The organism is Helicobacter didelphidarum, from assembly GCF_003364195.1.
GTDB lineage: Bacteria > Campylobacterota > Campylobacteria > Campylobacterales > Helicobacteraceae > Helicobacter_A > Helicobacter_A didelphidarum.
The window spans coordinates 230,685-288,355 of sequence record NZ_NXLQ01000001.1; the positions used below are offsets into that span (position 1 = coordinate 230,685).

Below are 57,671 nucleotides of genomic sequence, written 5' to 3' on the forward strand. Positions count from 1 at the left end.
GAGAAATCATATAAAATATTGAGTAAATATTCATGATTCTTGATAGAATATAGTTAATTTTGTTTCAAAAATAAACATAGAATTTTAAAAAAGAATATTTTTGTGTCCAAATATATTGACTTACAAAAAAAAAAAAAAGATACCATACGCTTATGCAACAATAAATATATTGTTGTTTTTAGTTTTGTTTTGGAGATTATCTATGAAAAATTTTTTAGTTAGTTTAGCATTGGTTAGTGCATTATCTGGTAGCATGTATGCTAAAGAGCAAAGCGGTGTTGTGCTTGGTGTTAGTGTGGGTGGTGGAGGTGCTATCAATGTAACAGGTGGTTCTAATGCTACTGGGAGTTCAGTGTATTTCTTGGGTGCAAAGGTAGGCTATCAAGCTTTCATTACCGATAATAGCGGTGTTAGATTCTATCTTTCAGGGTTAGTGGGGCATGGTTTCTATCCTTCCGCCACTACTCCTACCAGCAATTCATTTATTGGGCATGATTTATATACTTTAATAGATATAGATGCGGATTATCTTTATAATTGGACAGATGAGCAAAGTTATAGTGCTGGATTGTTTCTAGGATTTTTTGCAGGTGCATTAATTGGGACACCATTAACGGGTTCAACTGGTTCAACGGCGGTAGGTAGTGCAATTGGTATCAATTTTGGTCTTAGAACAACTATTGCTTATAATCATCAAGTAGAGTTTGGAGTGAAACCATCAATAGCATTTTTTGCTGGTAGAGAAGTAGGTTTAGGTTCTTTCATAAGCGGTCAAGTAAGCTATATTTACAAATTTGATACCTATTAAGATTATTTTAGTTTTTAGTATTTTGAAGAGTATTTATTTCTCAATACTATATACAAACATTACAAAAAGTTCGTAAGCAATTTGAATTTACTTTAACTTAATAACTAAGAAACATTTAAATTTTGAAGTATTTTTACTTTACTTATAACTTTTTCCGTGATATTTAATACTAGGATTTTGTAAAAAATATAGAATCACATAAAGTTTTGAAATAAATAAAATATGAATATTACACATATCGAAGACATTGTAAGATAAAGGGGTATTTTGTAATTTTAAAATACTTTGTACGTCATGAGAGTAACTGATATCAATAATGAATATTGAGGATTCTATAAATAAATGTTCTTCCATTTTTTGAGAGTTTTAATTTTGTCCTAATTTTTCTTACTTCTGTTTCAAACTCTTTTAACTCATGTAAGCTTTTAAACCCCATTATATACCCTTTTTGAATAAAATATTTGTATATAGTTTCATACTATACAATACAAAAAGCATATTGTATAAGATTGTATTGAGTGAGTAATAAAGGATTTAGGGGCTTGAGAAACAATAAATTATCGTTTGTCGCAGTATGGGGAATGTTATAATAGCAACAAGATTATACTATGATACACTTTCTACACAATTTTGAATAGAGCAGGGGGCTGGTTAGAATTCTATGATATGCGATTTCTTTTTATTTTTCGATAAGGAAACTTATATTATAAAATCTTATCACTTTTTTCTTGTGCCTTCCTACGATGGAGTATAATGTGTAGTTCCAATACTTCAAGGCTAGCAGGAGTTATTCCACTAATGCGTTGTGCTTCTTGAAGTGTTTTTGGTCTATCCTTGCATAATTTCTCAATCACTTCAAGGCTTAATCCAGAGATTCCTTGATATTCAAAATCACTTGGAATCTCCAAATGGAGATTTTGCTTACTTCGTTTAATTTGATTTTCTTGTTTATCAATATAGCTTTTGTATTTCGCATGGATTTGCAGTTGCTTGAGGGCACGACTACTTAACCCAGCAAAACGATTATCAAGTTTTCTCATTTTTGCAGGATTCATACTTTCTCTTCCTAAAATCAGAGAGAAATTACATTTATTTTGGAATCCATCCTCTCTAATTTGTGCTAATTTTTCAAGATTTATTTTATTCGGCGTGTAATCTTCGTCTAAAATTGGCAAACAAGATTCAATATTATTTTTGTCGGTCTCAAGTTGCATAAGAATAGAAGTCTCTAAAAGTTTAAGCTCTTTGCTATAAGGTAGCATTCTGAAACAAGCATTATCTTCTCTTAGTAATAAGCGATACTCTGCACGACTTGTAAAAACACGATAGGGTTCATTTGTTCCTTTTGTTACTAAATCATCAATCATTACCCCAATATAGCTTTCACTTCTATCAAGAATGAGAGAATCCCTTTTTACCTTGCCTTGTTTGTATAATATTGCGAGACATGCATTAATTCCAGCTGTGATACCTTGAGCTGCAGCTTCTTCATATCCTGTTGTGCCATTAATCTGTCCTGCAAAATAAAGATTTTTTATGATTCTTGATTCGAGGGTGTGATAGAGATTTGTTGGTTGACTATAATCATATTCGATAGCATAACCATAGCGAGTAATGACTGCGTGTTCTAATCCCGATATGGAATGGATAACTTCCTCTTGCACTTCATAAGGTAGGCTTGTGCTTAAGCCATTAATATAATATTCTCCGGCATTATAAGTTTGTGGTTCTAAGAAAAGTTGGTGTCGTTGTTTGTCTCTGAAGCGATTTACTTTATCTTCAATACTTGGACAATAACGAGGACCAACACTTTGTATTTGTCCTGTAAAAAGAGGTGCACGATAGAAATTAGATTCTATAATTTTATGGGTTGTATCATTCGTATAAGTTACAAAACATGGTAACTCATGAGGCAAGAAATATCCATACTTTATTCGTGTATTAAGAATTTTTGAGATAAGATTTTCGCGTCCATAAATTAGGTAATCATGTGTTAGTATGCTAAAATATGGTGCATCTTTATGAATGTTTTGCATATCATTACATAAACCTTTTGTTGTTGTTCGTTGAATCTCACTTATATTTCCTGTTTCATTAAAGTTTTTGCGTAAGAAATTTTGAAATTTTTGCCAATCTTTAATATTTGCATTATTGATTGCTTCACGAAAGAGAAAATCTTTATCATAAGATTCTTGATTGGTAGACCTTTTTTCGTCATTATTATGAGATTTGAAGGAATTTTGCAAGGTTTGCAGTATCTCTCCTCTTGTATTGTGAGCATCTCCATAGTGTTTTTCTAGTATATCCGAATTAATACTTGAGCCAAGCACACGAGGACATGTACCTGTCTTTAATCGTTCGAGTGGTATGCCTAACTTGATGAGGTTTTCACTCAAATCATTACTTGCCATTTCTCCTGCTCTGCCATTATGACTTTTGTTTTCTCCAATGTGAATTAAACCCCTTAAAAAAGTTCCCGCAGTAAGGATTATTTTTGTTCCAAAAATTTGCTTTTGAATACTTAATTCTACACCGATAGCTTCATTATTCTGTGTGAGAATCTTTGTAACACTTCCTTGAATAAGAGTTAGATTTTTTGCATGCAATAAAACATCGCGTGCATGTTTGCGGTATAAATCCATATCAATTTGTACCCTTGTGCCACGTACAGCTGGACCTTTGGAAGCATTCAGGATTCTATATTGTAGCCCACTAATATCAGTGATTGCCCCCATAAGACCACCTAAAGAATCTATTTCTTTGACTAAATGCCCCTTACCCAAGCCCCCGATAGCAGGATTACAACTTGCAAGAGCTATATTATCAAGTAAGTGTGTGATAAGCAGAGTTTTTAAACCCATTTTAGCACAAATGTGACTTGCCTCTACACCTGCATGACCACCACCAACTACAATTATTTCATAATTATCCATTTTTAGACCCTAACTTTAGTATTTTTTAGTAAAATTATACAGTATAAATTGTTGAATTTCTCTTAGGAGTATAAAATGTTAAAAAAGTTTAAGGCTTTTATTATGCAAGATTCACAAAGAGTGTGGAGTGCTTTAGTGATGATAGTTGTTCTTGGGGTTGTATTTTGGATAAATAATAGGGAGTTGACTTGGGCTAGTATGGGGGTGCTTTATCTCATTGCAATGTATGAAGCAACAAAGCTCTATCAAATCAATTTACATACATTCAGCATTATTCTTGCTGTTGTGTTGTGGGTAGCACTCTATTTTAGCACAAAACAAGCACATATGGTCGTCGCAACACTTGGATTATGTGCTGCCTCAATCTATGCGATACGCGATAATTCAGATTCTGGCTTTAAGCTTATTGCACCTTTTATCTATCCATCTTTACCTTTCGTATCTCTTTATTCTTTATATTGTCTCGGAGTAGGATATTTAGTGTGGCTTATTATTGTTGTCGCAATTGCCGATATTTTTGCATATTATGGAGGTAAAAAGCTTGGCAGAACTCCATTATGTGCAATGTCACCAAAGAAAACTATTGAGGGGGCATTGTGTGGGATTGTTGGTGGAGTTATTGCTGGTTCTGTTGCTGGTATTGGAATATTTGGAACATTTCCAATAGCAGCAATTTCCAGTGTATTTATTATTATATGTTCTATTATTGGAGATTTATTTGAGAGTGCATTAAAAAGACGTGCCAATCTCAAAGATTCTGGGACGATTTTACCCGGACATGGAGGGATTCTTGATAGAATAGATGCGATTTTATTTGGTTCTGTTGCCATGTTATTTATTTTGTCGTTGCTTACAATGTATCACCCATAATATAATAAAAATGGTAGAAAGTTATTTTGACAAAATTTTCTGACTTATAGTATCGCACTTGCTGATAGATGAGAGTGTAACCTATTCTAAAATTTTATAAAGAGTAAAATGAGAGAATGAAGGTTTCAATTTATTTTTTAGGGCATTTATCCTATGTCAATGGATTAAGGATTTCTAAAAATTTATTTTCATCAAAAACTCTATGAAAAACTCTCCCACAAAAGTGATTTTTAGATATAATGCCTTAAATGAATTAATTAATATTTAGTGGCTATTATGATTCTGTTTAAATAAAGGAAAAAAATGCTATCTACCGCAAAAGACAAGATAATAAAAATTCTGTTTGCTTTTTGTATTATAAGTTTTTTATTTTCATGCACTTTTGCAAAGACACAAGTGATGTCTCCCCTTCCTACACCAACACAAGAGGTTTTGAATATTTCCGTTAAGAAGTGTTCGAAATCTTGCTTAAAAAAGCTTTTTGATATGGAATATTATTTTAGTTTTATTGCACTATATGGGAACTATAATGATGATGATTTAAGAAATAAATTTCAGATTGCTTCAGCAATTTTAGATACAAATATTTTACCACCATCTCTTAATCCAGAAACAGGAGTACGTGTTGCACTTCTCATTCCACAGAAAAATATTGGGCGGTATTCTATTACAAGTGCGGATTCTATTCTTTTATATTTAGTTACGCATGGTGATAATTTTGAATTTAAGGTTTTTAACTCACAAAATGAGGAAGCAGACAATGTGCGTAAAGCATACCAAAATGCACTCAATGAAAAATATGATTTTGTAGTTGCCATTTTGACACCAAAGGGTATGGCAAATCTTTTGCGAGATTCTGAGATGTCTCTACCACTTTTCATTCCTACTATTCACAAAAAGAATGCAGGGCAATATGCTAACGCTAAGAATGTATTTTTTGGTGGAATTGATTATGAAAAACAAATTGATATGATGGTTGCTTTATCATCTTCAAAAAATGCTCCAATTATTAGTCTTGATGATGATGGTGTTGTGGGAAAAATGTTGGGCAATATACTCAAAACAAAATCACAAAATATTATCGCACAAGAAAGTATAGATTCTAAGAAATCTAATGACTTTAAACCTTTATTGCAAAAGATTCGAACAGAAATTAGAAAATCCATGATAGTATTGAATACTTCTGTTATTAAGAGTGGATTAATTGTGCCTCAAATAGGTAATACAAAAAATATGCCCATAGCTTTTCTTTCTTCACAAATCAATTATAATCTTTCGCTTTTAAGCCTTATACCAAAAGAGGATACACAAAAGATTTTTATTGTTAATGCAATTGGTCCATTAAATCCAAAATTATTAGCTTTTAATGAGCTTTTAAATTCTGATTTACAATATGATTGGGTAAATTATGCTACTGCTCTTGCCATTGATATTTTATTATCTCAAGGTAACAAAAATAGTGCAAGATTTTTTCACGAAAAACTTGATAATAACCAAGTGCAGTATAACGATAGATTCTATGGAGTAAAAGATTCTCATTTTATTCCTGTAAAGCTTAAATAGAAGTCGAGAAATTTTATCATTTTTCAATCTACATTTTTTACCTTATTTTAAGGAAGGCAATTATGCGAGAAAAGCTACAAGAAGTGAAGACATCTCAAACAAAACAGAGTAATGCTTTTAAATGTCTTAATCATTATAAAAAGTCAAAAAAAGCTTACCATATCAATGCACACATAAAACCTTTGCAATTTGAATCTAATACACATTGTGTAGGGGATTCTCAAAATAAAAAAGGCTTAAATTCTGTTTCCCAACAATCCGAGAATATTGAGGAACTTATGACTTTCTTAACACAATATGCTGCCATGCTTATGTCAAATGGTGCATATACTTCACGCGTTGTGCGTTGCACACAAAGAATTGGAGCGAGTTATGGGTATGATGTCAATATGATAATTTGGTTAAAATCGATCACTTTGAGTATTTATGAGAAATCAAATTATCAAAATCGTCGCACTCAAGTTAATCCTAATCCTCCATTAGGTGCAAATTTTAGAATCATTTCTGATTTAAGTGCATTAAGTTGGTATATTTATGATCACGCAATTCCTCTCAAAGAAGCGACCGAACGTTTTGAACAAATTATGGAATCGAAAAATTATGGTTTTATTTCTTCATTATTTTTTGTAAGCATTGCAAATACTGCATTTTGCAAGCTTTTTGATGGTGATGTAGGAGCATTGTTGTGTGTATTTATGGGTACATTTGCAGGATTTGCAACAAAGTATCTTTTAACAAAGTTAAAGATTGATGCACGAGCTATGTTTATTGTAGTTTCTTTTGTTTCAAGTTTTGTTGCTTATATTGGTGTGCATTTTGGTCTCACAAAGACACCAGAGATTGCTGTTGGTTTAAGTATTCTTTATTTGATACCTGGTGTGCAAATTATCAATTCTCTTACAGATGTATTACATGAATATACACTTATGGCAATCAGTCGTGGGGTTAATATGGGAATCTTATTGATTTGTATAGCAGTTGGTGCATATCTTACGCTAAGTATTGCACAAGTAAGTTTGATTCACACGCAATAATAAGATTTGTAATAGATTAGAATATTATCTAGTAGGAAATATATTTATGAATTGGTTATTAGGGGATATAAATGTTTGATATAGCACATTTTTATCCGGCGGTATTAGAGTTTCTTTATAGAGATTTTTTTAATACAAATTCTTTTGAACATGTTCTAATGAATACAATATTTGCTATGGTGGCAGGTTTTGGATTTAGTTACGCCTTTAATCCACCACGTAATATTTTTATTGGAATTGTATGTGTTTCAGGATTTGGATATTTTGTTCGTTCAATGCTTATGCAATTTTCAATCTTTAGTCTTGCTGGAGCAAGTTTTTGTGCAAGTTTTTGCATGGGATTGATGACAATGCTTGTGGCAAAACGGAAGAAAGTTCCTGCTGAAATTATTGTTTTTCCTGCACTTTTACCAATGTTTCCTGGTAGTTATGGTTATAAAAGTATTCTTTCTATTCTTGCTTTTACACAACATGCTGATAAGCCCGAACAATTAGGCTATTTGCTTGCATTTTTTAATAATATTACTATTATGCTTTCTGTTTCTACATCTCTTGTAGCCGGAGTCCTTGTAACTTTTATTATTTTTTATGAACAAAGTTTTATGATGACGAGAGGTCACAAAAGAAGTTTTTTTTCTAAAAAATCTTAGAATCTTTTTGGCTACAACAGAATAATCTTAGAATCTCTTTTTATCGATCTTCATATCATAAAGAGATAATAAAGAATTTATAATGGTATTTATTGAAGCTTCAAGTATTTTAATATAATGGAATTACCATGAAAAATTCTTGTTCTATTACAAGTTTCTTCTTGAGACTTCTTATAAAGTTATGAATTATACAAGAAAATTATCAAAGTAGAAAAATTAATATTTAAAGGCTTCCTAAATGTATAGAAGAAAGCTTAGAGTGTAGAATATTTGTAAATAAAGCTAGTAACCGCCTTAAGGATTTATATCAATGCAGATTCTATAAACTTATATTCAATATCACACAGGAGGTTTTTTAACAAGCTATTGTATTAGCCCAATCATATCTCTAATAGCTTGCTCTAGCCCAATAAAAATAGAACGTGCTATGATGCTTTGCCCTATATTGAGTTCTTCAATCTCTTTGATCTTGACAATTTCTGCAACATTAAAATAATTTAGTCCATGCCCCGCATATACATTTAACCCCTCATTGAAAGCAAGTTTTGCACTAGATTCTATATTGTGAATTTCTTGTACCAGACGAGTATGCAATGCACTTCTGCTTGTTTCAAACTCTTTAATACTATGATGGGTGTGCGGGAGATTTGAAGAAAGCATAAGGGATATATTGGCATACTTTCCCGTATGAAGTTCCACACCAATTTTTGTACCAAGTTGATGTGAAATCTCTATGCTTTTCTCTATACTCTTGTCACATGGATCAACAAAAAGTGAAACTTCAATCTCATTGCTACAGAATCTTTCTAAAATTGGTAACATACCTTCATGTAATAATAATCCACCTTCAGTTGTTACCTCATTTCGCTTTTCTGGAACAAGTGTAATTCTATGTGGTTTTTTTGTGCAAATAAAATCTACTATGTCTTTTGCACTTGAGCATTCTATATTAATCGGCAAGAAACTCGATTCTATAATCCGTGAAATATCGCTATCATGAATATGTCTTCTATCTTCTCGCAAATGAATTGTTATTTGACTAGCTCCAGATCGCTTAGCAATAAAAATTGCTTCCAATGGATCAGGGTCATTGATTTTCCTTGTTTCTCGTAGATATGCAATGTGATCTATATTTATTCCAAGTCGCATTGATGTTTCCCTTATTTGAAAAAATATGCTAACATTATAACTTAAAAAATTCTATTTCTTTCATATTAGAAAGAATAAGGACAATAGATGAATAAAAAAATATTTCAGCTTGATACCAAAACTCTCCATCAAATACAAGACGCACTTTATGAAACATGTGGTATTCACTTAACTGATACAAAACAGACCATGATACAAAATAGAATTAATGTATTATTAAAGGATTCTATTTGTGCTAATATCCATTCATTTGATGATCTCTTTTGTGCAATTAAAAATAATCCCCAAATAAGACAATCTTTTATTAATAACTTTACTACAAATAAAACAGATCTTTTTCGAGAATCTTATCACTTTGATGATATGCTTAATCGCACGTTAATTCCATTATTGCAAAATAATGAATCTATTAATATTTTTTGTTCAGCAAGCTCAAGTGGTGAAGAGCCTTATTCTATCGCAGCAACTTGTATGTATGCAAAAAATATTTATCAATCGCATTCTACAATTAAAATTATTGCAACAGATATTGATACTAATATGCTGAATCTTGCAAAAAAAGGAGAATATACACTTGATTTAAGACTAAATAAGATTCCTGATTGGGTAACTCTGGACAATTATTTTGATATTCTAAAAACAACCCCACATAATACTATGTATCTGCGTGCAAAAAAATCATTAAAGGATATGATAACTTTTCGGCAACTTAACCTTTTTAGCAAAAGTTACCCTTTTAGCAATAATGAATTTGATATGATCTTTTGTCGCAATGTCCTTATTTACTTCAAACAAAGCGATCAAGAAAAAATTTTAGCAAAATTACATAATATACTCAAGGTTGGCGGAACCTTGTATTTGGGGCATTCCGAAGATATTTTAGGATTAAGTTCTCAATTCGATAGACTCGGTAATAAAATATTTATAAAAAATTCAGAATCTCTTATGGGTATATTCTAAGTTAATAAAAATAGAGGGAAAATTATGGCATTAGATAGAAAAGTAAATAATATTTTATCAAAACAAGTTGAGGAAAAATATCATCCCGATACAGTGTTAGAGAAGAAGCCTTGTTCGTTATCACGAGAAAAGTTAATTGTTATAGGTAGTTCTACTGGGGGTACAGAAGCATTGAACAAAATTTTATCAACTTTACCTTCTAAAGGGTTGCCACCGATAGTTATAGTGCAACATATTCCCAAAATGTTTTCTTCTTCTTTAACTGCAAGACTTGATTCAAACAGTCAGCTTCAAGTATTTGAGATTAATTCAAAAGTGCAGTTGCAAAATGATTGTGTTTATGTTGCAAATGGAGATTCTCATGCTCTGTTAAGTTACAAGGAGGGTAAATATTATGTTGCACCATTTGAAGCAAATAGGGTAAGCAGACACAGACCTAGTGTTGATATATTATTTCGAAGTGCAAATAATATATCGGGGAAAAACACTTTAGCAATCATTCTGACTGGTATGGGTGATGATGGTATGATAGGAATGAAAGAACTTTTTGATAATGGTGCATATACAATAGCTCAAGATGAACAAACTTGTGTTGTTTTTGGTATGCCAAAAAAAGCCATAGAGATTGGTGCTGTGCGTGAAATCTTACCTTTACAACAGATTCCAAAAAGGATTATGGACTACGCATCAAATAAAATTAATCTTTTGAAACCAAAAGAGCCAGATATTAATACACCGAATATATTATCCGCAACAAGCGAAGAAAAAGATTCTGATAAAGAAAATTAATCCCCACCCCCCCCCATGATTTTCTCTATCCAACAACACATTCTTCTTTCCCTCAAGCAATTACAAAAAAACAATAAGATAAGAAACACTTTTTCAATCAATAATAGAATTATTATATCCAATTTCCACTACGAATATCTGGGGTAATTTGTTGCCTTTGTGAATCATTTTGTTTGTGATTATCATATAAAAATGGAGAGTTTCTCTCAAAGTTGTCAAAATCATCGAGGAAATATTCAAATGGATCAAAACCATTTCCTTTGCTTAGACCATATTCTTCAAGTTGTATAATTACACCATTTTCATTGTAGATTCTACGACTTACAAGAATATCATTATTGTATTTTTCCACCTTAAAAAGTTTATTATTTTTAAAAAATTTACTAATTTTCTCTTGATTTTTATAGATATTTTCTTGCATGAGTGAATTTATGGAATCTTTAGCATAAATTTTTTGCTTGATAAGCTTACCTGCTTCATAAATATTTTCTTGATGTTTTAAACCATTTGTATAGAAAAGTGTAGAAAACTGCAAAATCCCATGACTATAACTATCTTCATATTTTAATATACCATTTTTATACCATTTTTCAATTCCATTTTTTATTCCATGAACCTCCTTGCATGGTTCTTTTCCTTTTCTGGTTTTGCAAATAAGAAAAGTGGATTTATTATGAGAATCTGGGATATATTCTGTTGAACTGATTAAATTATTATTCTCATCAAAATTTTCATAAGTTTCTAAATCTATACTATGTTGAAAGAATTGTAGCCATATCAACCATAATACACCAATACTTAAAATAAGAAGTATTCCCCATTTTTTCATTATATTTCCTCTTAAAATTATTTTTCTAAAAAATTTTAAAACTAGATGATTCTAACTTCAAACATTAAATATAAGGTAAAGGTAAAATCAACTTAATAACCATCATAGAAAACTGACATAATTTGATACTCCTTATGAAATATCGAATTATAACTTATTGAATAATAGAAAAATCATAATGAACTCTCTATCTATTATTGTTATTAAGAGAAATAGAGTCGCCAATATAGTAGAGATTCTAGAAAGTCTATAATACTTATAATATATATTAGTATGCTGGTAAGGATATTACGAAAGATTAAAAATTGGTTAAAGAATTATTGGTATGCAAATAGTATGTATTCAAATTTTGTTGTAAAAAAGAACTCTCTTATGTTTATAATCCGGTAATGTTGTAGAAAAGTTATCTTATTGCATTATATAAAGTGCGTTTTTTCTACATCAATAAAAGATTCTATTGTAAAACTTATGGCGGATATTTTCTATATTATTCTAATAAGAGTAACAACATTTGCAAAAATATAGAAAGTTAGAATCTACAAAGCATCTGATGGAATATCGCTTCTATTAAGGGAGAATAAAGGTCTATTTGTTGTTATTAACCTCTTTGCGCAATTCCTTAATTCTTGCGGCTTTACCTCTTCTATTGCGTAGATAATAAAGCTTCGCACGACGTACACGACCAATTCTTAATACTTCAATTTTTTCAAGACTATCACTATAAAGTGGGAATATCTTTTCTACACCAATATTGTTTGCACCCATTTTACGCACAGTAAAAGTCTTATCAACACCATTTCCACGAACAGCAATGCAGACACCCTCAAAGTTCTGAATTCTTGTTTTATCACCTTCTTGAATCTTGATACCAAGTCGCAAAGTATCTCCTGCCTTAAATTGTGGAACATTTTTTCCATCAAGTTGAGATTTTTCAAAATTTTCAATATATCTGTTTTTCATTGTATCCTCGCTAATGATTGAAATAAATCAGGTCTAAAATATTGTGTTTTCATTTTAGACATCTTGAATTTTAAATCGACTATTATAGCGTGATTTCCCTTTAAATATTCTGAAGTAGGTAAGAAATTTGGAAAATTTTTATCAAAATCTTTTGATTTTGTAAAATTTGGTGCTTCAAGCAAGTTAGATTCAAAGCTTTCACCTTGCAAAGATTCTTCACTTCCTAAGACTGAGGCAAGATTTCTGGCAATAGAATCTGCCATACATAATGCTGCTAATTCACCACCACTTAAAATAAAATCACCAATACTGAAAATTTCTGTTGCATATAGTTCAATAATCCGCTCATCAAATCCTTCATATCGCCCACATACAAAACTAATATGTTGATATTGACTTAGTCTTTTAGCATCCTGTTGTGTAAATTTTGCTCCACAGGGACTAAGAAAGATAATTCTAGTGTCCAAAGCTTGTTGCAGTGCACAATGTAAGACAAAAGGATTAAGGAGCATACCTGCACCACCACCAGTTAATGTGTCATCAACTTTTTTGTATTTATTGGTTGCAAAATCACGAATATTAATACAATTTACTTCGATAATTCCCTTTTTATGTGCATTACCCATAATGCTTTGTTGAAAATATGGTTGAATAAGTTGAGGGAAAAGCGTGAAAAATGAGAATTTCATAAGCAACCTTTATTATGTCTTGCGGTATGTTAGATTCTATTTTTTTCATAATGGATTTGAGAATCTAATATTGTTAAAGATAACAGAAATGTAACATAAAAAAGAGAATATTCACATGTTATCTCAATTATTTTTTCGCAAAATATTTTTCTTTTTATGGTTGTATTATTTCAATAAAAACTTTTATATTTTTTAGTATTTCTATGTATTATTTTGATTGTGAGTTTTTTTGATTTCTGATTTTAAATGTGTTTTAATTGTTAGTAAAATGTCATCATCATCTTTCGTTGGAGATTGTAAATAAGTTTTTGTATTATCTGCATTTGTAATAGCAATATTATTCCCCATGTTACTTAATGCTTTGATATGGAGATGGATAGCTAAAGTTTTAATGATAATGAGTTCTAAAAATTGCAAGCTATACATATCAAGTTTGCCAAATCTCTGCTCAATTTCCCCTTCAATCTCACGCACTTCGACTTCATTTTTTACTTGTGATAAACGACGATAAAGTTCCAAACGCATACGTTCGCTTGTAATTAATGTCTCATTAAGAAATGCCGAAACAGAAAGTTTCAAATCCACTTTGTTCTCTTTTGTTCCATTCTGTAAAAGGCTTTGTAAAGTTTCTTCAAGCATTCGCACATACATACCAAATCCAACTTGCTTGATATGACCACTTTGAGCTTGTCCTAAAAGATTCCCCCCACCACGAATTTCCAAGTCATGGTAAGCAAGGCTTGCACCACTTCCTAAATAAGAATTTTTCTCTAATGCTAAAAGTCTTTTGGAAGATTCTTCGTTAATATTTTCGTGTGTAAGGAGATAACAAAAGCCAACGACCTTACCTCTACCAACTCTACCTCGTAATTGGTGTAAATCAGCAATACCAAAATTATGTGCCTCATCAATAATAATCGTATTTGCATTTGGTAAATGAATACCTGATTCTACAATTGAGGTGCAGAGAAGAACATCATATTGTTTATTGAAAAAATCTATCATGCCTTGTTCGGTATCTTTTGGATTAATCTTTGAATGTAGGATTAAGATTCTAAGCTTTGGCAAAAGTCCTAGTAGATATGTTTGGATTGTTTGGATTTTTGCAATGTTATTAAAGATATAAAATACTTGTCCACCGCGCCTTATTTCTCTTGTAATGACTTCTTTAATAAGAGAATCTTTCTTAATTTTTACAAAAGTTTTACTCTCTTGTTTATAAAATGGTGGCGTATGTAACTCACTAATTGCTTTAAGTTTGGAGTATGCCATATTGAGAGTTCTTGGAATTGGTGTAGCAGACATTGAAAGAACATGTGTATGAAAACTTTTTTGTTTTAGAATCTCTTTTTGCTTTACCCCGAACTTATGTTCTTCATCAATCACAATTAAACCAAGATTTTCTATATTAAGATTAAAAAGTGCGTGTGTGCCAATAATGATATGGAGTTCTTGATTTTTGATTGCAGATTCTATATTTTGCTTTTGTTTTGTAGTTGTAAATCTATCAAGCTTCGCAATTTTTAAAGGTTTATTGTTTGGTAAAATAAGCTTACTCAAACGATTTTTGAAACTTTCAAAATGTTGATTGCAAAGCAATGTTGTAGGCACAAGGACAATACTCGCAAGATCATTAAGTGCAGTAGCATAACACAAACTCATTGCAACTTCAGTTTTACCAAATCCCACATCTCCATTCAGCAAACGATCCATAACACGTCCACTTTTTAAATCTTTCAAACTTTCACTAATGGCAAGATTTTGGTCTGGTGTAAGTTCAAACCCTCTACTTTCTTCAAATTTTTGATACGCAATCATTTGTTCAGCAGATTCTAAAGTTATTTTTGCTCCTGTGCTTAAATCTCTTTGGGCTTGTAAGCGTATAATTTCATTTGCGATTTCTAAAAGTTTTTCTTTGATAGAATCTTTTAAACGCAAGAAGCTCGATTTTCCAAGTTTATCAAGTTTGATAACAGAATCATATGCACTATATTTTTCAATAAGATTTAGATTTTCAACAGGCACAAGCAACCTATCATCATTTGCATAAATAATGCTTACAAAATCCTTTATGCCCCCCATAATATCAATTTGTTTTATACACTCAAAAACCCCAACACCATACTCACTATGCACGACAAATTCACCCGGTTTCAGCGAATCGAGTTCAAGACGCACACGCTTTTTGCATTCTTTTTGTATTTTTTCAAGGCTTATAAAAATTTGCTGTGGTGTAGTGATATTAAAATAAAATGGTGTTTGCAAGAACGCAAGATATAAAGAATTATCATAATTTCGAATTTGTGCAGGAAAATCAAGTTGCTTTAACAATGCTTTTGTTCTACTCAAAATAAAAATATCTTTTTTTACATTGAGTTTGATTGTATTTGATAAGTTTGAATATTTTATTATGTCATTATCATGGCAGGTTTGAGATAGAGGAAAGATTCTAAAAGTTTGATTGTTTGAAGGTAAGATTTCAGGCAGAACAAATTCAAGATTTTCCTTATATTCCCTTAGTGCTTGAAATGTAAATATATGGGGATATTTTCGTAAAAAGTTAATACCACCAATATCTTTAAGAAACCAAAAACCAAGCGTATGAATGTTTTTTTCAATCCCATCATGACAGAGATTTTCAATGTAAGATTCTAGAATCTTACATTGCTCTTTTGTCAAACTAAACATAGCTGGATTAATGCGAATATGGAGAATCTCTTCTTTCAAACTAAGCTGCGTTTCACAACTAAAATAACGAATGCTTTCAATTTCTGTATCAAAAAAACTAATACGAATGGGGTTAATAAAGTTTGGCACAAAAATATCAAGAATATCACCACGCCAAGAAAATTCTCCTTGCATTTCTACAATTTCCACGCGTTCATAACCATATTGCAAAAGTTGGTGTGCAATGTCTTCAATGTTTCTATGTTCATGTAATTGTAATTCAAAACTATGCAACAATTCCTTACTTGGTAAAAATGCCATAAGTGTATGAGGTGGGGAAATAAGAAGTTGTTTGCAATCATTCTCATACCATTGTGTGAGTTTTGCAAAAAGCTCATGAAATTCCTCATAAAAAGTTTGTATGCTATCATAAGGATTAAGCCGAATATCAGGCAATACAATAGGTAAAGAAGATTCATTTGTTTCTAATGGTAGAATACCACCATAAAGAAAATCTTTTTGTTCTTTTGTCGCATTTTTATTCAAAGATTGAAAATCTTTTGCATCATAACAAAAAAGTGAATTTATATTCTCATTTTTTATAGAATCATTGCGTTGTTCTTTTTGTGCATGAAAACTTTGAAAAAAGCTTTGTAAAAAAGAGACAGCATTGAAACATAACTCTATTTCATCACTTGAGCAAATAATAATTTTTGGTGAATCTGTATTGATATTTCTACCAAAAAATGGATTTGTTGTTGTATTTTCACTGCAATATTGCACAAAATCTTGAAAGGAAGAAAGCCCATTGTAAATGTTATTGTGGGAAGTAAATGTTTTTTGTTTGATATTTTCCCAGAGATTCAAAAGTTTTTGATAGGGTTGTTCTTGTTTTCTTTCTTTGTTGATATTTTGATTTTGTTGTAGAAATATTGTATCTTGTATCATAGTATTTTGTGGAAAGTTATGGGTTGTAATTTCAGAAGTATAAGAAAGCTCCAACAAACCAAGATTTTCTATTGTGCATTCCAAATATTTTGAATCTTTGTTTTTAAAAAAATTATATATTATACTCTGAATGTTCATTCTAACATCACCAATTCTTATAAGATAACAAAAGATTCTGTTTCATATATTCTATTCTTGCTAAATATTACTTATGGCTAAGAATCTTTTTTGGATTATGAAAGTGAAATTATAACGAATTTGTTCTTGATTTTCTTTTTATCTTGCTATTTTTTCATTCAATAGATGGTATTGCACTATAATATGCAAAAATCATCAATGCCATTAGTTATTTTCTATCAGGTTGTTTGATAAATTTTCTTAAGATTCTCAAGTCTTGAAGTTGCATTGAGTAAAAGCATATCAGCAAGGATTAATGCCACAATGCTTTCACATACTACACTCCCACGCACACCAACACATGGGTCATGTCTGCCTTGTAATTTAATTTTTACTTCATTTTTATGAATATCAATTGTGTCTTGTGAAAGAAAAATACTCGGGGTAGGCTTAAAATGCACTTTGATAATGATATCTTCACCATTTGAAATGCCACCAAGTATCCCTCCTGAATGATTTGTTATAAAACCATTATGATTTATAAAATCATTGTTATTTGAACCAAGCTTTTTGGCAGATTCTATACCATCACCTATTTCTACTGCTTTTACTGCGTTAAGTCCCATTAAATCGCGTGCAAGAATCGAATCAAGTTTATAACCCAATGGCTCACCAAGACCAATAGGTGCATTTTTTACACAAATTAATGCACTTGCACCAACACTATCACCATTTTTTTTAGCTTCTAGAATTTCTTGTTGTAATAGAGATTCTATCTCTTTATCAAGTGCAAAGATTTCACTTTTTCTTGCATATTCGAAATCATCTTTATTATGATGTGTTTTTTGAGACGAAATTTTGCCAACAGCTGTAATCCCACTTAGAATCTGAATATCAAATTCCCTTAAAAGTAATTTTGCCAAACCACCAGCAAATACTCGTGCAACACTTTCTCTAGCACTGCTTCTACCTCCACCACGATAATCTCGTATGCCATATTTATGAAAATAAGTAAAATCTGCGTGATTGGGGCGAAAGATGTCTTTAATATTATTATAGTCTTTACTTCTTACATTTGTATTTTCGACAAAGAAACCAATAGGCATACCAGTGCTAATGCCATCAAATACACCACTTAGAATCTTCACACAATCATCTTCTTTGCGAGGTGTTGAGAATTTACCACCTCCTTTGCGTCTTGCTACTTCTGCATGTAAAAAATCTAAATCAATTGTAATTCCAGATGGCATACCTGTAATAACACCTCCAATGCCATGACCATGACTTTCTCCAAATGAATTAAACTGAAATAAAATGCCTATATTATCCATTTATTGACCCTTTAAGATTTATGTGGCAATATCGAGATTCTATAAATGTTTATATTCTAAAACATGAATAAATACATTTATAGCAAATAAAATAAACAAATTCCAAAAAAATATACTATTTATACATATAACTTATTTTTCTTAATGTTTAAGCTCTGTTTTTAATTCAAAAAATACCATAGATTTTGCTTGTTATAACAAGAATCACCATCACCTAGATTGCAACCTTTTTGGTAAAAGAAACGAGCCTGTTTTTCACGTTCTTCTAAACTTAACCAATCTATTTTAAATGGTTGTTCATAAACACTTCCTATAAAATAACAACTTGAGCCTATATTGTTGTTACATTCTCTTGTGAGTATTTGCAATGCTTTATCATTATATTGTTGTGCTTTTTTAGAATCTGTTTCTGCAAGAAAATCTGCCGCATAACGATAACAACCCCAACCATTATTTAAATTACAACCTCGATTATAAAGATCTTTTTCAATATAATTGTGTTTCGTTTCTACTTGTGAACTCATAATACCAAGAAATGTGCAAGATTCGCCACTTGAAGTAGTTGGGGTTTTTGCAAAACAATCTTTTTGTAATATTTCTTCTGCATGAAGTAAATCTTTTGCTTCTCCAGTTTCATTTGCATAATACCAACATGCACGTCCTAATCCCAAATCACACGCTTGTTTTGTGAGTTTTAAAAATTCGTTATCATTCTTTTCAATATGCTGTGAGTAAGAAGCACGAGAAAGGAGTTTTGTTGCCATAGCAATTTTATCTCTATCAGAATGTGTATGTTGTTCTGTATGTCCTAATGCACCTGTATCACCCATCAAAAATACACCATATAAGATTAATGATTTAACTGAAAACAACATAATCACTCCTTTAAAATTTAATAATTTACAAAATACAATTGCATTTCTGGTATTATATATTGTTTTTAAAAAGTTTGCAATAATATTACAAAATATCTTTGATTCCAAAAGATTCTCATTATTTCATATATCTATTGTTTTCACAATAAAGATATTATTTAATAGCCAAACTTTTCTTGTAAAACAACTATAAAATCAATTTTTTAATAAGCGTAATTTTTTTTAAAAAGAACAACTATAATTTTTAAGTAGTTCTGATAGAATATCACATATTTTAGAATGGTAAATGACTACATATTGTATCAAAAATATTTAAATTTATAAGACAAGGTAACTTATGAAACCAAAATATACCCTTTTTAGCAATGCAAAATATGCCTTTGAGGGCTTATTGACAATGGTTAGAAATGAAATATCTTTTAGAATAGAACTTTGCATTATTTTGCCACTTCTTATCATCTCAATTTTTCTCCCTATTAGTCTTTTTGAGCATTTATTTTTGGTAGCTGTTTTATTTTTGATTCTGATTTTAGAATGTGTAAATTCAGCCATTGAAGCTTGTGTTGATTTAGTTACGAATGATTTTGCTCCGTTGGCAAAAATTGCAAAAGATTGTGCAAGTGCAGGTGTATTTTTAAGTGTTGTTTTAGCAATATTGAGTTGGTTTTTTGTGTTGTTGGATTTATTTGATAAAAATAAGCTATGGAAATTATTCTAAAGAATATGGATTTCTAAATTAAATCATTATCCCATCTTTATAATCTTTCGCTATATTTCTTTTCAAAATCTTAAATAAGATAAAAATTTTAGATATTTGTGCTACAGATTATATCAAAAATAGAATCTAGGAAACAAAGTGAAGTTTGTAGAATATAGTGTTAAAAATCCCGTTGTTGTTTTTGTTGGCGTGATTTTTTTACTCCTTTTTGGCTATTTAGCAATTATACAAATGCCTTATTCTCTCACACCAAATATTAGCAGACCAACAGTCAGTGTTACAACAACTTGGGCTGGAGCAACACCTTATGAAATAGAAAAAGAGATTGTGCAAAGACAAGAAAAATTCTTAAAGAATCTCCCTTCTCTGATAACTATGACTTCTAATAGTCGTGAAGGTTCTGCATCGGTAAATCTTGAATTTGAGATTGGCACAGATATGAAAAAAGCTCTTCTTGATGTCAGCTCAAAGCTTTCTGAAGTAAGAGGTTATCCGGCAAATATTGATAATCCTGTAATTCGTTCTACTGGGGAAACAATTTCTCCTGTGGTATATTTATTTGTTAAATCCAATACGAAACAATCTGTAAAAGAATTTTATACTTTTATTTATGAGGATATTGTTAAATTCTATGAAAGGATTGATGGTGTTGGGGTTGTTGATATTTTGGGTGGTGTATCAAAGCAAGTGCAAGTTATCCTTAATACGAAACAACTTGCATATTATAATATTACAATAGAAGATGTCATAACTGCACTTCAGAATCATAATATTAATGTTTCTGCCGGTAGTCTTGATTATGGTCAAAGGGCATATAGAGTTCGGACAATAGGACTATATGAAAATGCTGAAAGTGTCTATAACACTATTGTAAAAACGAGCAATACTCAAGTTGTTTATTTGCGTGATATTGCTTCTGTTATTGATACTTATGAATTACCTACTGCACCAAATATGCACAATAATGATGAAACAATCTCTCTACAAATACGACCAACAGCTCATGCGAATGTTTTGGAGCTAATTAATCAAGTTCGCATTCTTACCAATGAACTCAATGAAAAACAATTAAAACAACATAATCTACATATTGATTGGGGAAGAGATAGTGCGGGTTTTATTCAAGATGCAATTCGTCTTGTGAAGCATGATATTATTCTTGGAATCTTGCTTGCAGCATTGATTCTATATGCATTTTTACGGAGTTTTTCAAGTGTTTTTGTTGTAAGTATTATTATTCCGATTTCAATTTTAAGTTCTTTTATCTTACTTCATGCAATGGATAGAAGCTTAAATGTTATTTTGCTCGCTGGAGTAAGCTTTGCAATCAGTATGATTATAGATTCTAGTATAGTTGTTGTAGAGAATATTCATAGACATCATGGTATGGGAAAACGTATGTTTGAATCTTGTATTGATGGGACAAAAGAAGTTCTTGGAGCATTATTTGCAAGCACAATCACTACGGTGGCAATTTTTATCCCAATCATTGGACTAAAAGATGAGATTGGACAGCTTTTTTCAGACATCGCACTTGCTTCAAGTTCTGCACTACTTATTTCCCTTGCAATATGTTTGATTGTGATTCCTAGTTTGTATTATAGTCTTGCGAAACTCTTTGCAAAAAATACAAATATAACAAGAGATTCCAGTAATAAATCTCTACAATTTTTTACAAAAATCCTTTTTATTAATAAATTTCAACCACACTTTTCCTTTTTACAGAAAAAAATAATTTTTTATCTTAGAAGATTTAAATATACAATAGATAGGACATTTGTTAAAATTGGCATATTTTTTTACGATATTCTTGCAAAGTTTCTTACCTTTTGTCTGCAAAGTTTCTGGACAAGAATTGGTTGTGTGGGTATTTTTGGGATTCTTAGTATTTGGTTTATATTTTTATTGTTTCCAAAGCTTGATTATCTTCCAAAAGGAAGTCAAAATTTTCTTATTGCTTATATCCAAGCTCCAAATGGCTTGAGCTATGAAGAGCGGCTTGATATTGTTCGTCGTATTTATGCTTACAATGCACCATATATGCAAAGTAATGGTTTTCAAGGGAATGAACAATATCCTGCAATACGAGATTTTTATATCTCTGCGGGAACAACAAGTATTTATTTCTATGAAATATCAAGCGATCCAACACGCATAAAAGATCTTATATCTCTTATGCAGGAAAGCATAGATTCTGTCCCAAATATTAGTGGAAATGTTGTTGAACAAGGCATCTTTAGTAGTAGCGGTATTTCAGAAAGTGTAGATGTTAATATTGTAGGATTTGATATTGATTCTATCTTAAAGAGTGCAAATTCATTTATGGAATTGGCAACAACCTATTTACCTGGTGTTCGCATTCGTGCTTTCCCTTCGCTTGATTTAAATAATAGAGAAATTAACCTCTTTCCTGATATGCGTTCTCTGGCAATTAATGGGTTGAATGTAAAGAGTTTTGGTAATATTGTAGATGTCATTATTGGTGGGAAAAAGGTTGGTGATTTTCGCAATCAAGAAGGAAAGATTATCGATCTTGTGTTACAATCAGATAATACAACTCAAAGTCCAGAAGATGTGTTGTATTCTCAAATCTATGCACCTTCTGGACAAATCATGCCTTTAAGCAGTCTTGCAAATATTCGTCAAGATATGGGATTATCACAAATACGACATTTTGAACAAGATAGAAATATTCTTTTTTATATTAATCCACAATCTTCGATGTCCTTACAGGAAGTCATTGAAACAATTAATAATAAGATTATTCCAGAAATGAAACGACAAAATACTCTTCAAGATAACAAAGTTATGATGAGTGGAAATGCCAATAAGCTTCATAAACTTGCCACACATTTAAGCGGAGGATTTTTACTTGCATTAATTATTACTTATTTACTTTTGACTGCATTATATAGTAATTTTTTCTATCCTATTATTATTATTTTTACCGTTCCATTTGCACTTACAGGTGGTTTTATGGGGTTAGCATTTGTTAATCGCTTTATAGCACATCAGAATCTTGATGTTTTGACAATGCTAGGATTTATTATTCTTGTTGGTTCTGTTGTTAATAACGCTATTTTAATTGTTTATCAAAGCCTTATTAATCTGAGGGAATATAAAATGAATGTTTATGATAGTGTTTATAATGCCACTACCTCTCGCATTCGTCCGATTTATATGGGCATGTTTACAAGTATTTTAGCTCTTGCACCCCTTATTTTTTCAAGTGGTGCTGGTAGTGAAATTTATCGTGGGCTTGGTGCGGTTATTGCTGGAGGGATTTTAGTTTCAACAATTATTAGTGTATTTGTAATCCCCTCACTCCTGATATTTGCTCTGAAGCCACCACACAATAAAGTTGTATAAATAATAGACTTTAAAAATATGGTATGAGACAAATAAATCAGAGCTTTATGATTCTTATTGTGGTTAAAGAATATTTGGCAAATGTATATCGAAAAGATTGAGATATATAAATATTTTTTGTAGTAATTTTATTATGTTACTATATATTCTATAATGAAAAGGTAAAATATGATTTGTATTTTTGATATAGAGAGTGTTCCTGATGTGGAGCTATTGCGTGAAATTTATAATTATAGTGGAAGTGATTTTGAAGTATGCAAACAAGCTTTTAACGCACAAAAAGAAATAAGTGGAAGTGAGTTTCTCCCATTATGTTTCCATAAAATTGTCTCATTGGGAAGTGTTGCAGCAGATGATTATGGGAATTTTATTAAAGTAGGTCATTTTGGGAGAAATGCTTCAATACAAGAGCGAGAGAAAATTGTGCTTGATGAATTTAGTGCATTTCTTAATAAACATAACCCTCGCCTTGTAAGTTTTAATGGTAGAGGTTTTGATATGCCTTTGATTGGAATTCGTGCGCTCAAATATAATACAAATTTGTATGGATATTATGAGGTTGAAAATCAGAAATTTGGAAAAACTAAATGGGAAAATTATCGCCAGAGATATAGTGAAAGGTTTCATTTGGATTTGTATGATGTGCTAGGAAATTATGGTGTAGCTCGGTCTCTTAGTCTTGATATACTTTGCAAAATGTCAGGAATTATGGGAAAATATGAGGTCGATGGATCGCAGGTTTTTGAGTTAATTTTTCAAAAAAATGATTTAGAACGCGTAGATTATTATTGTCAAAGTGATGTATTAAATACTTATTGGCTTTTTCTTAAGTTTGAATTAACAAAAGGAATGTTGAATTTAGATGACTATCTTGCAAATCTTGTAAAAATGCAAGAATCTCTCCCGGAAAATGCACCATATAAAGTTGCTTTTAGAGAATCTCTTCAATATGAAATAGAGAAATATCATATCTCTTAAATGTAAAGAAAGAGCTAGTGATTATTGTGAAATATTTTTTACTTTCTTATGGCGATGAAAAGAGATTGCAAAGCGATGTGCTTCATCGCGTAGTTTTTGGAGAAATTGTAAGCGAGTATCATTGTGGTTTAGTCGAAATTCTAAATGTTTGGAACGTAATATATCTTTAGCACTTCCCTTTGCACGATATGCCTTAAAATCCCGTTTTTCCTTAGCAATAGCAAGAATTTCAACACTTGCACCAGTTGATTTAAGAATGTCATAAGCCAAATTGATTTGTGCTTTTCCTCCATCAAGTAGCCACAAATTTGGTGCTGGAAGTATATCAAAGTTTGTCGCTCTTCTTGTTAGCATTTCTTTCATTTGTCCATACTCATCTTTAGCGGTGAGATTATAATGGCGATAATTTTCTTTACAGAAATTATTATTGTTATAACTTATCATTGCACCTACAATAAAATCACCACCATGATGACTTGTGTCAAATACTTCAATGTTATTTATATTTTGTTGTAATGAGAAAAGACTGACAATATCTTGGAGAATTTTGTTTTCATTACAATGCATTTTTTCATTATTTTCCAGTAAATGTATAGCGTTTAAGTTTGCAAGTTGTGCCAATTTTAGTTTATTGCCTTTTTTTGGAAAAATCAGTTTTGAGGAGATTTCGGGTATAGAATCTTGTAACATTGCGAAATGAGATTCTGTGATATTAGCAAGGATAATTTCTTCACAAAGTGATCCATCCTGTAAAATTTTTAGGAGTGCTTGTGTGTAGATTTCATATTCAAATTCTTGTCCTATTGTGTGCTTAGAAGATTCATGATGATTTAGCATTTGAATATTCATATCAATGGTGTAGCGAGAATCTTGCTTACTAATATTTTGTGTTAATTTTTCATCTAAATTAGTTATCACATTTGTGGTTGTGTGTGTTTGTTCAGAAGCATTCGCTTTTACAAAAATATGATGAGTGCTTACTACTTTTCCATCCCTCACAAAAAGTTTCAGTAAAATACCCTGATTGCGTAAATAGACAAAGCTTAAAATATCTGCATTATAAGCTTTTTTTATATCTACAATAGAAAAATGTTGAATCTCTTTTAATACTTCAAGGCAATTTTTGCAAACAATAGCTTGCTCAAAAAGCTCTTTTTGTGCAAACTCTAACATTTTATGTTCAATTTCTTTTTGCATTTTATGCTTGTTTTCTATCAGCGAGATTGCTTGCTGTACAAAGTCATTATATTGTGCAATAATATTTGCATCTTGAAATTCACACACTCCTAAACATTTTTCAATTTGATAGTAAAGGCATGTTCTTTTTCCTTTGAGGCAGCTTGCTTGTTGCACAAGTGGAAATATTTCATGAAGACTATTGAGAATTTCTTTTGCACCTTTTGGATAGGGTCCAAAGTATCGTATACCTTTTTGTGATGTGATATGTCGCACAATGGTAAAACGGGGAAATTTCTCATTGAGATTAATCATAATGTAGGGATAAGTTTTATCATCACGCAAAAGAATATTATATTTCGGATTCTGTGATTTTATAAAAGAATTTTCAAGTATCAGTGCTTCTTTTTCATTCTCAACAACAAGGGTGTGAATCGCCACAATCTGTCTTACCATTTGCTGGATTCTAAGACTATTTTTTGGATTTGGGGATAAATCAGCTTGAAAATAACTTTTTATCCTTTTTTTAAGATTTTTTGCCTTTCCTACATACAACAAACGAGAATGTTTATCATAATACTGATAGATACCTGATTGTTGCGGTAAGTCTTGTAATTGTTTATAAAGTTGCTCTTGCATAATATTTGCTCTATATAAATATATATTTTTTAGAAATTTGTAGAATCATAAGAAAATAATATCAATTCTTTTTGTTTATATGATGCTATAGAGGGTCTCTTTCTTGTGTGATTCTATTTCGCAAATCTCTCCGAGAAAGCTCTATAATCCACATCCACAAAATACATTCACAGAGACTTGCAATAAAATACGATATATTTTGATTTTCAAGACTCTCAACAAAGCCAAATAATGGTAAAAAAAGCATATAGCAAAGAATCCAAATCATGCAACCATATAATATACCAAACGCAAACTTTAGTTTTACGTAAAATTCTACAAGAATCACATACAGCATTGCAAAAAAGATTGAAAAGCAAAATTGCCATAAAAGATATAATATATGCCATTCATATCCATTATCAAGGACATAACGCATTTGTAAGATTTCTGGTGTAATATGAATAAAACTCATCATTATTTGAGCGATTTCTCCAAGATTCTCACGCAAAACAAGTGGAAATAGCACTTCCCAGCCAATCCTTATAACTCCTCCAATCATACCCACAACAATACCGATTAAAGAACTAATCCAAATTCTATATACTGCACTAAGATTTGTATAGATTTGCATTTTTTTCCTTTTGATTTTTTATTTTTATAAAAAATCAATTCTTTTTTAGGGAGTATTATAACTAAAATTATATTTTTTTGATGAAAGTAAGGATAATATTTTCGTGTATTGATTCTATATCTTGAAAGAGTAATTCAAGATAGATTCTAAGTCAATCGTAGGTTTAATATAATATTTTATGATTATATTGTATTATGTAATATATAAAATTATATGTTTCAAATTCTATATGTTCTTGCTAATCTCAAAAAATACTGCACGACCCGGAGTTTTATAATACATATAAAACTGCTCATTGAGTATATTTGTGATATTAACACTTACATCAATTTTGTGTTTTAAATGCACTCCAAAACGGGCATCTAACAATTTGTAGGCATCGTAGCTTCCATATACACCCCACACTTTTTGTGTTGCATTGTCTAAACTTTTGTATCGTTTGCTTGCATATTCAAAGCCAATGCTGCCAAAGAGTGTTTTTCCTTCATAATATAACTGGACATAAACACTATGTTCTGGCACATTTGGTAAAAAATTTCCTGCTTTTATATTGCCTGTGTCTTGAGTCAATTTCGCATTTGTATAGGTGTATGTAAAACGGAAGCCAAAATCATGGAAGAATCGTTGATTATAGGATAGCTCAACACCATTGATACGAGCTTTGTTTGCATTAATAAAAAAAGTCTTGGGATCATCGGGAGTAGTATAATCAGTATAAGTTGTTATCATATCTGTAAAAAATGAATCAAACCAATATAGCTTCAATAATCCATGGAAATCAGAATCTTGCAAAAAGCTTTGCTCAAATCCAATATCATAACTCGTCAGAATCTCTGGTTTTAAGTTTGGATTCCCCAAAAATGTTGCCCCATCATTGCGTGTATATTTCTGAAACATTTGATCGAATGTCGGTGCACGAAAATTTTGTCCAAAAGTTACTTTAAAAAGGCTTTTTACTGATTTATTGGAAAATGGTGTATAATTAAGAGATGCTTTTGGTGAAAACTGATTTCGTATATTGTTAGCAATTCGTGGGCTTGTTGTGATCGTAGAATCATAGTATCCAAATCCTTGCCATAAATCCCAACGCACTCCGAAACTTGTGCTAAGGCTAGGAAGCCATCTCGCACGCCAATCAATAAAAGCAGATGGTGTATTACTGGAACCACCAGTAGCGTTTTCTTTTTGTCCGATACTTGTAAAATCACGCCAATCACTTGCTGTGTATGTTTTACCACCATAATTAAGAAATTTATTCTGCAAACCAAAAAGTAATTTATGAACTTCTCCTAGATTCCAAAGGAAAGTTCCCTCGAAATTTACCATATTGTATATTGAATGTGTTTGTGTTCCATTACCACCAAATGGACCTGCACCCTTACTCGGACCAGACCAAATATCATAACCATAAAGATGCGAAATATTAATGCTTAACTCATTTTCATCAAAAAAATGTTTATATCCAATGGAACTTATAACCTGATTATATTTTTCATTTCCCATACCACCTACAAAAGCATAGGGAATAGTCCCGTTTCCTGCCGTTTCTCCTGTGGCATTCCCCCAATATTCATTATTGTTAGAATCTTTTAAAAAAGTGTGCTGTTTATGGTGAATGTAGTTGTAGTTAGAATAGTTTATCCATACATCTAACATCCCATTTTCACCAATATCAATATTTGTCCTTAAACGAGCATCATGATTATTGAATTTTTGCTTACCCATATCACCAACGATATAGATTTGCTTTCCTGTGGTATCATAACTTGGTATATATCCCGTAGCACCATTTAGTCCATTTGTTGTATTATTTGTGCTTATCCATGCATTATCAGCTGCGTATCCATTTGCAAAGCTCCCTCCATAACTTGCTTTAATTTTAAACTTCTTATCAAAAAAAGCATCACCAATACTTGCATACCATTGCGTGTAATCTTTGGGGGCATTGTCAGAACCAAATGGATTACCATAGCCAATAGAACCTAATATTTCTAGTTTCTCTGGCATTCTTGTAATAAAATTCACAGCCCCACTCAGTCCCCCAGAGCCATAAAGTATAGAGCTTGAACCACGCGTTATTTCTACTCTTTCCAGCTCATTTGCACGTAAAGCAGTAAGCATTTTTGTATTATTATTAATATCATTGATGGGGACACCATCAAGCATAATGATTGCACCATTTGTAATACCACGAATAGTTATAGTATCAAATGTTTCCATACCTCTACCCTTTGGAACAATAATACCTTCCTCGCCCCGTAAAGTTTCACTTGCACGATAATTTGGGCGAAGTTTAATCTGTGTTTTATCTGTGATGCTGGCATTACCTGGCGTAGATTCTATTGTAGAGCCCACTTTTGAACCTGTTGTCATAATAGCATCTAATGAAAATGTATGCACATCTTTTGGATTTTTCTCTTGTGTATTATCTTGTTGAGATAATGAATCTGGTTTTGTTATGGGTGGTTGCAAGTTCTCAGAATCTTGTATTGCGTATAATAGGCTAAAACTTAATGGAAACATTAATGCGATTTTGTGGAATTTTATATTTATGTTGAGAACTGAAAGATATTGAGGATACATTGTTTTTTTCCTTTTTAATACAAGTTAAATAAAAATAATACTATGATATTATTTTAAAAATAAAAGTAATATTATATCACATAAAAACAAATACACTATGTTAAATTTTTCAGAATATATTAGATTTCTCTATATCAAAGCTACATCAAAAATAAGATATACATCTTGATTTATTGCTATCATAATATATATTATTTTATGTATTGCTTTATTAAAATTATGAAAGAAAGATAATAAATCAGTATTTGCATAAACAATAAAAATTATATGTATTTAAAGAATGGTAAAATACATATCAATAACAAAGATGTATAGCATTGATAATATACTATAAAGCGACTTTGAGAAAGAGTTGAAAGTCTTAATATCGGGCTATTTTTAGAATCTTTATAGGTTGAATGCTAATGAGTAATGCTCTCAATGAGGTATGAATTTTTAGTATTTATTATTAAAAACCTTTTCTTCAAAGCTTTTATAATACAAATCGCTTAATTCGCACAATGGGATTTCTATATTCCAAATCCTAACATTTGCGTCATGAGTATGAGAGAGCATAGGTTGTTTTTTCTTATGATTATTTTGTAGTTTATCAAAGAGCTGGTCTATTTCCGCATTTACCTTACCGATGCAATAGCATTCAAGCCCTTTCGCATGTGCAATCTCTTTGATGATTCTAAGATTATGTGGGAATACTTCACAAACAATTTGGCTATGATTTTCTGCAAAAAGATTCAGAGGATTTATCACACTAAAATGCAGTAAATCGCGTAAAATTTCATGAATTATGATACATTCTTTTTCTCCCAAATGTGCAATGTATTGTAAAATTTTTTGTAGTGGTTGTATATGATTGTAGAGAGTTTTTCTATTTTGTTGTATTGTATTTAATTCATTATAAAAAGATGAAAATTCATCATTGTGAAATTCACTATAAATGCGGGTAAGAATATTTTGTATTTGTTTATTATAAGAATTTAAAATCGCCTCAAAATCAAATTGTGATAAAGATTCAAGAGAAAGAAAAGATTTTATACTTTTTTGCCCAATGATTGCCATTTTTGCCAGAGTTACACCAATTCCTCCTTGTGCGATGTCTTTAGCACTTAAAAGAAGTTTAGTTTGTGTGCATTCATAGAGAAAATCCCATAATTTTTTCTCACATTCTAAATCAATGGATGGTATGTTCCCGCTAATTGGATTATTTAGAATCTTTTGAAACATAGAACCTGAAAAATTCAAATAAGGTTTTTCATTTCGCAAAGAATGCTTTTTATTTGATATATTTTTTGATTGCTGAAGAGTATGAGTTTGAGAATCTATTTTGGTAGCTAATGCAGAGTTTCCTAATGTTTCTTTGGAAGTGTATTGTTTCAGACAAAAAGAATGAAAAAAGTTAGCAAAAGAATTAATTTGATTATGCAAAAAATCGCTCTGAAGAGGTGCAAAACTTTCACTAATCTTTCCCCCAACTACGCAAATAAGTGTGTGTTTTCCAACAAAATGGCTTGCAATTGCATGGCTATAATCTTCTAAAATACCTACACTTACAATACTCGGTGTGGGGTAAATAGCATCATTATTTGTTTGATTATACAGAGAAACATTCCCACTTACAACAGGTGTATTGAGAATTTGACATGCTTCTTTAATCCCTTCACATGCTTCTTTAAATTGATACATAACTTCAGGATTTTCTGGACTACCAAAATTAAGACAATCTGTAATTGCAAGTGGTTTTGCTCCGCTTAGAGCAACATTACGTCCGCTTTGTGCGACAGCTATTTTTGCCCCTTCTCTTGGATTAAGATAGCAGTAACGAGAATTGCATTTTGCACTGACTGCAATAGCTTTTTGTGAGTCATAGTTCTTTAAACTCACAATACTCGCATCTCCCATGCCACTTGCTTTGATTGTGCTTGCTTTAATACTTGAATCATACTGATTATAAATCCATGCTTTATCTGTTAGTTCAATACTTGAAATCATTTCACGCAAAATTGCTTCTGTGATTTCTCGCACATAGAAAATTGTATTATTGTATTGGTAAGATTCTAATATCTTTATTTTAGAATCTAATGTTATAGAATTAATACGATGTTGTTTGGCAAGATTCTCTAAAGCATTTTTTAAAAATGTTTTATCATTACTAATTTTAGAATATTCAATCTCGAGAACTAAGTCTTTGCATGATTCCAAATACTTTGGTTTCTTAATTGGGCGATGTAGCTCTGGAGCAGATTCTACAATTGGTTTAATAGGTAGGTCAGCACATATTTTTCCCTGCCAAAATAATTCCATTTTCCCACTATTTTTTACTTCCCCAACAATTTCACAATCCAATTCATATTTCTCAAAAATTTCTTTAATTCGAGTTTCCGCACCTTTTTTTGCACAAAGCAACATACGTTCTTGAGATTCAGACAGCATAAGCTCATAGGGATTCATTCCACTTTCTCGCATAGGAATCTTATCAAGCCACATAACCATACCACTTTGACTACGACTAGCCATTTCAAAACTTGAACTTGTTAATCCTGCAGCACCCATATCTTGGATACCGACAATAAGATTCTCTCTAAAAATTTCCAAACAAGCTTCTAAAAGTAACTTTTCTATAAAAGGATCCCCAATCTGCACAGTTGGACGAAGTGTCTTTGCATGAGAATTAAAACTATCGCTACTCATCACAGCTCCACCTAAGCCATCTCTGCCTGTTTTACTTCCAACATATATAATAGGATTCCCTTCTCCACTTGCTTTACCGTAGAATATAGATTCATGTTTTGCAATACCAAGACTAAAAGCATTAACAAGAATATTGCCATTATAGCATGCCTCGAAATTTGTCTGCCCACCAATAGTTGGAATCCCCATGCAATTTCCATAATGTCCAATACCTTCAACAACACCATGTAATAAATGTGTGTGTTTTTTTTTCATTTGAGCATCTAAAATATTTCCAAAATATAATGTATTCAAATTTATAATAGGATTTGCACCCATTGTAAAAATATCTCGTAAAATACCACCAACACCGGTAGCAGCACCAGCATTTGGCTCAATGAAACTTGGATGATTGTGAGATTCTATTTTAAAAACCGCAGCAAGATTTTCGTTATTGCGATTTTTCCCAAGATCAATAACACCAGCGTTTTCTCCAGGTCCTTGCAAGACCCAACTCGCTTTTGTGGGGAATCCTTTAAGGTAAATTTTACTTGATTTGTAACTACAATGTTCACTCCACATGGCAGAAAAAATTCCTAATTCAATAATATTAGGAGCACGATTTAAGATATTTTCTATTTTTTTATAATCATCATGACTAAGTTTATGTTGCTTGAGAATATTCTCAAGATTATCATTTTGAATTGAAAAATCTTGCATATTATTCCTCTTAGTTGTATGTAGATAAAACAGACAAATTGTAACAAAAATATTTAAAGTGTTTTGTATATTTGCAAATTTTTTGATTTTTTTGCTTATTTATTGAATATTTTCTTTATTTTTTCATTACAATATTATAACCTTAATTTTTAGAATGGAGTGATAAAACGCGATGAAGTATATAAGATTCTTTGAGGAACTCAATAATAAAGATGTTCCGCTTGTGGGCGGTAAGAACGCAAGTATTGGTGAAATGTTTAAGGAATTAGAAGCAGTTGGTATTAAAGTGCCTTATGGTTTTGCTATTACTAGTGAAGCATATTGGTATCTTTTGCGAAGTGGCGGTATTGAACAAAGGATCAAAGATCTTTTAAAAGATGTAGATTATACAGAAATGGATGTATTACGCAATAGATGTAGTGAAATCCGTAAGCTGATTTTTAGCACACCATTACCGGCGGATTTAAAGCAAGAGATTTTTGATGCGTATGATAAATTAAGTGCGTATTATCAAATGGAAGAGGCAGATGTGGCTGTAAGAAGTTCAGCTACTGCTGAAGATTTACCAGATGCTAGTTTTGCTGGACAACAAGATACTTATCTTAGCGTAAAAGGGAAAGAGAGATTGGTGCATTATATTAAATCTTGCTTTGCGTCTCTCTTTACACATCGTGCAACAAGTTATCGTTCTAGTAAGGGTTTTGATCATTTCAAAGTCGCTCTTAGCGTTGGGGTGCAAAAAATGGTTCGTGCTGATAAGGGTGCTGCTGGTGTTATGTTTAGTATTGATACAGAAACAGGTTTTAGAGATGCTGTTTTTATCACTTCATCTTGGGGACTCGGGGAAAATGTTGTTGGTGGCACTGTGAATCCAGATGAATTTTATGTATTTAAGCCAACTTTAGAACAGGGTAAAAGACCTATTATCAAAAGAAAATTGGGGACAAAAGATGTAAAAATGGTTTATGCTCCAGCAGGAAGTGAAAAACCTACGATGAATGTAAAAACAACATATCATGAAATGGAAACTTTTTCAATTACTGATGAAGATGTTTTAACGCTTGCTAGATATGCTATTTTGATAGAGAAGCATTATACAAAAGAGGCAGGAGAATACCGCCCAATGGATATGGAATGGGCAAAAGATGGGCAGAGTGGAGACATATTTATCGTTCAATCTCGCCCTGAAACAGTGCAAAGCCAACGAAGTAAAAGTGGTGCAAAAATTGAAAAATTCCATTTTAAAGAATTAGAACCAGAAACACCACGAGAAATTGTCTTGAAAGGTATGGCAATTGGCACAAAGATAGGAAATGGAAAAGTAAGGATTATTAACGACATAGAGCATATGAACACTTTTAAGGCAGGTGAAATTCTTGTTACAGATAATACTGACCCAGATTGGGAGCCAGTCATGAAAAAAGCTGCAGCAGTTATTACAAATCGTGGTGGTCGCACATGTCATGCTGCAATTGTTGCTCGAGAAATTGGTGTCCCAACAATTGTTGGAGCAAATGGTGCTACAGAGAGACTTTACACAGGCATGGAAGTAACCGTATCTTGTGCTGAAGGAGAAGAAGGGCTTGTGTATGCAGGTATCCATGAATATAATGTTGAAACGGTTTCCTTGGATCATCTTGGTAAAACAAAGACGAATATATATATGAATGTTGGAGATCCAGCAAAAGCGTTTGGTTTTTCTTTTATCCCTAATAATGGTGTTGGATTAGCTCGTATGGAACATATTATTCTTCACCAAATTGTAGCACACCCACTTGCCTTGCTAGATTTACAAAATGATAAAACAATACATAATCAAGATGAGGTCGTAAAGCTTATAAATGGTTATGATAGTCCTAAGGACTTTTTCATTAAAAAAATTGCCGAGGGAATGGGTATGATAGCAGCCGCATTTTATCCAAATACAGTGATTGTTCGGACAAGTGATTTTAAAAGTAATGAATATCGCGGAATGATTTCTGGGGAGCATTATGAACCACAAGAAGAAAATCCAATGCTTGGGTATCGTGGTGCAAGTAGATATTATTCTGAACAATATCGTGCTGCATTTGAATGGGAGTGTCAGGCATTGGCGATGGTGCGAGATGATATGGGTTTAACAAATATGAAGATTATGATTCCATTCTTACGCACTCCCGAAGAAGGAAAAAGAGTGCTTGAGATTATGCGAAAGAATGGTTTAGAACAAGGCAAGAATGGTTTAGAAATTTATGTTATGTGTGAGCTACCTTCAAATATTATTTTAGCTGATGAGTTTTTATCTATGTTTGATGGTTATTCTATTGGTTCGAATGATTTGACACAGCTTACTTTGGGTGTTGATAGAGATGGGGATTTGGTAAGCCATGTTTTTGACGAGCGAAATCCTGCTATGCTTGAAATGTTTAGGCAAGCTATTCAAGCATGTAAAAAACATAATAAATATTGTGGTATTTGCGGACAAGCTCCAAGTGACTATCCAGAAATAGCAGAATTTTTAGTGAAAGAAGGAATCACTTCAATTTCTCTTAATCCAGATTCGGTTGTGAAAACTTGGGAATGTATTGAAAAAATTGAAAAAGAATTAAATAAATAGCACCTTGCAATATAAATAAAGTCATATATTTTCTTTCTTTGATAGAAAATAGTATATGATTGTAATATTATAATTTCAATTTCAAATATTCTGTATCAGAATCATGGAATAGAGAATTTTTCTTAATTTATTTTTATAATTTTGAATTTTAAAGTCGAGGATATAAATATGTTGAAGAATTTGCAGAAGATAAAAAGAATGCAACAAGAAGAATCAAATGAAATAAAACACAAAAATTATTTGCGTAAAATTTCTGATATTGCTATACTGGGTGGTATGAGTGCTGTACTCATAACGGGTTTATTGGGTTGTGATAGTGGCAACACAACGAATGCCCAAGAAATGAGCAAAAAACAGGGTGTTGTTGTTACACTTGAAGAACAATCAGATGGAAGTTATCAGATTCTTAGTGAGACACCGAGTCCCGATGGCGATACGACAATTATTGTAAAAGATTTGAATGGCGAAAAAAGAATTCTAAGTAAGGAAGAAGTTGATAATCTTGTTGCTGAAGAAGCAAAAAAAATTGATGCTGGAACAAGCACACTTACAAGTGATAGCGGTGGTGGTCTTGGTATTGGAGGTGCTATTCTTGCAAGTGCTGCTGGTGCGTTAATCGGAAGCTATATTGGAAATAAACTTTTTAATAATTCAAACTTTAAGGCAAATCAACAACGCGGTTATAGTTCGCCATCAGCTTATCAACGATCACAAAATATGGCTACCAATAGACCTGCTAGCACAACTACAAGGGCAACTGCTGCACCATCGAATGCAAAGAGTGGATTTTTTGGTGGTGGTTCAAATACAACGAGTTCATCATAGCAAATAGTATTGTAATATTTTCTGAATATACAATAAGGAACACACAGATAGTTTTGTAGTAATCTCTAAAATTATTAAAAGTTTGTCATGGCGTTTTTAATTTATATCTATACATAAAATATTTTTGATAATTGGATAAAATGTGACATACATTAATAAGGAGATTGTTTTCATTTTTCAATAAAGATTAAAACGATTAGAGTTGAAGGTATTTTCAAGGGTAAATTATAACTTGTAAAAAAGCTTACAATATTATGTAATTAACCAAAATATTACTTTCTATGTGTTCTGTATTTCTAAAATATGTCATCTTATGAATATATGTTATAAAAAAGGAGTGTAATGAAAGGTTTTAAGATATTTACTGGTAATGCCCATCCTGAATTTAGTAGAGAATTAGCCCATCATCTTGACTGCACTTTGTCAAAGGCGATATTAACTCGTTTTAGTGATGGAGAAATAAATGTTCAAATTAGTGAATCTGTGCGTGGAAAAGATGTTTTTATCGTGCAACCTACCTGTGCCCCAACTAATGACAATCTCATGGAGCTACTTATCATGGCAGATGCTTTTCGTCGTAGCAGTGCAAGTTCTATTAATGCTGTGATTCCATATTTTGGTTATGCAAGGCAAGATAGAAAAGCAGCACCAAGGGTGCCTATTACTGCAAAACTTGTGGCAAATTTGATGCAAAGTGCAGGAATCCATCGTATTATTACGATGGATTTACATGCTGGACAAATTCAAGGCTTTTTCGATGTGCCAGTAGATAACCTTTATGGTGCAATTATTTTCAGAGATTATGTGCGTCATAAGAATCTACCAAATCCTATTATAGCAAGTCCAGATATTGGTGGTGTGGCACGAGCACGATATTTCGCTAATCAATTAGGACTTGATTTAGTAATTGTAGATAAAAAGCGGGAAAGAGCGAATGTGAGTGAGGTAATGAACATTATTGGTGATGTGCGTGGGAAAGATGTCATTCTTATTGATGATATGATTGATACTGCTGGGACTATGTGTAAGGCTGCACAAGTTTTAAAGGAACATGGTGCAAGTAGTGTTATGGCAGTGGGAACACATCCTGTTTTAAGTGGTCAAGCATATAAACGTATTGATGAAAGTGTGCTTGATGAAGTCATATTAAGTAATTCTATCCCGCTTAAAGATAGTAGCTCAAAAATTAAGATTCTATCGGTTGCACCATTATTTGCAGAAGTTGTTCGTAGAATTTATCACAATGAAAGCGTAAATTCATTATTCATATAAAAACTTGATTGCAATATTTTAAGCATTAAGATTTTTACAGATAGAATAAAAATTTTTAATTGTTGGGAGTATTATTATATGGTAGTAAGGATAAAATAAATCAATGTGATCTTTTATTCTTTTTTAAGAAAAGTTTTAACATTGAATCACTATAATTATATTTTTACAATTAAACAATAATAGCGTTTTTATTGATTGAAAAGTGTTTTCTCAAAATCTGCAACTGAGTAAATAATTACTACTTCAAATTAAGAAAGTTAATAGAGATTAAAACCTAATCTGAATTTATGAATATATATTTTGCTCCAATAAAATGTATATTCAAAATCACATAAATAAGATTCTGGAATGGAACTTTATTTATATGATTTTGAACTATTGAAAGGATATATTTATGCATGATAAACAAATTCTAAGAAAAGAAATATATAATCCTCTCTCAAATGAGAGTGTGAATGAAAGACGTATTTTTGGGGGAAATCCAACTGCAATGTTTGAACTCAATAATATAAAATATACATGGGCTTATAATTTATGGAAGATTATGTTATCAAATACTTGGTTCCCAGAAGAGGTTAATATGAATCAAGATAAACGCGATTATATTATTCTAACTCCTCAAGAAAAAGAAGGGTATGATAGAGCATTAGCACAACTCATTTTTATGGATTCATTGCAGACAAATAATCTTACTGATAATATTAATCCATATATTACTTGCACAGAAATCAACCTCTTACTTGTCCGTCAAGCCTATGAAGAATCTTTACATGCACAAAGTTATGCTGTTATGGTTGATTCTATTTCTGCGAATACTGAAGAGATTTATAATATGTGGCGAAAAGATAAACATTTAAAAGAAAAAAATGATTATATAGCAAATGTATATATCGATCTTGCACGATCTCCCACAGAGACAAATCTTATAAAGGCTATGTATGCCAATCAAATTTTAGAGGGTATTTATTTTTATAGTGGTTTTAGTTTTTTTTACACTCTTGCAAAAAGTGGGAAAATGTTAAGCAGTGCACAAATGATACGTTTTATACAACGAGATGAAATCACACATTTAAATATTTTTCAAAACATGATTGTTACTTTGCAGAAAGAAAGACCTGATTTATTTACAGCACAATTACAAGAAGAAGTGATTGAAATGTTCCGGCAAGCTGTGGATATAGAATCAAGCTGGGGAGAATATATTACACAAGGACAGATTCTGGGACTTACATCGCAAATTATTCGTGATTATATTGAATATTTGGCAGACAAACGATTAAAAGCAGTGAATCTCCCAGCAATCTATCGAAAAAAACACCCAATACAATGGGTAGAAGATTATGCAAAATTCAATGATCAACGCACGAACTTTTTTGAAGCAAAAGTTACAAACTACTCAAAAGGGGGTCTAAATTTTGATGGATTTTAAAACTTTTTATAGCTTACAACTTAAAACAAGTGCAATATGGGAACAAAACCTTCAAAAACTAGAAGAGAAAATTTCTCTTTGCAAAGATAATTCTTTTATCCTTGCAAGTGAAGTATTCTTAACGGGCTTTGCCTATCAAAAAATGCAGGAAGCACATGAATTTAGTGTTATAGCTACTCGCAAATTGCAAGAAATAAGTCTCAAGAAAACTATTGGAATCACGATGATTGAAAAGATTGGACCAAGCTATGTTAATCGTTTCAAGATTTTTCATAAAGGTTGCATAAAATATACACAACAAAAGGTAAAGTTGTTTCCCATTGGTAATGAACATTTACATTTTAAAGCAGGAAAAATTGAAGATATTCAAATCTTTGATATTGATGGTGTTTCATGTGCGGTTTTAAATTGCTTTGAAATACGATTTATAGAATTATGGCAAAAAATTCAAGGAGCACAAGTGATTTTTATTCCAGCTGCATGGGGTAAAACGCGCAAGGTGCATTTTCAGACACTTACACGTGCACTTGCTATTGTAAATCAAAGTTTTGTTATTGCAAGTTCTTGTGCTGGTCATGATTACGCAAAAGGAAGTTGCATAATTACTCCCTATGGAATTGTTTATAAAAATGATTCTAAAGATATTATCGAAGCACAAGTCGATTTAAGCGAGGTAGAAAAAATGCGAACTTATATTAATACGGGAATTTCACATTAATGCAACTTCATGAAATTAAAAACATGCAAATGTTAAAAGAAATACAAGATAGCTTTGATAGTTCAATTATTGAAGCATTGCGTAAAACAGATAGAGAGTTTTTTGTACCAAATGCCATGAAACATTCTGCGTTTCACTTAAATGCCTTGCCAATGAGCGATGAACAATGGATTAGCTCCCCGCTCACTGTAGCAAAAATGACTTCATATCTTATGGCTTATGACCTTAAAGATTCTGTTGTAGAACCAGATAGTGTATTAGAAATTGGTTTAGGTAGTGGATATCAAGCTGTTGTTCTATCACATTTAATCCGCCGTGTGTTTAGTATCGAACGTATAGAATCTTTATGGCTTGAGGCACGGAAACGCATTGCTGAATTACGAATTATGAATATTAACATTAAACTTGATGATGGTATGAATGGTTGGAATGCATTTGCTCCTTATGATAGAATCCTACTATCAGCATGTGCAGAAAATATTCCTCAAGTTCTTATTAATCAGCTTAATAACAAAGGTGTATTAGTTGCTCCAATTTATCATCATGGCAAACAAGTCATTATGCGTTTTATAAAAGATGGTAATAATCTTACGACAAGTGAGATATTAGAAACCTGTGAATTTGTTCCAATTAAATCTGGTGTTACGCGTGCTAATTAGCTACTTTTCTTAAAAATTTAAAAATTTTCTAATATTTATTCTTTCTATAATCTTAATAATTACATAATAGTCTTGTAAGTATGTATTCTTGTCAAAAATAGAAAGTTATACGCAAGATTATTGTATATGCAATAATTTTTAGTCTATATTTAAAAATAAAAAATTATCATTTTCAATATAAATAAGAAATCTATATTTTTTTGGTATAATCTCGGATATTTTTTGAATTGGACAAATATGCAGAGATTTTTCTTCTATATTAAATATTTAAAAAGAAGCTATTTTTTTTTGTTATTTTCTTTTATTTTTCCTCTCCATTCGTATGCAATAACATTAAGTGAGGTTATCACTTTAGCATTAAAAAATGACTATCAATTACAGAATAAACATTATCTTTTAGAATCAAGTAAATCGACTCACAAAAGTCAATATTCTCTTTTTATTCCGAGCGTAAGTGCGGGCTATACTTACAATTATCGTGCACCACAAAATCGCCCATCATATTCCTCTAATACTCTCAATATTACAGGGCAAATGAATCTTTTTAATGGTATGCAAGATTTTTATACTTTTAAAAAATCAAAAACAAATATCAAAATGCAAGAAAATAATCTTGATTCTAATCGCAATGATATTGTGCTAAATACAAAGCTTACTTATATTAAAATCCTTGAAAATAAACAAGCTCTTAAAATTGCACAAGATTCTATAAGACTTTTAGAGACACAACTCAATCAGGCAACACAATTTTACATGCATGGAATCAGCGATAAAAGTGCTGCTTTAAGTGTTGAGGTAAATTTAGCAAATGCAAAGATTCAACTTACACAAGTGCAATTAGATCTCAATTATAATCTTGATATTTTACAAAAGCTAAGTGGGCAATTAATCGTGGCTGAATCTATGGAGGAAGTATTAGTGCAAGAAAGTATCAGTTATGATAAAAATCAACTTTTAGAAAGAATATATCAAAATAACCCACAAATGCAAACTCTTCGTCTTATAATGGAGCAAAATAATTTTGATAAAAAGATAGCTCAAGCAAAATACTATCCACAACTTAATTTTAATGCTTCGAAATATTGGTATCTCACAGGAGCGAATACTTCATTGATTAATACGGGTTTGCAATCACAAGTCCGTATTGACGCGACTTGGAATCTTTTTGATAGTTATTCAGCATTCTTTGATTCCCAAAGTGTAAAGATAAATGCTCTCGCACTCAATTCACAAATTATCGATTTACGCAAAGATATTGAAACTGAAGTTCAAAATCTCCTAAATAGTCTTAGTGTTGCAAAAGATCAGCTTAACTATGCAAAACTCGCACTTACTCAAGCCGAAGAAAATTATCGCATTGTGAGCAATCGTTATAAACAAAATATTGCAAATTATATTGAACTTCTTAATGCAGAACTTTTGCTCACAAATGCAAAAGGCTCATTGGTAACCGCACGATATGGGATAGCTACGAATGTTGCAAGGATAGAATATTTAGAAAATCAACAATTTTAATTAATAGTGAAATATTTAAAGATTTTTAGATAATCTATATGATAATAATTTGAGAATTGAAGTTTTAGTATTCTATACATACATCAGGAAAACACAATCTTTTATTCCTTAACACAATAATCTTATCAGCTCAATATTATGATGAATTTTTACATACTCATAAGATGTTTTACCATCGCTATTTTATGGTGTTTTTTGCACCTTGGTAAGAAGCTTTTTGATAAATCTTACTTCATTGAGGTCTGTGGCAAAAAGCAGGAGGTGTAAAATTATTAATATTTTCTTGCACAATATCGACATTATTCATATTTGCAAGCAAAATGTCAAAGATTCTATAATAGTTTTGGGGACTTGATTTATAATCTTCTTCTCATTGTCTCTAAAATATTTTCCAAATTTTTGTATTTCTTTGTTTTCTAGGGGTGTTTATTTTATCTTTTTGTTGTGTGGTTGCTATACAAATTTATTGTGTCAATACTTTATAATTCCCTCATTTCTTTCAAACTCAAGAAAAAACGCGATATAATACATAATTATTGATTACAATTTTGATTTTAGGGATCTCAACTTGACTTTTATAGATTTTTGTAGTGGCATTGGTGGTGGGCGACTAGGATTAGAACTCAATGGCTTTCAATGTCTTGGGTTTAGCGAGATTGACAAAGAAGCAATTAAGACTTATAAAAGCTTTTTTGACACAACCAATGAGCTAGAATTAGGGGACTTGACAAATATTAATCCATATAATTTACCTGATTTTGATTTGCTTATTTCTGGATTCCCTTGTCAAACTTTTAGTATTGTGGGTAAAAGAGAGGGGCTAGAGAATTTGGATAAAGGACAAATAATTTTTTATTTAAGCAAGATCCTAGCAATTAAGCAACCAAGTTATTTTATCCTCGAAAATGTCAAAGGCTTAATCAATCACAATAAAGGTAAAACGCTCAAAATAATATTAGAATTATTAGAATCTTGTGGCTATAATATCTCCTATCAACTCTTAAATACTTTAGATTTTGATTTACCACAGAGTAGAGAAAGAGTATATTTTGTTGGAATAAGAAAAGATTTGGGAATTAAATTCTCTTTCGAAACAAAAATTTTTCAAGATTCTAAGATACAAATAAAAGATTTTTTAAATCCAAGCAATGAAAATATATTTGATAATAATGTAGAATCTTATAAGACTTTTTTAAAATATATTAATAATAAATATAATATTAATCGAATTAATTTAGATGAACTCTTAAAATATGATTTTTTAATCATTGATACGAGGCAAAGTGATTTAAGAATCTATAAAAATAAAATTCCAACGCTAAGAAGAGATAGGCAAGGTTTGCTTTATGTGTTTAATGGGGTTCTTTATAAGTTAAGTGCTTTAGAGGCTTTAGCATTGCAGGGATTTAATAAATTACCAAATTTACAAAATAAAATTAAAAGTCTTAAAACAAGTGATATTTTAAGACAAGCCGGAAATGCTATGAGTGTAAATGTGATAGAAGATATTGCGAGTAATATTTTAAAAATGATAACTAAAAAAGATGTGTCTAATGGATAAGGTAGAACTTGGTTCAAAAACCGCTAAAGATGGTTTTAGAAATGAAAATTTTGTAATCAATACTTTTAATGATTGGGAAAATAATAATTTAGCAAAAGAATGGCTAGAATCTATGGGCTATAATTTAAAAGAAATTGAGAGTGTAAAAGCAGAAAAAATAAAAGGAAGTTTCAAAGCAGATATACAAGTTGTAGTGAATGTAGCTGTAAAACTTAAGAAGCTTCAAGATGTCCAAAATATTCAAGTGAAGCTTGTATCAAATCCACAAGGTTTTAATCAAATTGATAAACGATATTTAAAATCTTATGTAGAATTATGGAAAATTCCTGATGATATTTTAGAGATTTTACGATATTTTGTAGGTGAAAATTGCCCAAAGATTCTTAATCCAAGAGATAAGCGAAGAATGTTTTTTAATGAATTTAGCCAAATAGAACAAAATAAAATTTTACAATTTTTTACAGAAAATAAAACTATGATACTCAATGATATTCTAAAAGGTAGAGGACAGTTTGCTAGTGAGTGGTTTTTAGTAATTTTAAAGATTAAGGATAACAATCTTAAGTGGATTTTAAAATCAATCAATGAAGTAATAAATTTTTATGATGGAAAAGTAGCTTTTTCTCCTCATGGGAGTTTAAAAATTGGTAAAATTACAATGCAGAGAAAAGGGGGTAATGGAGGTAGAGAAAGTGCTAAGATGTTGCAATTTAAAATCAACCCATGTGAGTTATTCAATTGTTGTCAATTTGAATCATGTATAAAAACTCACTAAATATCTCCAAATTATAAATTCTCTAGAAAGGCAATATTATTGGGTGGTAAAGGAGAAATGACTTAGGGGTAAGTTTGTTGGGTATTATATAATCTATTTCTTTATCTTGCCTGTTTAAGCTTAGCTGACAAGAGTATATAAGTAAGCATTTGGATAGAACTATCACAAAAAATGTATAAAGTTTTAAATTCTTGTTAAGGGAACTAAATATCTTATAGAGAGATTGAATTTCCTTGTTTTGATTGTATTAAAAGGGGTAAAAATAGGGAAATTAAATCTAAATCCAAAATTACTTAAACACAACAGGTAATCCATCTGGTGGTGGCGGTGGGACACCAAATGGAAATAATATTGTTTTAATTATTATTTAAACAGCAAAGAACTTATAGCAAGAGCTATGAGAGATTCTTAAAATATTCAATATAGCACAATTTTGCAACAAGATTCTATTATATGGAATCTTGTTGGATATAAGATTCCATAAACATTTTTATTTATTTCTTCATTCCCTCACGCCAATTTGATAGTATTCAAAGCCTTTAGATTGGAGATTGTGATGTTGATAGATATTGCGCCCATCAAAGATTATGGGGGCATTTAAACTTTTAGCGATTTCATCAAAATCAGGACTTCTAAACTCACGCCATTCAGTAACGATGATAAGTGCCTCTGCACCTTTGAGTGTGGCATATTTGCTCTCTTTGAGGCTTATAGATTCTAAACAATCCGCTAGATAGAATCGAGCCTGTTCACTTGCCTTTGGGTCATAGGCATTGACTTTACCACCGCGTTTGATAATCTCACGAATAAGCACAAGAGAGCTTGCCTCACGCATATCATCTGTTTCTGGCTTGAAGCTAAGTCCCCATATTGCAAAACTTTTGCCACTTAGATTGTCTCCAAATCGCCTTACAATTTTTTCTACCAAAAGCATTTTTTGTGCTTCATTCACATTTTGCACAGCATTGAGGATTTTTGCTTCATAGCCACAATCGCGTGCGGTTTTTTCCAATGCTCGCACATCTTTAGGGAAGCAACTCCCGCCATAGCCACAGCCCGGATAGATGAAGCTATATCCAATCCGAGAATCCGCACCAATGCCTAGTCGCACATCATTGATATTTGCCCCCACGCATTCGCAAATTCTACTCATCTCATTGATAAAGCTAATCTTTGTTGCAAGCATTGCGTTTGCTGCGTATTTTGTCATCTCCGCAGATTCTATCCCCATAGGTATGAGCCTATCGGTTTTAAGCAAAAATGGTGCGTATAATGCCTTCATCGCCTCAAGGGCGCGTTTAGAATCTGTGCCTATCACCACTCTATCAGGACTCATAAAGTCCTTTATCGCCACGCCCTCTTTGAGAAACTCCGGATTGCTCACCACATCAAAGGCGATTTTGCGTTTATGTGGCAAGTGAGATTCTATCTTTTGAGAATCTTTAGAATCTCGCTCCACATCATCTCCACGCAATCCGATTATATCGCGTTTGGTGAGGCTAGATTCTATCATCTCTCGCACTTTTTGCGCACTCCCCACAGGCACGGTGGACTTATCGACAACTACGACATATTCTCGCTCGATATACTCACCAATGTCCTTTGCTACCGCTTCGACATAGCGTAAATCCGCACTCCCATCATCGCCCATAGGTGTGCCAACGGCGATGAATATCACTTCAGCTTCGCGTAATGCTACCGCCTTGTCGGTGGTAAAAGCAAGATTTTTCGCCTTTGTGTTGTCTAGCACCATAGATTCTAAGCCGGGTTCGTATATGGGGATTATTCCCTTTTTGAGATTGTCTATCTTTTTGGTATCGACATCAAGACAGATGACGCGATTCCCCATCTGTGCGAAACACACTCCAGCCACCAACCCGACATAACCGCTACCAATTACAACAACTTGCATCTTACCTCCTTGTATATTCATATTTTATATTTTTGTAGCAAAAGCTATTTTGTTAAATTATATCAAGAAAGTTATGAAAACTTAATAAATAAATTTATTTTTATAAGGAATAAAGTTTTACCTCTATGTAAAAAATAAAATATAATAAGGTGTTATTCTATACCAAACTATTCTGTGGCTTGCTCTTTATGTAGCTCTTCGTCTTGTGATACATCTTTTTCATAAGTATATTCATCATGAAGGTTACAAGCTTGATTATTCCCTAACTCACAGGCTTTTTGTAAATATCTTGTCGCAGTTTCTCTATTTTTAAAAACACCATTCCCATTGTAATACGCTAAACCTAAATGTAAGCAACCAATCCCCTCATGCTTTTCGCAAACTTTTTTATATAAAATATTTGCCATTTCATAACTATGCCGCACACCTAAACCATCATAGTAGAGCATAGCGAGATTAAAACAACCCCCCATATTATTTCTTTCACATGCAAGTTTATAATATTTTTTTGCTTTTTTGTAATTATTTAATCGCTGATAACTAAAACCTAATTTATTGCACCCCTCAATATGATTATTATTGCAGGCTTTTTGTAAATATGGGAGAGATTGGGTGTAATTTTGCACTTGTGCATAGAGCCAACCGCTAAATTCACACTCGGTTCTAACATTACATTGTTGCACACTTGGAATCCCACTATTCAACAAAAATTCACAAGATTCTAAATGAAAATTCGCACACTCTACAATCGCTTTCTTTCTTTTTGTCTCATCTAAGGTATCAGAATCCATTCCAAAAGAATAATAACAAGAACATATTAAAAAAAATAGTCTATAAACTTTCATCAAATTGTCCCGCTGCATTTTTCTGTAAAAGTAATTTTATCAAAAGAATTAAGCGATTAAAAATAAAATTTACTTTAAATCTCTAAATATATGTCATGGTGATTACGAAAAATAAAATTTTGGATTATATATTGCATATTTTATGTATTTTTTTCGTTAAAATACGCTTTAATCAGCAAAATAAGTTGAAAGAGTATTTGAAATAATTTATATAACTTCTTATAAGGAAAATTATGGAAAAGGATTATAAAAAAACACTTATCTTACCACAGACAAATTTCCCAATGAAAGGTAATCTCCCACAAAAAGAACCTCCAAGATATAAAGCATGGAAAGATTTTGCTTACATGCAAATGAGTAAAAAAAGAAATACAGAATCTCACAATGCCAATGCTTACAATATGCAATTTACTCTGCATGATGGACCACCTTATGCTAATGGGCATTTACATGTAGGACATGCACTCAATAAGATTCTAAAAGATTTTATTATCAAATATCATTATTTTACTGGGAAACAAGTATTTTATACGCCCGGGTGGGATTGTCATGGTTTGCCAATAGAACAACAAGTATCAAGTACATTTGAGGCACAAAATATTACTCCAACAACATTACAAACGCGTCAAGCCTGTCGCGAACATGCAGAAAAATTTGTTTCTATTCAAAAAGATGAATTTTTGGCAATGGGTGTTATTGGCGATTTTGATAATCCATATAAAACAATGAAATATACATTTGAAGCTAATATTTATCGTGCTTTGGTAAGAATTGCAGAAAATGGAATCCTTACACAAAGAAGTAAACCAATCTTTTGGAGTTGGGCAGCAAAAAGTGCTTTAGCAGAAGCTGAAGTTGAATATAAAGATAAAAAGTCAGATTCTATTTTTGTTCAATTTAAATTACATGGAGATGCTTTAAAAGCCTTGCAATTAGAATCTTATCAAACAACGCATTCTCCTTTTATGGTTATATGGACAACAACACCATGGACACTTCCTAGCAATGTAGCCATAGCATTGAAGCCAAAAGAACAATATGTGCTTACATCAAATGGTGCAATTGTGGCACAAAGACTTTATGAATCCCTTAAAAATAGGGGGCTTATACAAGGTGAAATTCTTACGACAATCAAAGCGGAATCCTTTGAACATCTCAAAGCGATTAATCCACTCAATAACAGAGAATCTTTACTTATTCTTGCAGAATATGTGAGTATGGAAGATGGCACAGGAATGGTGCATAATGCACCCGGACACGGTGAAGATGATTATTTTGCATGTTTAAAATATAATCTGCCAGTAATTATGCCTGTTGATGATGCTGGATTATTTGATGATAGTCTTGTGAAGCAAGGGCTTTTTCCACAAGAAATAGTAACAGAATTTGTTGGTATGCATATCTTTAAGGCACAAAAAAGAATTATAGAGATTCTTAAAGATGTGAAAGCTTTACTTTATCACGAAGAAATTACGCATTCTTATCCACATTGTTGGCGGACAAATAAACCTGTTATATTTCGTGCAACAAAACAATGGTTTATTCTTATGGATAAGCCATATCATGACAATAAAACATTGCGTGAGGTAGCTTTAGAAGAGATTGAAAAGACAAGATTTTATCCTGAAAATGGAATCAATAGAATTAAAACAATGGTTCAAAATCGTCCTGATTGGTGTATCTCAAGACAAAGAGATTGGGGTGTGCCTATTGCTTTCTTTCTTGATAAAGAGAGTGGAGAACCTTTGCTAGATTCTGTGGTTACGACACACATTGCTGATTTATTTGAAAAACATGGTTGTGATATATGGTGGGAGAAAGAAATAGAAGATTTATTACCACAATTTTATAAAAATAAAGCACAAAATTACACAAAGAATATGCATATTTTAGATGTGTGGTTTGATAGTGGTAGCACTTGGTTTGCGGTTTTAGAATCTAAAGATTATAACGCAGGATATTATCCAAGCTCTATGTATTTAGAAGGAAGCGACCAACATAGAGGTTGGTTCCAAAGTTCTCTTTTGGTAAGTTGTGCTATTAATAAAAAAGCTCCATTTCATAGTATTGTAACACATGGATTCACTATTGATGATAAAAGCGAGAAAATGGCTAAAAGTAAAGGAAATGTCCTTGCTCCAAATAAGATTATTACAGAATATGGTAGCGAAATCCTGCGTTTATGGGTAGCTTTAAGTGATTATAAAAATGATGTGCAGATTTCACAAAATATTCTTAAACAAGTGAGCGAAAATTACTTAAAGATTCGTAACACCATTCGCTTTTTACTTGCAAACACACAAGGCTTACAGAAGCTTGATTTTGAACATTTAAGCATGATTGATATATGGGTATTGCATGAGGCACAAAAGGTATTTAGGGAAATTGATAGGCTTTTTGGTGATTATGATTTTTCAAAAGGTTTTCAGATTCTCAATAGCTTTATCACAGCAACTTTGAGCGGAATCTATCTTGACATTTGTAAGGATAGCCTCTATTGTGATAGTCTTGTTTCACCCAAACGCATTGCAATACAAAGTGTCTTTGCACTCATTGCAAATAGAATCTTGCATATTCTTGCACCATTTCTCACTTACACAATTGATGAAGCTATAGAGTATGCCAATGAAACGATAAAAGGAAACGCAAAAAATGTTTTTGAGTTACAGAAAATTGATTTTCCAAATTTAGAATCTTATAATATTCAGCTCAATGACTTTGTAATATTTTTAGAGTTACGAAGATTGTTTAACGAAAATATTGATAGGCTTAAAAAAGAAAAAGTTATTAAATCAAGTCTTGAGTTAGAATTGGTAATTCCTGAAAATTTTAAGAATCATGTAAAATTAATAGAAGATTTTTTGATGGTAAGTGTATGTAAAGTTGGTGATACAAATTCATTTGATTCCAATGATTTATTCTTTAATTTATGTATCGATGAAAATACTTTCATTGTATATAAATCAAATAATCATAAATGTCCTCGTTGTTGGCAGTTTAAGGCTAATAATCAAGATAGTCTTTGTCATCGTTGTCAAGAAGTTTTAGGATAACTAATATTGAACCTTTCTAAAAAGATATAGAGAAGAGTTTAGTGTCTTTCTATTTATGAATATATTCTATATATGAATGTTATTTAACTCTCATGATATGATGAATTTTAGAGTAAAATATTGGAAAGTACATACTGTGAAAGAGTAAGAATTCCCCTTATATTTTAAAAAATTCTTACACGATAATAGCTATAATGCTATTTTTTACAAAAGCTATTTTTGTCCGCAGTCATACAGATCGCCATAGATTCTATATGAAATTATATCCGCATTAGCTGGAATTGGGTCCCATGTTGTGCAGTCTACTTCAGAAATCTTTGTTTCCATTTTTTTCTTATTTGTTTCGCTTGGCACTTCTGTTTTTATGCGACATTTCATTTCTTCTTTTGCAATTGCAATCATTACTTTCTGACCCTCTTTAATAGCATAGACAGATTCGTTTTTAAGTTGATTAATTGCACCTTGTCGCATTTTTTGTTTCGTTGCACCCGAAGTATTACCAACTTCTTCATAACCTTCACTTTCACCAACAATTTTACAATTATATGGCTTACTGCTTGTAATAGTAATACCTCTTGCTTTATCATCTAATGTTGAAGGTGTAAAAGGTGGTTTTGGTTTTGGAGCTTCTGGCTTATTACCAAAACAACCACTTAATAAAATAGCTATTCCGCAAACATTATACTGCAGATAGAGCATATTTAAGATGTTTTAAAGTCATTATAAATCCTTTATCTTGTAAAATTCCCGTGTGATACGGAGAGGTGATTATACAAAAAAAACAAGTCAAGCCTACTTTTAAGATTTTTAAAATCTGATTTATAAGTATATAACTATTGTTATTTGCATGTAAGAAGTTTTTTCATTAAGGTAATTCTAATTTTGGCACATATTTTGCTAGCTAACACAAAATAACTTCACTTATTTGTGAAAGCTAGATTTATCAAGAAAGATTCTAGTAGATTTAAGGAAAGTTTTGCAGGAGGCAACATGAATGATACAATGTTAAATGCGGTCAGTGGGATTAAAACTCATCAGTTTGGGCTTGATAGCATTTCAAATAACATAGCCAATGTCAATACGACAGGATATAAAGCAAATGATCCGCAGTTTAAAACTCTCTTTTCTCGTAGCATGGATTCTCTTAATGCTTCAACGGTTACAAATAATGATTTTAGCTATGGAGTTACTGGTGGGAGCAATAATATTATTACAAAGATTGGGAATCTTAAAAAAGCAGATAGTGATACAGCAGTAGCATATACCGGAAAAGGTTGGTTTGTTGTTGGTAAAAATAAAGAGGGACAATTTGAAATTAATGATGATGATTTTAAGGTAAGCGATGAGAATTTCTTTACAAAGAATGGAGATTTTACGATAGATTCTGATGGATATTTAGTAAATTCAGAGGGATATTATCTTTATGGAGTGAATCTTGGGAAAATAAAAGACAATAGTTTTAAAGCTTCTCAGGATCCTGAAAAAGATTATAAAGAATTGGCAAAAGGGGTTATGAAGCCAATCTCTATCCCACCTCAAATTAGCTATCAACCTGTTGAAACTACAAAGGTTGATTTGTCTGTGAATCTTAATCGCACCGGAGAACTTAAAAATGTTGTTGAGGCTTATACAACAAATGGTGTTTTTAACGAAATGGGTTTTTTTAATCAAGATTTTAACGCATTGGCAAATCGTGATGGAGATATGATTCGTCCAAATAATTTTCCTAAAGCTGACCTTGAAGTAACTTTGCCCGATGGGACAATTCAAGTGTTGCATTATGAATATGGTGATGGCACATCATCTCAAGGTAAATTTCATACTATTGGGCAATTACAATATCTTATCAAACGAGATAGTGGGCTTGACTTAGAGCTAAATCGAGGACAAAATGGTGTGATTGACCCAAAAGGTGTACTTGTGTTAAAAAACAATACAAATACTCCTGTGAAAGTAAAGGTAAGCGGGAATTTTTTTGAACGACTACACATTACTGGTGAAATGGATCCAATGAACAAAAATGATTATATTGCAGGAACAAATCTTGGTGTGCCAAGCTTCACAAATACAACTGAAATTTTTGATCCAAGTGGTAAAAAATATGCCTTACGAAGCGAGTATTTTTTAGTGAATGCGGGTGATGGAGAAGGTGTGCAAAAATCTCCAGAAACATGGAATGTCCGTAGTTATATCCATGAGTTTTCTGGAAATAGAATGCTCGTGAGTTCTGAAGTAAAAGAAGGAAAGATATTTTTTAATCCACAAGGAAAGGCAGATGCAGATGATTTAAAGATTCCATTCTTAGGAGAAAAAGAAATTACACTTTCTCTTAATCGTAGCACCAATCATGTTTATACAGAATCTGGTTTAAACAATACAGAACAAGATGGCAAGAATCGTGGTGAAATGTCAAATATTAGAATCAATAATGAAGGTATTATTTCTGTTGCTTTTACTAATGGTCAAACAGAGGCGATTGGACGCGTAGGATTAGCAATGTTTGCTAATGATCAAGGTTTGCGTAAAGTTGGTGGGAATCTTTATGCATTGAATCCAACCACAGCAAATGGTGAGGTTGTGCAACAAAGTGGAAAACCAAAACTTGTATGGGGGGAGGATTCTAATCTCAAGCAAGGTAAAGTGATACAAGGGATGGTCGAGACAAGCAATGTTGATGTTGCAGATGCTTTGACTAATCTTATACTAATGCAAAGGGGTTATTCAATGAATGCTAAAGCATTTACAACTTCCGATGATTTGATTAAAGAAGCTATTGCCTTGAAACGTGCATAATTATTTTTTAAAGATTTTCTATCAATTTATCAAGTGTATTTTAGTTAAAAGATTATAAAAAGTTTTTCATAATTTTATATTTCTGCATTGAAGTTTAAATTCTTTGAATCTATATTCTTAGTAAAAATTTTATTTAAGAATGTAGATTACTGAACAATTAAAGTAAATTTTATGTATTTTGGCACAATAGAATTTAAGGAAAAATATGTTTCCATTTAGTGATGAAGAGTTATTGCAACCAGTTTTAATGAGTATTGAGAAAGTGCGTCCTATGCTTTTACGAGATGGTGGGAATATCGAAGTAGTAAAGATTCAAAATACTAAAGTGTTTGTTCGTTTAGAGGGGGCTTGTAGCGGGTGTCTGAGTCGTCATCTTACTTTAAAAAATGGTGTTGAGCAAACATTGCGTAGAGATATTCATCCTGATATTGAGGTCGTTGAAATCTTGTAAATTATTATCCGGATCTATCAGCAAAATAATGTCTATGAGGAATTTTTAAGAGAAATCAAAAGTGTGCTATCTGTTCAAGAAAATAAGATGATTTAACTCTCAATTTTCTTAAAAGGTATAATCGCAAAATAATCATTCCTTATTTTATGCTATGTAATAAAATAAATATTAATACAAAAGAATAGGGTAGTTAAATTTGTAGTGTACTAGATAAAATTATTTTTTTAAGTTTTTGTGGCAAGAAAATATGGGTATAATTATAATAAAGATGTATGGTAATAAAATAAAAAATCATAGCAAAATATAGGAATTTTGAAGATTTTTTTGTAGAATTTAGCCTTTATTTACTACAATAATGGAAAGGTGCAAGATGGATTTTGAGGAAAATTTTAGTTTCTTTTTGAGTGATGCATATACACAAGGCTCTCTTATGCATGAGATTTTCACATGTATGTTTATACTTCCTTATGTATGGTATTTGCTTGTGCTTTTTTCACATAAAACTTACCTCTCAATGAATAATAAAATATATTTTATTATGCCGATTACTTTCTTTTTGTTAAGTGTAGCTATTGTTACAGGAATATTTTTGTTATCTATGAGAGGTTTTATTTTCGATTTGCGGATTATTCTTATGATTATTGTATGTTACATTTTTCTTGCAGGAGAAATTTATCGTTTAGTCACATTAAAAAAGGCGAAGACAAGCTTGGAGGGCATGAAGAAATATACAAAATTCTGTAAAATTATGTATTTTCTATTTTTACTGCTTTATTTTATCGTAATTGGCTTCTCTAAAGCCTATAAAGGGTAATGATGCAATTCTTTTATCATAAAGATGCAGGACTACATCAAATTATGTTAGATTCCAGAGATTCTCATTATTTATTTCGGGTACGAAGATTTAAAGAAAATGGTATTTTAAAAGTCAGGAATCTTCATGATGATACATTATATTTTTATAAACATACAAAAAAATCAAATTTTATATTAGAATCTCTTTTACAAGATTCTAATCAATTTACTAAAGATTCTCAAGAACTACATTTAATTGTAGCAATGATTGATACCAAAGATATTTATGATACATTAAGTATGCTTAACGCTCTTAATGTGAGTTCATTAAATCTTTTTTATGCTGACTATTCGCAAAAAAATCGTAAAATTGACTTACAAAAAGCACAAAAAATCCTTTATTACTCATGTATGCAATGTGGTCGAAGTAATTTTATGTCAATCAATATATTTTCAGATTTATCAGATGTTTTTTGTGCTTTTGAGAAGGCATGCTATATTGATTTTGCTAGAGAATCTTTTACTATCACAAAGATTCCATTGTATAATAATCACTCATTACAAGATACAGCTATTTGTTCTTATCAGCCTCTAATGCTTGAATCACTTCCTGCGAATCTCTTGCAAGAATGTGCCAAAAATGGTATTATTATTGGTGCAGAGGGTGGTTTTAGTCCAAGAGAAAGAGCTGAAATTTTCTCAAATAAAACATGTTATAGCCTATCAACATCACACATTCTTACAGCACATTTAACAAGTATTTACATAGCAAGCTTATGTATGGCAAAGTTATAAGAACTCAATAATCTTACCCTCTGTTTGGCTGTTCGTTTAATAGTATCTTATTCAATATGCTTTTTGTGTTTTGTGGTATGAAGTAAAATATGGATATGTATTAAACACTTTATTTTTTAGAGAAAGTGGTTTCGAAAAAAAAGGGGGGGGAGGGGGAATAAATAATGTGGATTTTTAGAGTTATTATTTAATTTTGTATTTTTTACATCTCAAACTTTTCTGGTAATAAATTTTAGTATAGTTAAAGTTTAACGAATTATTATAGTATAGCACTTTTGCTACAATACAATCATTCTTTCATGTCTTATTTCAGAGATGAATGAACTCACAATGCTTTAAGTGCAATAAAGAATTGGAGTTTCATATTCCAAAGTGCCATTTATTCTAATAACTTAAATCTTTTAAACAATCTTTATTATCGCCAACAATTTCAAATTTCTCATAGAATCTTGAAAATATATCATCAAAGAAATATATATTATTGCAACCTCTTTTTACTAATTCACTTCCCATTTGGGAGGCTCTTCCACCGCGTTTGCAATGCACCAAAACCTTTTTTTCTGGGTTATCCTTTGCGAGATTGCAGATTGCATGAGGTTCTTTAATATTTGGCACTCCTTTGATTCTGGCAGCACATACTTCTTCTGGATCTCGTATATCAATAACCATATAGTTATTTAAATTCATTTCTTCAATATATACAGGCTTTGCTAAACTCTTATAATTTTTACCATATTCTTGCATGATTAATCCTTAAAATAAAATATTAGATTTATTCTAACTTGATTTGATTAATAGAGTATCAATTATGTTTATTTTCTATTAACTCTTAGGAAAATGAACTTTATGGTAACACATAGAGAATCTATTTCGATAGTGCAATCCATTTTTCTGCGATTCTTACTGCATTTGTTGCTGCACCCACACGTATCTGATCAGCAACACAAAATACATGTAAAATATGTTTATCAAAATTATCCACACGGATGCGTCCAACAAAAGTTTCATCGGTATTTGTAGCCATTATTGGCATCGGATAGTTATTTTTATTTGGTTCATCGCACACAATTACACCTTGTGAAGATTTAAGAATCTCTCTTGCACGATTGGCGTTTGCTTCTTTCTTAAATCGAATAGTTAATGTCTCGCTATGACTCCGCAAAATTGGCACACGAACACAAGTAGCCGATAGAGCAAAATCAGTGTGCATGATTTTTCTACTTTCATTGACCATTTTCATTTCTTCTTTAGTGTAGTCGTTATCAAGAAAAGTATCAATATGTGGGATAAGATTTAATGCAATTTGATGTGGAAAAGCTGAAGGTATTGTAGAATCTAACTCAAAAGCAAAAAACTTTTGCATTTGCAATACAAGTTCTTCCATACCCTTTTTACCTGCACCGCTGACGGCTTGATAAGTGCTAACATCTACGCGTTCAATTTCAAATTCACGATGTAGTGGAGCTAAAACTTGCACCATCTGAATTGTTGAACAATTTGGATTAGCAATAATTGTGGAATCTTTTTTAATATCTTCTGGATTCACCTCTGGGACAACAAGTGGAATATTTTCGTGCATACGAAAGAAGCTTGTGTTGTCAATTACGAGAGCACCTGCTTTTGTTGCACTTGAAGCATATTTTTCACTTACACTTGAACCAGCACTAAAAAAAGCTATTTCAATACCTTGTTGTGCAAAAATATCATGAGTTGTTTCAAGGATTGGATATTCTTTGCCTTTAAATGTAACTGATTTACCTACACTTCTGGAGCTTGCCAATGGCACAAGTTTTTTGAGAGGAAATTTTCTTTCTTCTAAGATTAATAATAACTCTTCGCCTACGGCACCACTTGCACCAACTATTCCTACTACATATTCTTTTTTATCGTTAGACATACAAGAACCTCATCTTTATTTTTGTGTGTATTCTAACATGTTTTTTCAAACAAAATCAATCAACAATTTCATATTCAAAGCCATTTTCTTTTGAAAATATTTACTTTCTTTAAAAAATATAGATATAATTCAATTTCGTAAGAATTTCATTAATGTTAATGAAATTTGACTTTAATATTTACCATTTCGTTATAACGGAGTATAGCGCAGCTTGATAGCGCACACCCTTGGGGTGGGTGAGGTCGTGGGTTTGAATCCCGCTACTCCGACCATTACAATTCATAATTTTTGAGTTTTAAAAATCTTATAAAATTAAATAATTAAGTGAAAAGAGTAAAGTTTTTCCGTATAATTTCAGAATCTAACACAGATCATCAAATAAAAAATAAAATCGAGATATAAAAATTATAATTATTAAAACTTGTAGAAAAGTATTACTCACATAGTCTCACTAAGATAGTTGTAAAAAATATCGAAGGATGTATAATCATGCAAAAAATCATTAATTTTATTGTATTGTTTCTATGTATTCCGCATACTGCTTTTGCATATTTAGATCCAGGTACAGGATCATTATTGCTCTCATCCATTATAGCCATTATTGCTTCAGGCATGTTTTTCTTAAAAAGTTTTTTTTATAAAGCAAAAGCTTTCTTAGATACTAATGGGGGGGGGGGGGGAAATCCCGCAATTCTCGTGGTAATATCTTTAGACAAAAAGATGCACATGGCATAGTCATTTACAATGAGGGTAAGCAATATTATAGCGTTTTTCACCCTATTGTAACATGTTTAGAATCTTTAAAATATCCTTATACTTATTACACTTCAAGTCCAAACGACCCTCTTTTATCACAGCCTCATCATGAATTAGCACAAGTCGAATTTATCGGCGATAGCAATAAAGCGTATATGAAGCTCAATAGCCTTAGAGCTGATATAGTCTTAATGACTACCCCACAGCTTGAAGTCTTGCAAATCAAACGTAGCAAAGGTGTAAAACATTATTGTCATATTATTCATTCACTTCCTCATGTTGATAATTACGAAGTGTTTGCACTTGATTATTTTGATAGTATTTTTACAAATTCTCCAATCCATAATGATTTTATTCGTCAAGTTGAAAAAGTCCGTAATTTACCAACAAAA

43 protein-coding genes, 1 tRNA gene and 2 pseudogenes (1 of these 46 only partly in view) are annotated in these 57,671 nt (G+C 31.5%); 27 read left to right on the forward strand and 19 right to left on the reverse strand.

Features of this window, described 5'->3' with window-relative positions:
- Positions 1-202: 202 nt before the first annotated feature.
- Positions 203-808, forward strand: a complete 606-nt coding sequence (locus tag CQA53_RS00945) for an outer membrane beta-barrel protein (RefSeq protein WP_115542132.1) — start codon at positions 203-205, stop codon at positions 806-808.
- A 310-nt stretch (positions 809-1,118) separates the two neighbouring features.
- Here the strand turns inward: CQA53_RS00945 and CQA53_RS13495 are convergent, their stop codons facing one another.
- From CQA53_RS13495 to CQA53_RS13765, 3 genes and pseudogenes are all read right to left on the reverse strand, one after another.
- On the reverse strand, positions 1,119-1,244 hold the full coding sequence (locus tag CQA53_RS13495; protein ID WP_281271153.1) for a hypothetical protein: 126 nt from the start codon (positions 1,242-1,244) through the stop codon (positions 1,119-1,121).
- A gap of 268 nt (positions 1,245-1,512) precedes the next feature.
- Positions 1,513-2,826 (reverse strand): annotated as a pseudogene (locus tag CQA53_RS13760) (FAD-dependent oxidoreductase); the annotation flags it as partial.
- 141 nt (positions 2,827-2,967) lie between these two features.
- Positions 2,968-3,741 (reverse strand): annotated as a pseudogene (locus CQA53_RS13765) (FAD-dependent oxidoreductase); the annotation flags it as partial.
- Positions 3,742-3,816: 75 nt separating this feature from the next.
- Here CQA53_RS13765 and CQA53_RS00955 point away from each other — a divergent pair.
- The 4 genes from CQA53_RS00955 to CQA53_RS00970 all read left to right on the forward strand — a co-directional run bounded on the left by CQA53_RS00955 (position 3,817) and on the right by CQA53_RS00970 (position 7,858).
- Positions 3,817-4,611 carry a phosphatidate cytidylyltransferase gene (locus tag CQA53_RS00955; protein WP_115542134.1) on the forward strand — a complete coding sequence of 265 codons (795 nt, stop codon included), beginning with the start codon at positions 3,817-3,819 and terminating at the stop codon, positions 4,609-4,611.
- A 303-nt stretch (positions 4,612-4,914) separates the two neighbouring features.
- Entirely contained in the window at positions 4,915-6,174 is a 1,260-nt protein-coding gene (locus CQA53_RS00960; RefSeq protein ID WP_115542135.1) for a type 1 periplasmic-binding domain-containing protein, read from the forward strand.
- Positions 6,175-6,236: 62 nt separating this feature from the next.
- Entirely contained in the window at positions 6,237-7,208 is a 972-nt protein-coding gene (locus tag CQA53_RS00965) for a threonine/serine exporter family protein (RefSeq protein WP_245945555.1), read from the forward strand.
- Between the two features lie 71 nt (positions 7,209-7,279).
- Positions 7,280-7,858 (forward strand): threonine/serine exporter family protein, encoded by a 579-nt coding sequence (locus CQA53_RS00970; RefSeq protein ID WP_115542136.1) that lies wholly within the window; start codon positions 7,280-7,282, stop codon positions 7,856-7,858.
- Positions 7,859-8,221: 363 nt separating this feature from the next.
- On the opposite strand, the gene CQA53_RS00975 is transcribed toward CQA53_RS00970, so the two are convergent.
- The gene (locus tag CQA53_RS00975) at positions 8,222-9,007 is read right to left on the reverse strand and encodes a pyridoxine 5'-phosphate synthase (RefSeq protein WP_115542137.1); all 786 of its coding nucleotides are present in this window, start codon (positions 9,005-9,007) and stop codon (positions 8,222-8,224) included.
- 87 nt (positions 9,008-9,094) lie between these two features.
- Here CQA53_RS00975 and CQA53_RS00980 point away from each other — a divergent pair, with 87 nt between their 5' ends.
- Complete coding sequence (locus tag CQA53_RS00980; protein ID WP_115542138.1) at positions 9,095-9,967, forward strand: CheR family methyltransferase; 873 nt, start codon at positions 9,095-9,097, stop codon at positions 9,965-9,967.
- 24 nt (positions 9,968-9,991) lie between these two features.
- Positions 9,992-10,756, forward strand: a complete 765-nt coding sequence (locus tag CQA53_RS00985) for a CheB methylesterase domain-containing protein (protein WP_115542139.1) — start codon at positions 9,992-9,994, stop codon at positions 10,754-10,756.
- 112 nt (positions 10,757-10,868) lie between these two features.
- Here CQA53_RS00985 and CQA53_RS00990 read toward each other — a convergent pair whose 3' ends face one another.
- From CQA53_RS00990 to CQA53_RS01015, 6 genes are all read right to left on the reverse strand, one after another.
- Positions 10,869-11,585 (reverse strand): toxin-antitoxin system YwqK family antitoxin, encoded by a 717-nt coding sequence (locus CQA53_RS00990; protein WP_115542140.1) that lies wholly within the window; start codon positions 11,583-11,585, stop codon positions 10,869-10,871.
- 585 nt (positions 11,586-12,170) lie between these two features.
- Positions 12,171-12,545 carry a 50S ribosomal protein L19 gene (rplS, locus tag CQA53_RS00995; RefSeq protein ID WP_115542141.1) on the reverse strand — a complete coding sequence of 125 codons (375 nt, stop codon included), beginning with the start codon at positions 12,543-12,545 and terminating at the stop codon, positions 12,171-12,173.
- The gene (gene trmD, locus CQA53_RS01000; protein WP_115542142.1) at positions 12,542-13,234 is read right to left on the reverse strand and encodes a tRNA (guanosine(37)-N1)-methyltransferase TrmD; all 693 of its coding nucleotides are present in this window, start codon (positions 13,232-13,234) and stop codon (positions 12,542-12,544) included. Before trmD ends, rplS begins: the two co-directional genes overlap by 4 nt.
- Before the next feature lie 201 nt (positions 13,235-13,435).
- Positions 13,436-16,933, reverse strand: a complete 3,498-nt coding sequence (locus CQA53_RS01005) for a DEAD/DEAH box helicase (protein ID WP_245945556.1) — start codon at positions 16,931-16,933, stop codon at positions 13,436-13,438.
- A 272-nt stretch (positions 16,934-17,205) separates the two neighbouring features.
- The gene (gene aroC, locus CQA53_RS01010; RefSeq protein ID WP_115542143.1) at positions 17,206-18,297 is read right to left on the reverse strand and encodes a chorismate synthase; all 1,092 of its coding nucleotides are present in this window, start codon (positions 18,295-18,297) and stop codon (positions 17,206-17,208) included.
- 161 nt (positions 18,298-18,458) lie between these two features.
- Entirely contained in the window at positions 18,459-19,172 is a 714-nt protein-coding gene (locus CQA53_RS01015; RefSeq protein ID WP_115542144.1) for an SEL1-like repeat protein, read from the reverse strand.
- A gap of 337 nt (positions 19,173-19,509) precedes the next feature.
- Here CQA53_RS01015 and CQA53_RS01020 point away from each other — a divergent pair, with 337 nt between their 5' ends.
- The 3 genes from CQA53_RS01020 (at position 19,510) to CQA53_RS01030 (ending at position 24,237) form a co-directional block, all read left to right on the forward strand.
- Positions 19,510-19,890 (forward strand): diacylglycerol kinase, encoded by a 381-nt coding sequence (locus tag CQA53_RS01020; RefSeq protein WP_115542145.1) that lies wholly within the window; start codon positions 19,510-19,512, stop codon positions 19,888-19,890.
- Between the two features lie 138 nt (positions 19,891-20,028).
- Positions 20,029-23,259, forward strand: a complete 3,231-nt coding sequence (locus CQA53_RS01025; protein WP_115542146.1) for an efflux RND transporter permease subunit — start codon at positions 20,029-20,031, stop codon at positions 23,257-23,259.
- 168 nt (positions 23,260-23,427) lie between these two features.
- Positions 23,428-24,237 carry a 3'-5' exonuclease gene (locus tag CQA53_RS01030; RefSeq protein WP_115542147.1) on the forward strand — a complete coding sequence of 270 codons (810 nt, stop codon included), beginning with the start codon at positions 23,428-23,430 and terminating at the stop codon, positions 24,235-24,237.
- Positions 24,238-24,258: 21 nt separating this feature from the next.
- On the opposite strand, the gene CQA53_RS13190 is transcribed toward CQA53_RS01030, so the two are convergent.
- The 4 genes from CQA53_RS13190 to purL all read right to left on the reverse strand — a co-directional run bounded on the left by CQA53_RS13190 (position 24,259) and on the right by purL (position 32,632).
- A complete protein-coding gene (locus CQA53_RS13190) occupies positions 24,259-26,052 on the reverse strand; it encodes an excinuclease ABC subunit UvrC (protein WP_245945557.1) in 1,794 nt (597 codons plus the stop codon).
- Positions 26,053-26,137: 85 nt separating this feature from the next.
- Positions 26,138-26,665, reverse strand: a complete 528-nt coding sequence (locus CQA53_RS01045) for a DUF1440 domain-containing protein (protein ID WP_115542148.1) — start codon at positions 26,663-26,665, stop codon at positions 26,138-26,140.
- A gap of 225 nt (positions 26,666-26,890) precedes the next feature.
- Positions 26,891-29,248, reverse strand: a complete 2,358-nt coding sequence (locus CQA53_RS01050) for a TonB-dependent receptor (protein ID WP_115542149.1) — start codon at positions 29,246-29,248, stop codon at positions 26,891-26,893.
- Between the two features lie 435 nt (positions 29,249-29,683).
- Entirely contained in the window at positions 29,684-32,632 is a 2,949-nt protein-coding gene (gene purL, locus CQA53_RS01055) for a phosphoribosylformylglycinamidine synthase subunit PurL (RefSeq protein WP_115542150.1), read from the reverse strand.
- 172 nt (positions 32,633-32,804) lie between these two features.
- Here purL and ppsA point away from each other — a divergent pair, with 172 nt between their 5' ends.
- The 9 genes from ppsA to CQA53_RS01100 all read left to right on the forward strand — a co-directional run bounded on the left by ppsA (position 32,805) and on the right by CQA53_RS01100 (position 43,982).
- Positions 32,805-35,228: a pyruvate, water dikinase gene (gene ppsA, locus CQA53_RS01060; RefSeq protein WP_115542151.1), complete on the forward strand. Its 2,424-nt coding sequence runs from the start codon at positions 32,805-32,807 to the stop codon at positions 35,226-35,228.
- Positions 35,229-35,396: 168 nt separating this feature from the next.
- On the forward strand, positions 35,397-36,053 hold the full coding sequence (locus CQA53_RS01065; protein WP_245945559.1) for a UPF0323 family lipoprotein: 657 nt from the start codon (positions 35,397-35,399) through the stop codon (positions 36,051-36,053).
- Positions 36,054-36,395: 342 nt separating this feature from the next.
- The gene (locus CQA53_RS01070; protein WP_115542152.1) at positions 36,396-37,325 is read left to right on the forward strand and encodes a ribose-phosphate pyrophosphokinase; all 930 of its coding nucleotides are present in this window, start codon (positions 36,396-36,398) and stop codon (positions 37,323-37,325) included.
- A 394-nt stretch (positions 37,326-37,719) separates the two neighbouring features.
- Positions 37,720-38,754: a ribonucleotide-diphosphate reductase subunit beta gene (locus tag CQA53_RS01075; RefSeq protein ID WP_115542153.1), complete on the forward strand. Its 1,035-nt coding sequence runs from the start codon at positions 37,720-37,722 to the stop codon at positions 38,752-38,754.
- On the forward strand, positions 38,744-39,472 hold the full coding sequence (locus CQA53_RS01080; RefSeq protein ID WP_181882302.1) for a carbon-nitrogen hydrolase family protein: 729 nt from the start codon (positions 38,744-38,746) through the stop codon (positions 39,470-39,472). Before CQA53_RS01075 ends, CQA53_RS01080 begins: the two co-directional genes overlap by 11 nt.
- Positions 39,472-40,131 (forward strand): protein-L-isoaspartate(D-aspartate) O-methyltransferase, encoded by a 660-nt coding sequence (locus CQA53_RS01085; protein ID WP_115542155.1) that lies wholly within the window; start codon positions 39,472-39,474, stop codon positions 40,129-40,131. The genes CQA53_RS01080 and CQA53_RS01085 overlap by 1 nt, the downstream gene beginning before the upstream one ends.
- A gap of 288 nt (positions 40,132-40,419) precedes the next feature.
- The gene (locus CQA53_RS01090) at positions 40,420-41,646 is read left to right on the forward strand and encodes a TolC family protein (protein ID WP_181882303.1); all 1,227 of its coding nucleotides are present in this window, start codon (positions 40,420-40,422) and stop codon (positions 41,644-41,646) included.
- Positions 41,647-42,214: 568 nt separating this feature from the next.
- A complete protein-coding gene (gene dcm, locus CQA53_RS01095; protein ID WP_115542157.1) occupies positions 42,215-43,207 on the forward strand; it encodes a DNA (cytosine-5-)-methyltransferase in 993 nt (330 codons plus the stop codon).
- Positions 43,200-43,982: a PDDEXK family nuclease gene (locus CQA53_RS01100; RefSeq protein ID WP_115542158.1), complete on the forward strand. Its 783-nt coding sequence runs from the start codon at positions 43,200-43,202 to the stop codon at positions 43,980-43,982. Before dcm ends, CQA53_RS01100 begins: the two co-directional genes overlap by 8 nt.
- 502 nt (positions 43,983-44,484) lie before the next feature.
- Here the strand turns inward: CQA53_RS01100 and CQA53_RS01105 are convergent.
- Together CQA53_RS01105 and CQA53_RS01110 are read right to left on the reverse strand one after the other, a co-directional pair.
- Complete coding sequence (locus tag CQA53_RS01105) at positions 44,485-45,894, reverse strand: UDP-glucose dehydrogenase family protein (protein ID WP_115542159.1); 1,410 nt, start codon at positions 45,892-45,894, stop codon at positions 44,485-44,487.
- 167 nt (positions 45,895-46,061) lie between these two features.
- Positions 46,062-46,739: a tetratricopeptide repeat protein gene (locus tag CQA53_RS01110; protein ID WP_115542160.1), complete on the reverse strand. Its 678-nt coding sequence runs from the start codon at positions 46,737-46,739 to the stop codon at positions 46,062-46,064.
- Between the two features lie 233 nt (positions 46,740-46,972).
- Between CQA53_RS01110 and ileS the strand changes: the two genes are divergently transcribed.
- On the forward strand, positions 46,973-49,792 hold the full coding sequence (gene ileS, locus CQA53_RS01115; RefSeq protein WP_115542161.1) for an isoleucine--tRNA ligase: 2,820 nt from the start codon (positions 46,973-46,975) through the stop codon (positions 49,790-49,792).
- Between the two features lie 213 nt (positions 49,793-50,005).
- On the opposite strand, the gene CQA53_RS01120 is transcribed toward ileS, so the two are convergent.
- Entirely contained in the window at positions 50,006-50,491 is a 486-nt protein-coding gene (locus CQA53_RS01120) for a hypothetical protein (protein WP_115542162.1), read from the reverse strand.
- 291 nt (positions 50,492-50,782) lie between these two features.
- On the opposite strand from CQA53_RS01120, the gene CQA53_RS01125 reads away from it, so the two are divergent.
- The 4 genes from CQA53_RS01125 (at position 50,783) to CQA53_RS01140 (ending at position 54,626) form a co-directional block, all read left to right on the forward strand.
- Entirely contained in the window at positions 50,783-52,585 is a 1,803-nt protein-coding gene (locus tag CQA53_RS01125; RefSeq protein WP_115542163.1) for a flagellar hook-basal body complex protein, read from the forward strand.
- A 205-nt stretch (positions 52,586-52,790) separates the two neighbouring features.
- On the forward strand, positions 52,791-53,036 hold the full coding sequence (locus CQA53_RS01130; protein WP_115542164.1) for a NifU family protein: 246 nt from the start codon (positions 52,791-52,793) through the stop codon (positions 53,034-53,036).
- 370 nt (positions 53,037-53,406) lie between these two features.
- Positions 53,407-53,850, forward strand: a complete 444-nt coding sequence (locus CQA53_RS01135; protein WP_115542165.1) for a hypothetical protein — start codon at positions 53,407-53,409, stop codon at positions 53,848-53,850.
- A 2-nt stretch (positions 53,851-53,852) separates the two neighbouring features.
- The gene (locus tag CQA53_RS01140) at positions 53,853-54,626 is read left to right on the forward strand and encodes an RsmE family RNA methyltransferase (protein ID WP_115542166.1); all 774 of its coding nucleotides are present in this window, start codon (positions 53,853-53,855) and stop codon (positions 54,624-54,626) included.
- 384 nt (positions 54,627-55,010) lie between these two features.
- On the opposite strand, the gene CQA53_RS01145 is transcribed toward CQA53_RS01140, so the two are convergent.
- A complete protein-coding gene (locus CQA53_RS01145) occupies positions 55,011-55,370 on the reverse strand; it encodes a rhodanese-like domain-containing protein (RefSeq protein WP_115542167.1) in 360 nt (119 codons plus the stop codon).
- Between the two features lie 121 nt (positions 55,371-55,491).
- On the reverse strand, positions 55,492-56,523 hold the full coding sequence (locus CQA53_RS01150; RefSeq protein ID WP_115542168.1) for an aspartate-semialdehyde dehydrogenase: 1,032 nt from the start codon (positions 56,521-56,523) through the stop codon (positions 55,492-55,494).
- A 195-nt stretch (positions 56,524-56,718) separates the two neighbouring features.
- Between CQA53_RS01150 and CQA53_RS01155 the strand changes: the two genes are divergently transcribed.
- The 3 genes from CQA53_RS01155 to CQA53_RS01165 form a co-directional block, all read left to right on the forward strand.
- Positions 56,719-56,795 (forward strand) — tRNA-Pro (locus tag CQA53_RS01155).
- A 217-nt stretch (positions 56,796-57,012) separates the two neighbouring features.
- Positions 57,013-57,258: a hypothetical protein gene (locus CQA53_RS01160; protein ID WP_115542169.1), complete on the forward strand. Its 246-nt coding sequence runs from the start codon at positions 57,013-57,015 to the stop codon at positions 57,256-57,258.
- A 176-nt stretch (positions 57,259-57,434) separates the two neighbouring features.
- Positions 57,435-57,671, forward strand: partial view of a CDP-glycerol glycerophosphotransferase family protein gene (locus tag CQA53_RS01165; protein ID WP_115542170.1) — the start only. The gene runs 933 nt beyond the window's last position; the window shows 237 of its 1,170 coding nt (coding positions 1-237); its start codon is at positions 57,435-57,437; its stop codon lies beyond the right edge, outside the window.

Bases quoted from the DNA above. Each gene is read 5' to 3' on its own strand.
- CQA53_RS00945 (WP_115542132.1), top strand. From the start codon at position 203: ATGAAAAATTTTTTAGTTAGTTTAGCATTGGTTAGTGCATTATCTGGT.
- CQA53_RS13495 (WP_281271153.1), bottom strand. From the start codon at position 1,244: ATGGGGTTTAAAAGCTTACATGAGTTAAAAGAGTTTGAAACAGAAGTA.
- CQA53_RS00955 (WP_115542134.1), top strand. From the start codon at position 3,817: ATGTTAAAAAAGTTTAAGGCTTTTATTATGCAAGATTCACAAAGAGTG.
- CQA53_RS00960 (WP_115542135.1), top strand. From the start codon at position 4,915: ATGCTATCTACCGCAAAAGACAAGATAATAAAAATTCTGTTTGCTTTT.
- CQA53_RS00965 (WP_245945555.1), top strand. From the start codon at position 6,237: ATGCGAGAAAAGCTACAAGAAGTGAAGACATCTCAAACAAAACAGAGT.
- CQA53_RS00970 (WP_115542136.1), top strand. From the start codon at position 7,280: ATGTTTGATATAGCACATTTTTATCCGGCGGTATTAGAGTTTCTTTAT.
- CQA53_RS00975 (WP_115542137.1), bottom strand. From the start codon at position 9,007: ATGCGACTTGGAATAAATATAGATCACATTGCATATCTACGAGAAACA.
- CQA53_RS00980 (WP_115542138.1), top strand. From the start codon at position 9,095: ATGAATAAAAAAATATTTCAGCTTGATACCAAAACTCTCCATCAAATA.
- CQA53_RS00985 (WP_115542139.1), top strand. From the start codon at position 9,992: ATGGCATTAGATAGAAAAGTAAATAATATTTTATCAAAACAAGTTGAG.
- CQA53_RS00990 (WP_115542140.1), bottom strand. From the start codon at position 11,585: ATGAAAAAATGGGGAATACTTCTTATTTTAAGTATTGGTGTATTATGG.
- rplS (WP_115542141.1), bottom strand. From the start codon at position 12,545: ATGAAAAACAGATATATTGAAAATTTTGAAAAATCTCAACTTGATGGA.
- trmD (WP_115542142.1), bottom strand. From the start codon at position 13,234: ATGAAATTCTCATTTTTCACGCTTTTCCCTCAACTTATTCAACCATAT.
- aroC (WP_115542143.1), bottom strand. From the start codon at position 18,297: ATGGATAATATAGGCATTTTATTTCAGTTTAATTCATTTGGAGAAAGT.
- CQA53_RS01015 (WP_115542144.1), bottom strand. From the start codon at position 19,172: ATGTTGTTTTCAGTTAAATCATTAATCTTATATGGTGTATTTTTGATG.
- CQA53_RS01020 (WP_115542145.1), top strand. From the start codon at position 19,510: ATGAAACCAAAATATACCCTTTTTAGCAATGCAAAATATGCCTTTGAG.
- CQA53_RS01030 (WP_115542147.1), top strand. From the start codon at position 23,428: ATGATTTGTATTTTTGATATAGAGAGTGTTCCTGATGTGGAGCTATTG.
- CQA53_RS13190 (WP_245945557.1), bottom strand. From the start codon at position 26,052: ATGCAAGAGCAACTTTATAAACAATTACAAGACTTACCGCAACAATCA.
- CQA53_RS01045 (WP_115542148.1), bottom strand. From the start codon at position 26,665: ATGCAAATCTATACAAATCTTAGTGCAGTATATAGAATTTGGATTAGT.
- CQA53_RS01050 (WP_115542149.1), bottom strand. From the start codon at position 29,248: ATGTATCCTCAATATCTTTCAGTTCTCAACATAAATATAAAATTCCAC.
- purL (WP_115542150.1), bottom strand. From the start codon at position 32,632: ATGCAAGATTTTTCAATTCAAAATGATAATCTTGAGAATATTCTCAAG.
- ppsA (WP_115542151.1), top strand. From the start codon at position 32,805: ATGAAGTATATAAGATTCTTTGAGGAACTCAATAATAAAGATGTTCCG.
- CQA53_RS01065 (WP_245945559.1), top strand. From the start codon at position 35,397: ATGTTGAAGAATTTGCAGAAGATAAAAAGAATGCAACAAGAAGAATCA.
- CQA53_RS01070 (WP_115542152.1), top strand. From the start codon at position 36,396: ATGAAAGGTTTTAAGATATTTACTGGTAATGCCCATCCTGAATTTAGT.
- CQA53_RS01075 (WP_115542153.1), top strand. From the start codon at position 37,720: ATGCATGATAAACAAATTCTAAGAAAAGAAATATATAATCCTCTCTCA.
- CQA53_RS01080 (WP_181882302.1), top strand. From the start codon at position 38,744: ATGGATTTTAAAACTTTTTATAGCTTACAACTTAAAACAAGTGCAATA.
- CQA53_RS01085 (WP_115542155.1), top strand. From the start codon at position 39,472: ATGCAACTTCATGAAATTAAAAACATGCAAATGTTAAAAGAAATACAA.
- CQA53_RS01100 (WP_115542158.1), top strand. From the start codon at position 43,200: ATGGATAAGGTAGAACTTGGTTCAAAAACCGCTAAAGATGGTTTTAGA.
- CQA53_RS01105 (WP_115542159.1), bottom strand. From the start codon at position 45,894: ATGCAAGTTGTTGTAATTGGTAGCGGTTATGTCGGGTTGGTGGCTGGA.
- CQA53_RS01110 (WP_115542160.1), bottom strand. From the start codon at position 46,739: ATGAAAGTTTATAGACTATTTTTTTTAATATGTTCTTGTTATTATTCT.
- ileS (WP_115542161.1), top strand. From the start codon at position 46,973: ATGGAAAAGGATTATAAAAAAACACTTATCTTACCACAGACAAATTTC.
- CQA53_RS01120 (WP_115542162.1), bottom strand. From the start codon at position 50,491: ATGCTCTATCTGCAGTATAATGTTTGCGGAATAGCTATTTTATTAAGT.
- CQA53_RS01125 (WP_115542163.1), top strand. From the start codon at position 50,783: ATGAATGATACAATGTTAAATGCGGTCAGTGGGATTAAAACTCATCAG.
- CQA53_RS01130 (WP_115542164.1), top strand. From the start codon at position 52,791: ATGTTTCCATTTAGTGATGAAGAGTTATTGCAACCAGTTTTAATGAGT.
- CQA53_RS01135 (WP_115542165.1), top strand. From the start codon at position 53,407: ATGGATTTTGAGGAAAATTTTAGTTTCTTTTTGAGTGATGCATATACA.
- CQA53_RS01140 (WP_115542166.1), top strand. From the start codon at position 53,853: ATGCAATTCTTTTATCATAAAGATGCAGGACTACATCAAATTATGTTA.
- CQA53_RS01145 (WP_115542167.1), bottom strand. From the start codon at position 55,370: ATGCAAGAATATGGTAAAAATTATAAGAGTTTAGCAAAGCCTGTATAT.
- CQA53_RS01150 (WP_115542168.1), bottom strand. From the start codon at position 56,523: ATGTCTAACGATAAAAAAGAATATGTAGTAGGAATAGTTGGTGCAAGT.
- CQA53_RS01160 (WP_115542169.1), top strand. From the start codon at position 57,013: ATGCAAAAAATCATTAATTTTATTGTATTGTTTCTATGTATTCCGCAT.